This window comes from Klebsiella sp. 1SOBk5mer (assembly GCF_046603115.1).
Taxonomy (GTDB): Bacteria; Pseudomonadota; Gammaproteobacteria; order Enterobacterales; family Enterobacteriaceae; genus Klebsiella; species Klebsiella quasipneumoniae.
This window is the reverse complement of the sequence record NZ_JBKIUU010000003.1, coordinates 335,142-390,144: the sequence shown is the minus strand read 5'-3', so window position 1 is coordinate 390,144 and position 55,003 is coordinate 335,142. Positions and strand designations below refer to the sequence as shown.

Sequence of the window (55,003 nt, the reverse complement as noted above, 5' to 3'; positions counted from 1 at the left end):
GCGGGCATCGAACCGGGCCAGATCGGCTACGTCAATGCCCACGGCACCTCGACGCCGGCTGGCGATAAAGCGGAAGCGCAGGCGGTTAAGTCTGTCTTCGGCGATGCGGCGAGCCGCGTACTGGTGAGCTCCACCAAATCCATGACCGGGCATCTGCTGGGCGCGGCAGGGGCGGTAGAGTCGATTTACTCTATCCTGGCGCTGCGCGATCAGGCGGTTCCGCCGACGATCAACCTCGACAACCCGGATGAGGGCTGCGACCTCGACTTCGTTCCGCACGAAGCGCGTCAGGTTTCCGGTATGGAGTACACCCTGTGCAACTCCTTCGGCTTCGGCGGCACTAACGGTTCGCTGATCTTCAAAAAAGTGTGACAGGGCTTGCCCCGGTACTGCTTTAACAAAAGGCCCGTTCGTCGGGCCTTTTTTATTCGGCTTTCTCCGCTTGTCCTCTGCTCCGTGTCCTGAGACACTCACCGACCTGTGAAAAGGAGTCCTTTATGTTCTTGATAAATGGCGTTGAACAGGACACGCTGGCGGCGAACGATCGCGCCGTCCAGTTTGGCGACGGTTGTTTTACCACCGCCCGTATACAGCACGGGCAGGTTGCGTTACTGGACGCCCATCTGCAGCGTTTGCAGACGACCTGCGAAAAATTACGCATCCCATTTGACGACTGGCTGACGTTGAGCGACGAGATGCAGCGTCTGGCTCGGCCGCACGCCCAGGGTGTGCTTAAGGTGGTCCTCACCCGCGGCGTCGGGGGGAGGGGATACAGCACGGCGGGCTGCGCGTCGCCCACCCGCATTCTGAGCGTCTCTTCGCTTCCGGCGCACTACGCGCGCTGGCGGGAGGAGGGCATTACCCTGACCCGGAGCCCGGTGACCCTGGGGCGCAACCCCTGGCTGGCCGGTCTGAAGCATCTTAACCGTCTGGAGCAGGTGCTGATCCGCTCTCATCTTGAACAGACGGACGCCGATGAGGCGCTGGTCCTTGACAGTGACGGGTGGCTTACGGAATGCTGTGCCGCGAATTTATTCTGGCGTCAGGGACGGGATGTCTTTACTCCGCGACTCGATTATGCCGGGGTCAACGGCATAATGCGGCAGCGTTGTATCGCGCAGCTGGCACCATCGACGTTTCGCGTTGTCGAAGTGACAGCGCGTCCCGAGACGTTGCGGGAGGCCGATGAAGTGCTGATCTGCAATGCGCTTATGCCGCTGGTGCCGGTTCGTCGCTGGGAGGAGACCGTCTGGTCCTCTCGCGAGCTTTACCATTTTTTAGCCCCTTTGTGTGAGCTGTCTGGTTAGTATGAAGAAAATGTTACGTTTTATCCTGTTGCTGGTCGTGCTGTTGGGCATCGCCGCGGCGGCAGGAATGTGGAAGGTACGCCAGCTGGCGGACAGCAAGCTGCTGATTAAAGAAGAGACCATCTTTACCCTCGAAGCCGGCACCGGCCGGCTGGCGCTGGGGCAGGATCTCTATCGCGAGAAGGTGATCAATCGTCCGCGCGTGTTCCAGTGGCTGCTGCGGATCGAGCCTGAGCTGTCTCACTTCAAGGCCGGGACCTATCGCTTCACGCCGCAAATGACGGTGCGCGAAATGCTGCAGCTGCTGGCCAGCGGCAAAGAGGCGCAGTTTCCGCTGCGCTTTGTCGAAGGCATGCGGGTCAGCGACTACCTTCGTCAGCTGCGCGATGCCCCCTACGTGAAACACACGCTTGAAGACGATAGCTACGCGACGGTGGCTAAGGCGTTAGGTCTTGACCACGCCGACTGGGTGGAAGGTTGGTTCTGGCCGGATACCTGGATGTACACCGCCAATACCAGCGACATCGCCATCCTCAAGCGCGCGCATCAGAAAATGGTCACCGAAGTGGCGAAGGTCTGGGAAGGACGGATGGATAATCTGCCCTATGACGATCAGAATCAGCTGTTGACCATGGCCTCGATTATTGAGAAAGAGACCGCGGTGGCGGAAGAGCGCGATCGCGTCGCGTCGGTGTTTATCAACCGCCTGCGCATCGGCATGCGTTTACAGACTGATCCAACGGTGATCTACGGGATGGGCGAAGGGTATAATGGTAAGTTAACGCGTAAGGATCTGGAGACGCCGACCGCGTACAATACCTATACCATTAGCGGCCTGCCGCCAGGCCCTATTGCGGTGCCGGGCGAAGCGTCGCTGAAGGCGGCCGCCCATCCGGCGAAAACGCCATACCTCTATTTTGTCGCCGACGGGAAAGGGGGCCATACGTTTACCACAAACCTGGTCAGCCATAACCGCGCGGTGCAGGACTATCTGAAAGTACTTAAGGAAAAAAATGCGCAGTAACTATATCGTCATCGAGGGGCTGGAGGGCGCCGGGAAGACCACCGCACGTCAACTGGTGGTGGAGACGCTGCAGTCGGCAGGTATTCACGATATGGTGTTTACCCGTGAGCCGGGGGGCACAATCCTTGCCGAAAAACTGCGTAGCCTGGTGCTGGATATCCAGTCCACGGGCGATGAAGTGATTAACGATAAAGCGGAAGTGCTGATGTTTTACGCGGCGCGCGTCCAGCTGGTGGAGACCGTGATTAAGCCTGCTCTGGCTCGCGGCCAGTGGGTGATCGGCGATCGTCACGATCTCTCCACTCAGGCCTATCAGGGCGGCGGCAGGGGGATTGACCGCACGATGCTGGCGACGCTGCGTGACGCCGTTCTCGGCGATTTTCGACCTAATTTGACGCTGTACCTCGACGTCACGCCGGAAGTGGGCCTGCGGCGCGCCCGCGCCCGCGGCGAACTGGATCGCATTGAGCAGGAGTCCATGAACTTCTTCAATCGTACCCGCGCGCGCTACCTTGAGCTGGCCGCGGCGGATCCTTCTATCCGCACGGTGGACGCGACGCAGCCGCTGGATGCCGTCGCGCGCGATATTCGCGCCACGATCGTCCAGTGGATGGCGGAGCAACCGGCATGAAATGGTATCCGTGGCTGCGCCCCTCGTTCGAGCAACTGGTCGGTAGCTATCAGGCCGGACGAGGCCACCACGCCTTACTGTTACAATCCCTGAGCGGGATGGGCGGCGAGGCGTTGATGTATGCGCTGTGCCGCTTCCTGATGTGCCGCCAGCCCGAAGGGCATAAAAGCTGCGGTCACTGCCACAGCTGCCAGCTGATGCAGGCCGGTACGCACCCCGATTACTACCCGCTGAGCCCCGAGAAAGGCAAAAGCGCGCTGGGTATTGACGCGGTGCGCGATGTCAACGACAAGCTCTATGAGCGCGCGCGCCTCGGTGGGGCGAAGGTGGTATGGATTAGCGATGCCGCCTTGCTGACCGATGCCGCCGCCAACGCGTTGCTGAAAACGCTGGAGGAGCCGCCGGAAAATACCTGGTTCTTCCTCGCCTGCGAGGAGCCGGCGCGTCTGCTGACTACTCTGCGCAGTCGCTGCCGCCTGCACCACCTGTCGCCGCCGACGGAATCTTATGCCCTGGCCTGGCTGGAGCGTGAGGTGAACCTGCCGCAGGAGGCGCTGCTGACCGCGTTACGTCTGTGCGCCAGCGCGCCGGCCGCCGCGCTTGAGCTGCTTAAGGAGCCGCAGTGGACGGCGCGACAGCAGCTGTGTCAGGCGCTGGCGACCACGCTGGCGAGCGGTGACTGGCTGGCGCTGCTGCCAATACTCAATCATGAACAGGCGGCGGTTCGCCTGCACTGGCTGGCATCGCTGCTGGTCGATGCGCAAAAACGACAGCAGGGAATTGCCCTGGTGAGTAATCCGGATGTCTGGCCGCTGCTGGAGCAGCTGGCGCATAGTCTGCCCGCCTCCCGGCTGCAGGCGATTGCCCATGACGTCTGTACCTGCCGCGAGCAATTGCTGAACGTCGTCGGCGTCAACCGCGAACTGCTGCTCACCGAGCGCCTGCTGCGCTGGGAACATTACCTGCAACCCGGGACGGTTTTACCCGTCTCCCACCTCTGAGTGAGACATTATGTTTTTAGTCGACTCCCACTGCCATCTTGATGGTCTGGATTATCAAACTCTGCACAAAAACGTCGATGACGTGCTGGCAAAAGCGGCCGCGCGCGATGTGAAATTTTGCCTGGCGGTCGCCACGACGCTGCCTGGCTACCGCAGTATGCGCGAGCTGGTAGGGAGGCGTGACAATGTCGTTTTCTCCTGTGGCGTGCACCCGTTAAACCAGGACGAGCCCTACGAGGTGGAGACGCTGCGCACGCTGGCGGCGGAAGAGGGCGTCGTCGCGATGGGAGAGACCGGGCTGGATTATTTTTATACCCCGGAAACCAAAGCCCAGCAGCAAACCTCATTCCGTGACCATATCCGCATCGGCCGGGAGCTGAATAAGCCAGTGATCGTGCATACCCGTGACGCTCGCGCCGATACCCTGGCCATTTTACGTGAAGAAAAGGTGACGGATTGCGGAGGCGTACTACACTGTTTCACTGAGGACAGGGAGACGGCGGGTAAGCTGCTCGACATGGGGTTCTATATCTCGTTTTCCGGTATCGTCACTTTCCGTAACGCCGAGCAACTGCGCGATGCGGCGCGCTATGTTCCGCTGGATCGTCTGCTGGTGGAGACCGATTCGCCGTACCTGGCGCCGGTACCCCATCGCGGCAAAGAGAACCAGCCGGCGATGGTTCGTGACGTTGCTGAATACATGGCGGTACTGAAGGGTGTGTCGCTGGAGCAACTGGCTCAGCAGACCACCGACAATTTTGCCACGCTGTTCCACATTGACCCCGCCCGCTTGCAACCTGCTTGATCTGCTTATTATTTTAAGGCTCGTAATTAATAGCCAAAGCGAGTAAAGTTCACCGCCACAAAAGTGGCGGTGAAGGTTTTTTGGCAACATCTGGATACAACTTATGTAAGCTGATGTAAATTTTTACCGGAAGGCTGATTGAAACGTGATAGCCGTCAAACAATCATCCCGTTAATTATTTTACTCTGTGTAATAAATAAAGGGCGCTTAGATGTCCTGTCCACGGCGCGGTTCTCCCCCCGGGCCAATGCGTGAAAACGTAAAAAAGTACCAAATACTCAGGAGCACTCTCAATTATGTTTAAGAATGCATTTGCTAACCTGCAGAAGGTCGGTAAATCGCTGATGCTGCCGGTATCCGTACTGCCTATCGCAGGTATCCTGCTGGGCGTCGGTTCCGCAAACTTCAGCTGGCTGCCAGCCGTGGTCTCCCACGTCATGGCAGAAGCAGGCGGTTCTGTTTTCGCCAACATGCCGCTGATCTTCGCTATCGGTGTGGCCCTCGGCTTCACCAATAACGACGGTGTATCCGCACTGGCTGCAGTCGTAGCTTACGGCATCATGGTGAAAACCATGGCGGTGGTTGCGCCGCTGGTGCTGCATTTACCTGCTGACGAGATTGCGGCAAAACACCTGGCTGATACCGGCGTGCTTGGCGGTATTATCTCCGGTGCTATCGCCGCGTACATGTTCAACCGCTTCTATCGCATCAAGCTGCCAGAATATCTCGGCTTCTTTGCGGGCAAGCGCTTTGTACCGATTATCTCTGGTCTGGCCGCTATCTTCACCGGCGTGATCCTCTCCTTCATTTGGCCGCCGATCGGTTCCGCGATCCAGACCTTCTCCCAGTGGGCTGCTTATCAGAACCCGGTGGTGGCGTTTGGTATCTACGGTTTCATCGAGCGTTGCCTGGTGCCGTTTGGTCTGCACCACATCTGGAACGTTCCTTTCCAGATGCAGATCGGCGAATACACCAACGCGGCGGGTCAGGTATTCCACGGCGATATCCCGCGCTACATGGCAGGCGACCCAACTGCGGGCAAACTGTCTGGCGGCTTCCTGTTCAAAATGTACGGTCTGCCGGCAGCGGCTATCGCGATTTGGCACTCTGCTAAACCGGAAAACCGCGCCAAAGTGGGCGGTATCATGATCTCCGCCGCGCTGACCTCGTTCCTGACCGGTATCACCGAGCCGATCGAGTTCTCGTTCATGTTCGTGGCGCCGATCCTGTACGTTATCCATGCCATCCTGGCGGGTCTGGCGTTCCCAATCTGTATCCTGCTGGGTATGCGTGACGGTACCTCGTTCTCTCACGGCCTGATCGACTTTATCGTGCTGTCCGGTAACAGCAGCAAGCTGTGGCTGTTCCCGATCGTCGGTATCTGCTATGCGATCGTGTACTACGTCATTTTCCGCGTGCTGATTAAAGCCCTGGATCTGAAAACCCCGGGTCGTGAAGATACCACCGAAGAGAGCAAAGCTGGCGCAACCAGCGAGATGGCTCCGGCTCTGGTCGCCGCTTTCGGCGGTAAAGAGAACATCACCAACCTCGACGCATGTATTACTCGTCTGCGTGTTAGCGTGGCGGATGTAGCGAAAGTTGACCAGGCTGGCCTGAAAAAACTGGGCGCCGCTGGCGTGGTAGTGGCAGGTTCTGGCGTACAGGCCATCTTCGGTACCAAGTCCGATAACCTGAAAACTGAAATGGATGAGTACATCCGTAACAGTTAAGACGTAGTATCGGGGAGACTAAGGCAGCCAACTGGCTGCCTTTTTTACGTCACCAGATCGGCCTTCCAGAGGCGATAACCCCGCAAACTGTCCGCCAAATGCTTATTCCCTCAGCAGCTAAGTCTATAGTTGAATAAGAAAAAGAGCTTTCAGGTTGAAAGAGAGGGAGGATGTCGCTCATACTCTTACCGTAACCTGTGCGTCCGCGTTTATCTGCAGAAGCAGGCCAGCGTACGGGATAAAACTAATAAGGAATCAGTCATGGCAGAAGAAACGATTTTCAGCAAAATCATTCGCCGGGAGATCCCGTCGGATATGGTTTATCAGGATGAGCTTGTGACCGCTTTTCGCGACATCTCCCCGCAGGCACCCACCCACATTCTGATTGTCCCGAACGTTCTGATTCCTACCGTAAATGACGTTACCACTGAACATGAACTGGCCCTGGGCCGGATGATGACCGTCGCGGCGAAGATTGCCCGCGATGAAGGCCTCGCCGACGATGGCTACCGGTTGATCGTCAACTGCAACCGTCACGGCGGCCAGGAAGTTTACCATATCCATATGCATCTGCTGGGCGGTCGTCCGCTGGGTCCGATGCTGGCGCACAAAGGCTAACGTCATGCTCAGGACCCTTTTGGGCGCGTGTCTGGCGGCGGGGCTGCTGGCCGGATGTAGTTCACATCCGGAGATCCCGGTTTCTGACCAGCAGGTGCTGGTGATGGAGTCGAGCGTGTTGGCCGCCGGGATCAGCGCCAGCGAGCCTGTCGTCGTGGCGACGGAGATCCAGGCCACCGCCTCCTCTACGCTGTATAACGAGCGCCAACAGCCGGTCACCGTGCATTATCGTTTTTTCTGGTATGACGCCCGAGGGCTGGAGATGCACCCTCTGGAGGCGCCGCGCACCATCGTGGTTCCGGCTCGCTCCTCGGTGACGTTGTATGGCAGCGCCAATATCCTGGGGGCGCATAAGGCCCGCCTTTATCTTTATCTGTAAGGGGTAATTATAATGATGAAAATGTGTCGCTATGCGTTAATCACAGCACTGGCGATATTCCTCGCAGGCTGTGCGGGGCTGCGTGAGCAGCCCGCGCCGGTAGAAGAGGCCAAACCGCAGCCGCAGCAGCCTGCGCAGCCGCAGCCCACGGTGCCGACGGTACCGGCGGTGCCATCCGTCCCGTCGCAGCCAGGACCGATTGAGCATCAGGATCAGCAGTCGGGTCAGCCGGCGCCGCGCGTGCGTCATTATGACTGGAACGGCGCGGTGCAGCCGATGGTGGGGCAGATGCTGCAGGCGGGCGGGGTCAATGCCGGCAGTATTCTGCTGGTTGACAGCGTGAACAACCGCACCAACGGTTCGCTGAATGCCGGAGAAGCTACCACCGCGTTACGCAACGCGCTGGCGGGCAACGGCAAATTTACCCTTGTTTCACCGCAGCAGCTGGCGGTCGCCAAGCAGCAGCTGGGCCTGTCGCCGCAGGACAGCCTCGGCAGCCGCAGCAAAGCCATGGGCATCGCCCGCAACGTGGGCGCGCAGTATGTGCTTTACTCCAATGCCACCGGCAACGTCAACGCGCCTGAGCTGAAGATGCAGTTGATGCTGGTGCAAACCGGCGAGATTATCTGGTCAGGTAAAGGTGCTGTTCAGCAACAATAAGCTAACGCGCGACGAGCTCTTGTCGCGCTTCTTTCCCCACTATCATCCTGTCGCCTCGCTGAGCCAGACCGGCCTCAGCGGCGGCAGTGTGATTATCAGCGACGGCGACCGGCGACGAGTGCTGCGTCAGCCGCACGACCCGTCTGCCGCTGCCTGTTATTTTCGCCGTCAGTATCGCGCGCTGCGCCGGCTGCCTGCCAGGCTGGCGCCCAACCCCCTGTTTTACTCGCCCTGCTGGATGGTGGTGGAGTATTGCGCGGGTGAGGTGAAAAGCGAGTTACCTGACTGCCCGCAGCTGTCTGCCTTAATGTATGATTTGCATCAGCAACCGCGGTTCGGCTGGCGTGTGAGTCTCGGGCCGCTGCTGGCGCAGTACTGGCAGAGGAGCGATCCGGCCCGGCGCACGCCGCGCTGGCTACGCTGGCATCAGCGGCTGTGCCGCCGGGGCGAGCCTCGTCCTCTGCGCCTGGCGCCGCTGCATATGGACGTCCATGCCGGCAATATTATCCACAGCGACGCCGGTCTGAAGCTGATCGACTGGGAATATGCCGGCGATGGCGATATCGCGCTGGAGCTGGCCGCCGTATGGATCGCCCCGGGCGAGCGCCGCCAGCTGGTGACGGCGTATGCCCGGCGGGCGGCCATCGACCCGCAGCAGCTATGGCGGCAGGTGGCGCGCTGGCGTCCGTGGGTACTGCTGCTGATGGCGGGCTGGTATGAAATGCGCTGGCGGCAGAGCGGGGATCGGCAATTTATCACGCTGGCAGATGAAACATGGTGTCAGTTAGACAACGAACGCAAAGGATAAGAGAGGTCAGTGTGGGCCCAGTGATGTTGGATGTTGAAGGGTATGAACTGGATGCGGAAGAGCGAGAGATTCTGGCGCATCCGCTGGTGGGAGGGTTGATCCTCTTCACCCGAAATTATCACGATCCGGCGCAGCTGCGGGAGCTGGTGCGCCAGATCCGCGAAGCCTCCCGTAACCATCTGGTGGTGGCGGTCGATCAGGAAGGGGGACGCGTTCAGCGTTTTCGCGAAGGCTTTACCCGTTTACCGGCGGCCCAGTCTTTCGCCGCGCTGCTGGGGATGGAAGAGGGGGGCAAACTGGCCGCCGAGGCCGGCTGGCTGATGGCCAGCGAAATGATCGCCATGGACATCGATATTAGCTTTGCGCCAGTGCTGGACGTCGGCCATATCAGCGCCGCGATCGGCGAACGTTCTTATCATGAAGATCCGCAGAAAGCGCTGACGATGGCGCGTCACTTCATTGACGGCATGCACGCTGCGGGCATGAAAACCACCGGCAAACACTTCCCGGGACACGGGGCGGTGACTGCCGATTCGCATAAAGAAACCCCGTTCGATCCGCGTCCGGCATCGGTTATCCGCGACCACGATATGGCGATATTCAAAAGCCTTATCGCCGAGCAGCGTCTGGATGCCATTATGCCGGCGCATGTGATTTATCCGGAGCTCGATCCGCGCCCGGCCAGCGGTTCAGCGTACTGGCTGAAGACGGTGCTGCGCGGCGAGCTGGGCTTCGACGGGGTGATTTTCTCCGACGATCTGTCGATGGAAGGGGCGGCGATCATGGGCAGCTATGCCGAACGCGGCCAGGCATCGCTCGACGCCGGTTGCGATATGATACTGGTCTGCAATAATCGTAAGGGCGCGGTCAGTGTGCTGGATAACCTGTCGCCGATCAAAGCAGAGCGTGTTACGAAATTGTATCATAAAGGTTCCTTTTCCCGTCAGGAGTTAAGGGATTCAGCCCGTTGGAAAACGGTGAGTGCCCAGCTGGAGCAGCTTCATGCGCGCTGGCAAGAGGCGAAGTCCGCGTAACGCTCTGCGGGGCGTTGTTGTCTGGTGAGGATGCGATGATTATCTATTTACACGGTTTTGACTCGAACAGCCCCGGTAACCACGAGAAGGTGATGCAGTTGCAGTTTATTGACCCTGACGTGCGGTTGATAAGCTACAGCACGCGCCACCCCAAGCACGACATGCAGCATTTGCTGAAAGAGGTCGATAAAATGCTGCAGCTTACCGCCGATGACCGGCCGCTGATCTGCGGCGTTGGACTCGGCGGTTACTGGGCTGAGCGGATTGGTTTCCTGTGCGATATTCGTCAGGCGGTGTTCAATCCGAACCTGTTTCCGCATGAGAATATGGAAGGCAAAATCGACCGACCGGAAGAGTATGCTGACATCGCCACCAAGTGCGTGACCAACTTTCGCGAGAAGAACCGCGATCGCTGCCTGGTGGTGCTTTCCCGGCAGGACGAAGCGCTGGACAGCCAGCGTTCCGCTGACCTTTTGCACCACTATTATGAAATAGTCTGGGATGAAGAGCAGACCCATAAGTTTAAAAACATCTCGCCGCACCTGCAGCGGCTGAAAGCGTTTAAAACCCTCGGTTAAGCCTTTTTCCCCTGTATCCAAACCCGCGCCGGGTTCACCGCGCGGGTTTTTTCATGTCTACACTTATTGGTTTCGCTGAAAAAATACGCGACAAAACTTGATGCACATCAATTTTGGTATGACCAATGCACCGTTCATGGTATTCTCGACAGTGCTGAATGGTTTCATTGACGTAACTTGTTGTTAAATAAAGGCTATTTTAATAACTTTTATTTAACAATTGGTTAATAATTTTAGGGGTACACATGACTACGCCATTGAAAAAAATCGTAATTGTGGGTGGCGGCGCAGGCGGACTGGAACTGGCAACTCAGCTGGGGAAAAAGTTAGGGCGCCATAAGAAAGCGAAAATCACCCTGGTGGACCGTAACCACAGCCATCTGTGGAAGCCGCTGCTGCACGAAGTGGCCACCGGTTCTCTGGATGAAGGCGTTGATGCGCTGAGCTATCTGGCCCATGCCCGCAACCACGGCTTCCAGTTCCAGCTGGGATCGGTGGTCGATATCAATCGCAAAGGGAAGACCATCACCCTCGGTGAGCTGCGCAATGAAAAAGGCGAGCTGCTGGTGGCTGAGCGTAAACTGCCGTACGACACGCTGGTGATGGCGCTGGGCAGTACCTCGAATGACTTCAACACCCCTGGGGTGAAAGAGAACTGCATTTTCCTCGACAACCCGCATCAGGCGCGTCGTTTCCATCAGGAGATGCTCAACCTGTTCCTTAAGTACTCCGCGAACCTTGGCGCTAACGGTAAAGTGAACATTGCCATCGTCGGCGGCGGCGCCACCGGCGTGGAACTCTCCGCTGAGTTGCATAATGCCGTGAAACAGCTGCACAGCTACGGTTACAAAGGGCTGACCAACGAAGCGCTGAACGTCACGCTGGTCGAAGCGGGCGAACGCATTCTGCCTGCGCTGCCGCCGCGCATTTCCGGCGCGGCGCACAATGAGCTGACCAAGCTGGGCGTACGGGTGCTGACGCAGACCATGGTCACCAGCGCCGATGCGGGCGGCCTGCACACCAAAGATGGCGAATATATTGAAGCGGATCTGATGGTCTGGGCGGCCGGGATCAAAGCGCCAGATTTCATGAAAGAGATCGGCGGCCTGGAAACCAACCGTATCAATCAGCTGGTGGTTGAGCCGACGCTGCAGACCACCCGCGACGCGGATATTTTCGCCATCGGCGACTGCGCCTCCTGCGCCCGTCCGGAAGGCGGGTTTGTGCCACCGCGTGCTCAGGCGGCGCACCAGATGGCCACCTGCGCGCTGAATAACATCCTCGCGCAGATGAAAGGCAAACCGCTGAAGGCGTATACCTATAAAGATCATGGCTCGCTGGTGTCGCTGTCCAATTACTCCACCGTCGGCAGCCTGATGGGCAACCTGATGCGCGGCTCGATGATGGTGGAAGGGCGCATTGCGCGCTTCGTGTACATCTCCCTGTACCGTATGCACCAGATCGCCCTGCACGGCTATTTCAAAACCGGCCTGATGATGCTGGTTGGTCGCATCAACCGCATCATTCGCCCGCGTCTCAAGCTGCACTAATCGCTACCCCGACCCGGAGCGCGCCCTGGCGGCGCCTCCGGGCTCTTCTGCTGAACCGGCGGGGATCCCGCTCGGAATCCTCTGAATCCCTTTGATTTGCAGCGAATTCTCGCACTTTTCATCCGCTATCTGATTTGCGCCTTCCCGGGTCCGGTTGCAAAATTGTATCAACAGCAACAAAGGAGGATCTCCCGTGAATAAATCTATGTTGGCGGGTATAGGGATAGGCGTGGCTGCCGCGCTGGGCGTTGCAGCTGTCGCTGGTCTCAACGTGTTAGATCGCGGCCCGCAGTATGCGCAAGTGGTCTCCAGTACACCGATTAAAGAAACCGTGAAAACGCCGCGCCAGGAATGCCGCAATGTCACCGTGACCCATCGTCGTCCGGTACAGGATGAAAACCGCATCGCCGGTTCCGTGCTGGGCGCGGTGGCGGGCGGGGTGATTGGCCACCAGTTCGGCGGCGGTCACGGACGCAGCGTGGCGACGGTCGTGGGCGCGCTGGGCGGCGGCTATGCCGGTAACCAGATCCAGGGCGCGATGCAGGATAACGACACCTACACCACCACGCAGCAGCGCTGCAAAACGGTGTATGACAAATCCGACAAAATGCTGGGCTACGATGTGACCTATAAGATAGGCGATCAGCAGGGGAAAATCCGTATGGATCACGATCCTGGCAGCCAGATCCCGCTGGACAACAACGGCCAGCTGGTCCTGAACAACAAAATCTAAAAACAGATTTGTGTAATGATTAGCCCCTCAATCGCTCAGGCTGAGGGGCTTTTTTTGTCAGAAAGTTAACGCGTAATTCAGACCGAAGGTACGGCCACGGCCTTTATATTCATACAGCGACGAGCTGCCGTAGGTTGGGCTGTAGAGCAGCGGCGCACGCTGGCCCCAGATGGTGACATAATCTTCGTTAAGCAGGTTTTCGATACTGAAGGTCAGTTTCCCCACCGGCAGCGCGTAACTGCCGATAAAATCGACGGTATTATAGCCTTCCAGCTTGTTGCCGGCGGCGTCGCTGAGGTCAAACACCTGCTGGCTCTGCACGCGCAGGCTCCACGGATCCGGCGCCCAGCCTACCCAGGCGGTGGCTTTGGACGGCGAGGCGAGGGTGACGTCCCATTTTTGCCAGCGGCCATCGGTCTGTACCTGTGATTTCAGCACGTTGAAGTTGCCGCCGACGCTCCAGTCGCTGTCCGGAATAAAGTAATCGACCGCTCCCTCAACGCCGTAAATACGCCGCTTGTCGGACTGAACATCGATGGTCATGTCGGTACGGTTGACCACGATGGTCTTATCCGAAGTCGAGTAATACGCCGCCAGCTGGGTGCGCAGGTTATCGCCGGTGTAGCGCCAGCCCAGCTCATACGAGTTAACTTTGATCCCCTGTAGCGGCGAGTCATCGACGTTGACGCTGGAGAGCAGCGGCAGATGACCATTGACCGCGGCGCCGTATTTCCCGATGCCATAGTATTTACCCGGATCCGGCAGCTCAACGCCCTGCGAGAAGTTAAACCAGGTCTGTTGACGCTCGGTCAGATGGGCGACGATCCCGGCGTTAAACAGGAAGTTGTCATAATCGGTTTTGCCGCCTTTGATGGCGTCGGCGGAGCGCGCTTTGCCGTTGGCGATATCCTGTTGCTGGGCGTAGCCGACAAAGTCGTCAACCCGGTTTTCGGTCCACTGGTAGCGAACCCCGCCGCTGATGGTAAAGATGTCGTTCAGATCGTAGCTTGACTGCAGGAACGGCGCGACGTTGGAGATGCTGTATCCCGGGTAGCGGCCGGTGGTATAGATCGATTCGTTGTGCAGCCCACCGGAAGCCAGCGATTGTTGCAGATCGAAGAACATCTGATTGGCATTGAAGGTCTCATGATCGGCGTCGAGACCCCAGGTGAGATCCCAGCCCGCCAGCGGCTGACTGTTCAGGGTCAGCTTTGCCCCATACTGATCGGTATCCTGCTGCGACGAGGAGAAACTGCTGACCTGGCCTTTGCTGAGCGTCGGGAACGGATAGAAGGTGAGGGATTCATCGCGATAGTACACCTGGCTCACCAGATTCTGACCGAAGAAGTCGGCATCGGAGTACTGGAGGCTGATCAGATGGCGCTCGGTGCCGGGGATACGATCGGAATTGAGCCCGTCGGTGGTGTACGCTTTGCCGCCGCTGGTCACCGCGGACATATTCTTCCCGAGCCACAGGCCATAGTCATCATCGCCCTGGCTTTTATAATACTGGGTGACCAGCTGCAGCTGGCGGTTGTCGTCGATCTCGATCGTCCCCGTTCCCATGACGTCCAGACGGTCAGAGTGCTGGAGCCCCGTTTGGGTGTTATCGAGGAGCAGCGCATCGTTGTTGCCGTCGTACCAGCCGCCGAAACGCTGATAGGCTACCGATAAACGCCCGGACGCGTGGTCTGTCCCGCCGCTGACGGCCGCTGCGACGCGCTCATCATGATCGTTGCTGTTGGCAAACCCGCTCTTGCTGCCCACCTCAAGATCGACCTGCCGATCCTGCTGCCCTTTTTTGGTGACGATGTTGATAAGTCCGCCGGTACTGCCGCCGCCGTACAGTGAGGTCGCCCCGGAGATCACTTCGATATGTTCGATGTTGAACGGATCGATGGCGTCGAGCTGGCGACTGTCGGTGCGTGAGGAGTTGAGCCGGACGCCGTCAATCAGCACGACGATGGCGCGCCCGCGCATGTTCATCCCGTAATTGGTGCGCCCCTGGCTGCTGACATCGATGCCCGGGATCAGCTGAGCCAGCACGTCTTTGAACTCTTTCCCGCCCTGGACCTGCTGCTCAATCTCCTGGCCCTCAATGACCCAGGTGGTTTGGGCCATCTCGGCCACGGTGCGGTGGGTGCGGTTCGCGCTAACGATGATGCTGTCTTCATCAGATTGAGCCGCCAGCGCAGGCAGCGCGCTGGCCAGCAGCAGAGGGTGGAGCACCCAGAGGCGCTTTTTCATATCCATTCCTTTTATGAGCAAGTTGCTTTGTCGTTGTTATGGGCCGGCGTCGGCCGGTATTCGTTACAATGCGAAACATCTGGAAAAACTCAAAAAAGGATTTTGCACATAATGAATATCGCAATCAATATCATTTGCGTTTATCTTGCGCGAGAAAAGGTAATAAAAATCAATCTATTTTGTGGGGGTAAAGCGAAACGGCGGGCGGTTCCGGCGGCAGAATACCGCCGGAAGCGGGGCGCATCAGGACTCGAGGACCAGCGGCCAGAGACGGAGAGTGGTGTCAGTGATTTGCATCAGTTTGTCGAAATCGGCGCCTTCCCGTGCGCTGATGGACATCCCCTGCAGGACACAGTTGAGAAACTGCGCGAGCTGCGCCACGTCGCGGCCCGCGGGCAGTTCGCCCTGCGCTTGCCGCTGCTGCAGAAACTGGGTTAGCGCCTGCTCCTGCATCGCATGGCGGGATTTGATGGTGTTGGCGATATCCGTCGAGGAGGCGGCCAGCGCGGCGGAGGTATTGATGATAAAGCAGCCGGCCGGCGTCTCTTTGCTGGTAAAGCAGGTGGCGACCGCGGTGAAGTAGTCGCGCAACGCCCGATCGACGGTTTTTCCCTCAGCAAACAGCACGGCTTCGTGCTTCGCGGCAAAGCGCGAAATGTAACGATCCAATACTGCGCGGAACAGTCCTTCTTTATTCACAAATTCCGCATACAGGGTGGGGGCTTTTGCTCCTGTCGCCTCGACCAGATCGGCGAGCGAGGTCGCCTCATAGCCGTGCTGCCAGAAGAGTGTCATGGCTTTGTCCAGCGCCGCATCCCTGTCGAACACCTTCGGTCGGCCACGGCTTTTTTTGGCGCAACTTTGAACGTCAGTTGTCATGATGCCGTTGTACCTATGTTGGTTTGGTGAATGGCCATTATAAAAATAAACGATCGCCGGGGCCAGCGCTGTTGGTCCAAAAATAAATAATTCATATGCGTATGAAAATTAAGCATTTTATAAATAGTTAAACGATCGTTATAAAAATGCGTTGACGTGTGACTTAGATCACATTATTATTTACCTATCGATCGTTAAGTTAATGCTTACGACCCTACTATAAAATTCATCTGCATAGGTATAATAATCATGAAAACCGTTAATACTCTGGCTATTGCCGCCGTGCTTAGCTCCCTCTCTTTCGCCAGCTTTGCCGCTGTTGAGGTGCAGTCCACCCCAGCCGGCCAGCATAAAGTGGGCACCATCTCTGCGTCCGCAGGGACTAACCTGGGGTCGCTGGAAGACCAGCTGGCGCAGAAAGCGGATGAAATGGGCGCCACCTCATACCGTATTACTTCGGTAACCGGTCCGAATACTCTTCACGGTACCGCGGTTATCTACAAGTAAACCCGATGCGTTGCTGCCCGGCCCCCTTCACCGGTCAGCGATGAGTAAGACCCTGTTGTACCCCTGTTTGACCCTTGCCAACAAAAAACCCGCCGTCAGGCGGGTTTTTTGTTTTCTGCAGCGTGAGGTTACAGCGACTGCGGACCAGGGTCGGCATGACGGGTAACGTCAATGGGCATGCCCGAGCGGTAATTCATCGCGCGCTCCATTACCGTGCCGTCGGTCTGCGGCGCCTGTTTGAACGCCTTCATGGCCGCGTTAAGCGTAATAGGCAGGGTCTGCGGGTCGTCATCGATATGCTCAGACAGCGGCTGGTGGATTTCGACCAGACGGCGGCCGTCCGGCTCCACCGACGCCTTAATCGGCGTGTTGATAATATTCACCTTCGTGCCCGGCGAGATCGCGTTGTACAGCGCCTTGATATCGTTGTCGCGCAGACGAATACAGCCGGAGCTGACGCGCATGCCGATGCCGAAATCGGCATTGGTGCCGTGAAGGAGATAGACTCCGCCATAGGCGGCAAGGCGGATAGCGTGATGGCCCATCGGGTTGTCAGGACCGGCAGGCACCACCGCCGGCAGCTCAATCCCCATCGCTTTGTAGCGCGCGCGAATGTTAGCGGTTGGCGTCCAGGTCGGATTAGCCCGCTTGTCGGACACGGTGGTGACCATCGTCGGTGTGATGGTGGTTCCGCCCAGTTGGCCGATGCCGATCGGGTAGACAGTCACTTCATTCTTGCCCGGCGGGTAATAGTAGAGGCGCAGTTCGGCAAGGTTAATCACCAGCCCTTCGCGCGGCGTATCGGGCAGCAGCGTCTGCAGGGGGATAGTCAGCACGCTGCCGGCGCGCGGAACATAGGGGTCTACCCCGGGATTGGCCTGCAGCAGGGCCAGAAAGCCGACATTGTACTTTTTGGCAATCGCCTCCAGCGAACCGCCGTTATCCTGCACCACATGGAACTGATTCTGCCCCACCAGCCGGCTGCCCGGCGGGGGAAGGGGCCAGGTGTTAGCGCGCGCAGGCAGCGCCAGCGCGGCAACCAGCGCGACCAGCGCCAGCGCCAGCGCCAGGGGGAAACGGTTTCTCATTACCATAACTCCAAAATATATAACTGGTTATTTTTATATGAAAAAGGAGATGAGATTATGGCGTGAGTCTGTGTGGGGAAATCCAGGCGGATTGCAAAATGTTTGTAAAGATTGCCAGATATGTGAAAAGGGAGATACGGCGTACCGGCCGAATCTCCCCCGCGATCAGGCGACGGCGTTCTCTTCCAGCTGGCGCATGAACTGGCGAACCCAATCCATCCGCGTCTTTCGCTCCTCGAGATCCTGCATGAACTTCAGGCGCGTCGGCCCGTCCAGGCGGAAGTGCTGCGGCTGCTTCTGCAGCAGGCCGATCAACCACACCGGATTGACGTTGTTTTTCTCGTTAAATTCGATCACGCCGCCTTTTTCATTGCTCTCCAGCTTACGGATCCCCAGCTTCTGCGCCTGCTGACGCAGACGGGCGATATCCAGCAGATTGCGCGCGGCGTCGGGCAGGCGGCCAAAACGATCGATCAGCTCGACTTTGATCTCCTCCAGATCCTGTTCGTTTTTGGCGCTGGCAATGCGCTTATAGAACGACAGACGAGTATTGACGTCGGGGATGAAATCATCAGGCAGCAGGGAAGGCATGCGCAGTTCGACTTCCGTCTGCTGGCTGGTGAGATCTTCCAGCGACGGCTCGCGCCCGGCTTTCAGGGCATCTACCGCATTCTCCAGCAGCTCCATATACAGGGAGAAGCCGATGGTCTCCATTTGACCGCTCTGATCTTCGCCCAGCAGCTCCCCGGCGCCGCGGATCTCCAGATCGTGGGTCGCCAGCGCAAAGCCGGCGCCAAGATCTTCCAGCGAGGCAATGGCTTCGAGGCGCTTTTGCGCATCGGTGGTCATCGCCTTCGGATGCGGCGTCAGCAGCCAGGCATAGGCCTGGTGATGGGAGCGGCCAACGCGGCCGCGCAGCTGGTGCAGCTGGGCGAGGCCAAAGTGGTCGGCGCGTTCGATAATGATGGTGTTGGCGGTGGGAATGTCGATCCCGGTTTCGATGATGGTGGTGCACACCAGCACATTGAAGCGCTGGTGATGGAAGTCATTCATCACCCGCTCCAGCTCGCGCTCCCGCATCTGACCGTGGCCGATGGCGATCCGCGCCTCAGGCACCAGCTCCGCCAGCTTGTCGGCGGCTTTCTGGATGTTCTCGACGTCATTAAACAGATAGTAAACCTGACCGCCGCGCAGCGTTTCACGCAGGATCGCCTCGCGCACGACCAGCGCATCGTATTCGCGAACGAAGGTCTTTACCGCCAGGCGGCGCGCCGGCGGCGTGGCGATGATCGACAGATCCCGCATTCCGCTCATCGCCATGTTCAGCGTTCGCGGGATCGGCGTGGCGGTGAGGGTCAGGATATCGACATCGGCGCGCATCGCTTTGATGCGCTCTTTATGCCGCACGCCAAACCGGTGCTCTTCGTCGACGATCAGCAGCCCCAGATCGCGCAGCTTCACCTCGCTCTGCAGCAGCTTATGGGTGCCGATCAAGATATCGATTTTGCCTTCCGCGGCCTGCTCGAGGATCTGCGCCTGCTCTTTAGCGCTGCGGAAGCGGGAGAGCATTTCGATGCGTACCGGCCAGTTGGCGAAACGATCGCGGAAGTTGTCATAGTGCTGCTGAGCCAGCAGGGTGGTCGGCACCAGTACCGCCACCTGTTTGTGGTTCTCCACGGCGAGGAAGGCGGCGCGCATGGCCACTTCGGTCTTGCCGAAGCCCACATCGCCACACACCAGGCGGTCCATGGCCAGCGGCTGGCACATATCGCTGAGGACGGCGTTGATCGCCTGCGCCTGATCCGGCGTGGTTTCAAACGGGAAACCGTCGCAGAACAGCTGATACTGTTCGCGGTCGTGTTTAAAGGCAAACCCGGCTTTCGCCGCGCGCTGGGCGTAGATATCCAGCAGTTCGGCCGCTACGTCGCGTACCTTCTCGGCCGCTTTTTGCCGCGCCCGGGTCCAGGCATCGCCGCCCAGCTTGTGCAGGGGCGCGTTCTCTTCCGCTCCGCCGGCGTAGCGACTGATAAGATGCAGCGAGGAGACCGGAACGTATAATTTGGCATCGTTGGCGTAGGTCAGCATCAGGTATTCGCCGGTGATGCCGCCCGCCTCCAGGGTGGTCATCCCCGCATAGCGGCCCACGCCGTGTTCCAGGTGAACGACCGGCTGGCCGATATGCAGTTCGGCAAGGTTGCGAATTAGCGTGTCAGGGTTAATGGTGCGACGGGAATCCTGACGACGGCGCGCTACGCGCTCGCCGAGCAGGTCGCTCTCGCAAATCAGCGCCAGGCCGCGCTGGCTGTCGATAAACCCGTGCTCGGCGGCGCCAATCATCAGATAGCGCCCGTTGCCGGTGGCTTCCTCCAGGCGCAGCAGGTGTTTCGGCGCAATTTTGATCCGCGCCAGCATTTCGCTCAGCGCTTCCCGGCGACCCTCGCTTTCAACGGAGAAGATCACCGGGCCGGCAAACGCGTCGAGGAAGCGGCGCAGATTATCCAGCGGCGCTTTGTTTTGCGCCTGGACGGCGAGGTCCGGCAGCGTCTGGTAGCCCAGGTTGGTATTCGCTGCTTTTTCGGCCAGGCGCTCGGTTTTCAGCTGAACGCGCGGCCACTTTTTCAGTTCGCTGAACAGCTCATCGCTGCGCAGCCACAGCAGTTCCGGCGGCAGGAGCGGGCGCATCGGATCGACGCCGCGGTTTTCAAAGCGGGCGCGGGCTTCATTCTGGAAACGCTCCGCGCTGGCCTCGAGATCGCCGGTGTTGACGATCAGCGTGCTGGCCGGGAAATAGCTAAATAACGGCGGCAGCGGCTCGCTGAAGAACAGCGGCTGCCAGTATTCGATACCGGCAGGCAGCGTCCCTTTACTGACCTGCTGATAGATATGCTCGGCGTCGCGCTTCACCTCAAAGCGGTCGCGCCACTGACTGCGGAACAGCTCGATGGCGGTCTGGTCGGTGGGGAATTCGTGCGCCGGCAGCAGGTTAATGGCCGCCACTTCCTCCAGCGTGCGCTGGCTGTCGACGTCGAACAGGCGCAGGCTGTCGATTTCATCGTCAAAAAAATCGAGGCGGTAGGGCTGGTCGCTGCCCATCGGGAACAGGTCGAGCAGCGCGCCGCGGGTGGCGTATTCGCCATGCTCCATCACCTGATCGACATGGCGGTAGCCGGCCCCCTCGAGCTGGTCGCGCAGCGCATCGCGCGACAGGCGCTGACCCTTTTTCATCACCAGCGCGTGGCCGTGAAGGAAGCTGTGCGGACAGACGCGCTGCATCAGCGTGCTGACCGGGACGATCAGCACGCCGCGCTGCATAGTGGGTAACTGGTAAAGGGTGGCAAGACGGGAGGAGATAATGTCCTGATGCGGCGAGAAGCTGTCGTAAGGGAGCGTTTCCCAGTCCGCCAGCCCCATCACCAGGCTGTCGGTGAACTGCCTGATCTCGTCATTCAGACGCAGCGCGTTTTGCATGTCAGGCGCCACCAGCACCACCGGGCCCTTGTGGCGTTCGGCCATCTCCGCCACCAGGGTGGCGCAGGCTGCGCCGGTCAACTCGCCAAGCTGGCGCTGGTCACCGGCTTTCACCGGCAATGAGTATCGATATTGTTCAGGCATAGACGGTTTCATGATCTCTTAGGGATTCGCTCTGCCGATATGGAGGGCAACTCGCTGATATTCAATAGTGAGATTATCCGCGATTGGTCTGGATTCGCCAACCCGAATTGCCATCGCGTGTTGAGTGAAGAAAGGTCAGCGCTGTCGATAAGCGTAAAGATTAATAAGTAAGTACTTATCTATCCGTTTGTATTTGCTTGATTTTTAGGATTATTGCTAATAAAGTCGTCAGGTATCAGTCATTTACGCTGCCCCTAATCGCTTATATACTCGGGAATCGGCTATCAGCAACCAGATGGATGACATGTACCAACCTGCCGCACTCTTTATCGGCCTGCGCTATATGCGCGGGCGCGCAGCCGACCGCTTCGGTCGTTTCGTCTCCTGGCTTTCCACCATCGGTATTACCCTCGGCGTCATGGCGCTGGTGACGGTCCTGTCGGTGATGAACGGCTTTGAACGCGAACTGCAAAACAACATCCTGGGGCTGATGCCCCAGGCCATTCTTAGCGCCAAACAGGGTTCGGTGAATCCCCAACAGCTGCCGGAGCGCGAGGCGAAACTCCAGGGCGTCACCCGCGTGGCGCCGATCACCACCGGCGACGTGGTGCTGCAGAGCGCGCGCAGCGTGGCGGTCGGCGTGATGCTGGGCATCGACCCGGCGCAGAACGATCCCCTGACACCGTACCTGGTGAACGTCAAACAGAGCGATCTGCAGGCGGGCAAATATAACGTGATTCTCGGCGAGCAGCTGGCGGGCCAGCTGGGGGTGAATCGCGGCGATAAAATTCGCGTGATGGTCCCCTCCGCCAGCCAGTTTACGCCGATGGGGCGCGTGCCGAGCCAGCGTCTGTTTACAGTCATCGGCACCTTCGCCGCCAACAGCGAAGTCGATGGTTATCAGATGCTGACCAACATCGACGATGCTTCCCGTTTAATGCGCTACCCGCTGGGGAATATCACCGGCTGGCGCCTGTGGCTGGATAAACCACTGCAAGTGGATACCCTCAGCCAGCAGACGCTGCCGTCGGGCACCCAGTGGCAGGACTGGCGCGAGCGCAAGGGCGAACTGTTCCAGGCAGTGCGTATGGAGAAAAATATGATGGGCCTGCTGCTCAGCCTGATCGTCGCCGTCGCGGCCTTCAATATTATTACCTCGCTGGGAATGATGGTGATGGAGAAGCAGGGCGAAGTGGCGATCCTGCAGACCCAGGGGCTGACGCCGCGACAGATTATGGCCGTCTTTATGGTGCAGGGCGCCAGCGCCGGGATCGTCGGCGCGCTGCTGGGAGCCGTGCTTGGCGCGCTGCTGGCCAGCCAGTTGAATAATTTAATGCCGATCATCGGCGCCTTCCTTGACGGCGCGGCGCTGCCGGTGGCGATTGAGCCGCTGCAGGTCGTCGTGATCGCCCTGGTGGCGATGGCGCTGGCATTGTTGTCTACGTTGTACCCTTCCTGGCGCGCTGCCGCCACTCAACCCGCTGAGGCTTTACGTTATGAATAAGATCCTGCTGCAATGCGACAACCTGTGCAAACGCTATCAGGAAGGCAATGTGCAAACCGATGTCCTGCACAATGTCAGCTTCAGCATTGATGAAGGCGAGATGATGGCCATCGTCGGCACCTCCGGCTCCGGCAAAAGTACCCTGCTGCATCTGCTGGGCGGCCTCGATACGCCCACCTCTGGCGACGTGATTTTCTCCGGCCAGCCGATGAGCAAGCTCTCTACCGCCGCGCGCGCCGACCTGCGCAACCGCGAGCTGGGCTTTATCTATCAGTTCCACCATCTGCTGCCGGACTTTAGCGCGCTGGAAAACGTGGCGATGCCGCTGCTGATTGGCAAAAAGAAGCCGGCGGACATTGAACGTCAGGCGAAAGCGATGCTGCATGCGGTCGGGCTTGAACACCGTAGCCATCACCGTCCGTCGGAGCTCTCCGGCGGCGAACGCCAGCGGGTGGCGATTGCCCGCGCGCTGGTGAACAAACCGCGGCTGGTATTGGCGGATGAGCCGACCGGTAACCTCGACGCCCGCAACGCGGACAGCATCTTCCAGCTGCTGGGCGAACTGAACCTCGCGCAGCGCACCGCGTTTCTAGTGGTGACCCACGACCTGCAGCTGGCGAAGCGGATGAGCCGCCAGCTGGAGATGCGCGATGGCCGCCTGACCGCCGACCTGACCCTGATGGGGGCCGAGTAATGGCCTCTCCGTTATCGTTATTAATTGCATTGCGTTTCAGCCGCGGCCGGCGGCGCGGCGGCATGGTGTCGCTGATCTCGGTGATCTCCACCATCGGTATTGCGCTGGGGGTGGCGGTGCTGATCGTCGGTCTCAGCGCGATGAACGGCTTTGAGCGCGAGCTGAACCACCGCGTGCTGGCGGTGGTGCCGCACGGTGAAATCGAACCCGTGAACCAGCCGTGGAATAACTGGCAGGAGGCGCTGGCGAAGGTGCAGAAGGTGAAGGGGATTGTCGCGGCGGCGCCCTATATTAACTTCACCGGCCTGGTGGAGAGCGGCAGCAATATGCGCGCCATCCAGGTGAAAGGGGTCGACCCGCAGCAGGAAACCCGGCTCAGCGCGCTGCCCACCTTTGTGCAGAATAACGCGTGGGCCGGCTTCAAGGCCGGCGAACAGCAGGTGATTCTGGGTAAAGGCGTCGCCGATGCCCTGCACGTGAAGCAGGGGGACTGGGTGTCGATCATGATCCCTAACGCCGACGCCGACCATCAACTGCTGCAGCCGAAACGCGTCAGGCTGCATGTGACCGGTATTTTACAGCTGAGCGGCCAGCTCGATCATAGTTTTGCCATGATCCCGATGCAGGATGCGCAGCAGTACCTGGAGATGGGCGGCAGCGTGACCGGCATCGCCATCAAGGTCACCGACGTTTTCCATGCTAACAAGCTGGTGCGCGACGCCGGCGAGGTGACCAACAGCTACGTCTACATCAAGAGCTGGATTGGCACCTACGGCTATATGTATCGCGATATCCAGATGATCCGCGCCATTATGTACCTGGCGATGGTGCTGGTGATCGGCGTGGCCTGCTTCAACATCGTCTCGACGCTGGTGATGGCGGTCAAAGACAAAAGCGGCGATATTGCGGTGCTGCGCACGCTTGGCGCAAAAGACGGCTTAATTCGCGCGATTTTCGTGTGGTATGGTTTATTAGCCGGATCGGTAGGCAGCCTGTTCGGGGTGGTGATCGGCGTGATCTGCGCGTTGAATCTGACGTCAATCATCAACGGCATCGAATACCTGATTGGGCATAAATTCCTCTCCGGCGACATCTATTTTATTGACTTCCTGCCGTCTGAACTGCACTGGCTGGACGTCTTTTATGTGCTGGTGACAGCACTGTTGCTGAGTTTGCTGGCCAGCTGGTATCCCGCCCGCCGCGCCAGCCGTATCGACCCGGCGAGGGTGCTGAGTGGCCAGTAATTTATCGTCATCGTCGGCCTGGCTGACGACACAAGAGGAATTGCTGAAATGTACTATGGATTTGACATTGGCGGCAGCAAGATAGCGCTGGGCGTATTTAATCAGGAGCGGCGGCTGCAGTGGGAAAAACGCGTCGCCACGCCGAAAAGCAGTTATGAGGATTTTCTCCAGGCGGTGGAGGCGCTGGTCCGCGAGGCCGATGCGCGCTTCGACCGGCAGGGGACGGTTGGGATCGGTATCCCGGGGATGCCGGAAACGGCGGACGGCACGCTGTATGCCGCTAACGTGCCTGCCGCCAGCGGCCGGCCGCTGCGCGCCGACCTCAGCGCGCGACTGGGGCGCGATGTGCGCCTCGATAATGACGCCAACTGCTTCGCGCTGTCGGAAGCGTGGGACGATGAGTTTACGCAATACCCGCTGGTGATGGGGCTGATCCTCGGCACCGGCGTGGGCGGCGGCCTGGTGTTGAACGGTAAATCGATTACCGGACATAGCTATATCACCGGCGAGTTTGGTCATATTCGTCTGCCGGTGGATGCCCTGGAGGTGGTCGGGCGTGATTTTCCGCTGCTTCGCTGCGGCTGCGGCCAGCTGGGCTGCATTGAAAATTATCTCTCCGGCCGCGGTTTCGCCTGGCTGTATGAACATTTTTATCAGCAACCGCTTACCTCGCCGGAGATTGTGGCGCAGTGGCAGCAGCACGATCCGCGCGCCCAGGCGCATGTAGAGCGCTATCTCGATCTGCTGGCGGTGTGTCTGGGAAATATACTGACCATTGTCGACCCGGATTTGCTGGTGCTCGGCGGTGGATTATCTAACTTTACGGCCATTAGCGAAGGGCTGGCGCAGCGATTGCCGCGCCATCTTCTGCCGGTCGCCAGGGTACCGCGCATTGAGCGCGCGCGCCACGGCGATGCCGGGGGAATGCGCGGTGCGGCCTTCCTTCATCTGACCCATTAACCACAGAGGTAGCTATGCAGTCGCGCCGTTTACATCGATTGAGCCGTTTTCGTCGCAATAAACGTCAGTTGCGTGACCGTCTGCGTCAGCGGATTTTCTTTAGGGAGGACAGGATGAAGCCTGAAGCGATGGCCAAACCGAGAGTGGTGGTGTTAACCGGCGCGGGCATATCGGCGGAGTCGGGGATCAAAACTTTCCGCGCCGCCGATGGCCTGTGGGAAGAGCATCGGGTGGAAGATGTGGCGACGCCGGAAGGCTTCGCCCGCGACCCGGCGCTGGTGCAGGCGTTCTACAACGCCCGCCGTCGTCAGCTGCAGAGTCCGGAGATCGCGCCGAACGCGGCACATCTGGCGCTGGCGCGTCTGGAGGATCTGCTGGGCGACCATTTTCTGCTGGTCACCCAGAATATCGATAATCTGCATGAACGCGCCGGCAACCGCCGGGTGATCCATATGCACGGCGAGCTGCTGAAGGTGCGCTGTTCGTGGAGCGGCCAGGTGCTGGAGTGGACCGGGGACGTCACCGCAGAGGACAAATGCCACTGCTGCCAGTTCCCGGCGGCGCTGCGTCCGCACGTGGTCTGGTTTGGCGAAATGCCGCTGGGGATGGACGAGATCTACAGCGCGCTGGCCGAAGCGGATATCTTTATCGCCATCGGCACCTCCGGCCACGTCTATCCGGCGGCCGGCTTTGTGCACGAGGCGCGACTGCACGGCGCCCATACCGTTGAACTGAACCTCGAGCCCAGCCAGGTGGGCAGCGAGTTTGCCGAAAAGCACTACGGGCTGGCAAGCGAAGTGGTACCCGCCTTTATCGATAAGCTGCTGCAGGAAAACGCGCTGTAAACTGAATCAGCCTGCCGGGGGTCAGGGCGACGCCCACCGCTTCCGGCAGCGCTGTTGACAAGGATGTCACGTCATGACAGGAGTCAGACCATGCATCATCCCCTGGTCATTGCATCGATCGCCTTGATCGCGGCCATTACCATTGGCGTCTGGAGCCAGCGTGCGCTACCTGAATACGCCGATAGCCGACCGATCCTCTTCCTGCTGTGCCTGTTGATCGGCACCGGCAGCGCGTTGTGCCTGCTGCTGGATGGCTTAGCCCTGCTGTTCACCGGTCAGGTCGCGACGGGCGGTGTGCGGATATACGGCCCCATGCTGCTGCTGGTGGTGCTGTGGAAACCCCTCAACGGGATCTTCGGCATCATTGAAGATTTTGTGCAACGGCGAGCCGAAAAAGGGAAGGACAAAGACCAGCCCGACGGCGGGCGACGCTGAGCCGCTTTCCTCTGAAGCGCGCATCACGTACTCCAGGCTATCGTCAGTCCCCGGCGGTCGCTCTGGCGATATCGCCCGGACCGGCGCCGGGCAATGCCCTTCATCATATCATTCTCGGCTTCTCCTTTCTGAGCGATTACCCGCGATAATTTTGTGCGTGACCGCTGATTTCCGTACGTTTTTTTGTGCAGACCGGCAAATGTAGACCAGATTCAATAGGCGTCCGCACGTTCGCGCCGCGACCCTGTTCCCCCGCCCGGAAGTCTGTAAAGGAGACCCCGCCATGCCGTCACCGATGATTTATCAGGATCTCACTACCACCGCGCTGCTCAGCCATGCGGCGCAATACCACAGCGAGACGGAGATCGTCTCGGTGGGCGCCGGCGGTGAGAAGGAGCGCAGCAGCTGGGGGGAAGTGGCCAGCCGCGCTCAGCGGCTGGCATCGGCGCTGGCGTCGCTGGGGCTGCCGCCGGGCGCCCGCTGCGCCACCCTCGCATGGAACAATCGCCGCCACCTGGAGATCTATTTTGCCGTCGCCTCCGGCGGCTGGGTGACGCACACCGTCAATCCACGGCTGTCGGTTGACCATCTGCGGTATATCCTCAACGACGCTGCCGACGAGGTGCTGTTCTTTGACCAGACCTTTTTGCCGCTGGTGGCGCAGCTCCTGCCGCAGCTGCCGACGGTGAAACACGTCGTGCTGATGGCGCCCCGCAGCGAAGCGGCGCTCAGCCAGCTGCCCTCATTGCTGTTTTTTGACGAACTGTTGCAGCAGGGGATGGCAGACTATCGCTGGCCGCCGCTCAATGAACTGACGCCGGCCTCGCTCTGCTACACCTCGGGGACCACCGGCCGACCGAAAGGGGTGTTGAATACCCATCGTTCGCTGGTCCTGCATGCCCTGAGCGGCAATCAGCCGGACGCCGCCGGGATCTCGGCCAGGGATAGCCTGTTGCCGGTGGTGCCGATGTTCCATGTCAACGCGTGGGGGACGCCGTTTATCGCCGCCATGGTCGGCGCGCGGCTGGTGCTACCGGGGCCGCACCTCGATGGCGACAGCCTGCTGCAGCTGCTGGCCGCCGAGAAGGTGACGGTGGCGTTCGGCGTGCCGGTGATCTGGGCCGGTCTGTTGGCGGCGATGCGGCGGTCGGACATGCGGCTGCCTGATTTTAAACGTGCGTTTGTCGGGGGCTCCGCGCTGCCGCCGTCGATGATGGAGGCCTTTCAGCACGATTACGGCATTACGCTGATCCACGCCTGGGGAATGACCGAAACATCGCCCATCGGCACCATTAACACGCTGTTGAGCAAACATGACGCACTCCCGGCGCCGGAGCAGCAAAAACAGCGTACCGGTCAGGGGCGGCCTATTTTTGGCATCGAGCTACAGGTGGTGGATGTCGAGGGCGACCCACTGCCGATGGACGGTCAAAGTCAGGGATATCTGCAGGTCAGAGGGCACTGGGTGGTGGAGCAGTACTATGGTCAGGACGAAAGCGCCCTGACCGCGGCAGGCTGGTTTGATACCGGCGATATCGGTACGCTCGACGCCAATGGTTATCTGGTGATCAGCGATCGGGCAAAGGATATCATCAAGTCCGGCGGCGAGTGGATCTCCACCGTTGAGCTGGAGAATATCGCCATCGCGCATCAGGCGGTGCGCAGCGCGGCGGCCATCGCCGCCCGCCACCCGCGCTGGGACGAGCGGCCGGTGCTGCTGTGCGTTCGCGTGGAAGGGGGCGAAGTGGAAGAGAGCGATCTGCTGGCCTGGTTTGAGAAACGGGTGCCCAAATGGCAGATCCCGGACCGGGTGATATTTGTCGATGCGCTACCGGTCAGCGCCACGGGCAAGGTGCTTAAGAATCAGCTGCGCCAGGCCTATGGAGAGATATTAATGAGTGAGGGAAAATGAGCCACGCGCGACCCGGTCTGACGACCTGCTCTCAGTATGACGCAGCGCTGCACGCCTTGTCGGCGGCGCGCCAGCGCTGGGCGGAGACCTCAGTGAATCGTCGTCTGGCGCTCCTGCGCCAGATCAAGGATGCCCTGGCTTCAATTGCTCCTGCGTGGGTGGAGGCGGCGGCGAGGGCCAAAGGACTACTGCCAGGCGATCCGCTGACGGGCGAAGAGTGGCTGGCAGGCCCCTGCGCGCTGATGGTCGGCTGCAACGGGTTTATCGCCACCCTGGAGCAGCTGGAGGAGAAGACCTTTCTCCGGCGGATCCCGCTGCGGACGCTGGCGGACGGCCGCCTGGCGCTGCGGGTGGTGCCCGGCACGCTCTGGGATCGACTGTTGCTGTCTGGTGTTCGCGCTGAAATTTGGATGCAGCCGGGGGTCACCCGGGCCAATCTCGATCGCTGCGCGGCAGCCGCATACGATATCCCGCCGGCCGCGCGGCAGGGCAAGCTGGCGCTGGTGCTCGGCGCCGGGAATGTGGCCGCTATCACGCCGCTGGACGTATTACACAAACTGTTTATTGAAAATCAGGTCTGCCTGCTGAAGCTCAACCCGGTGAATGATTATCTGCACGATCTGCTGGCTCAGGCTCTGGCGCCGCTGATCGCCATGGATGCGCTCCGCATCGTCACCGGCGACGCCCAGGCGGGGGCGTGGCTGACCACCCATCCCGCTGTCGATGAGATCCATATCACCGGCTCGCGGGAGAGCCATGACGCTATCGTCTGGGGCGACGGTGAGGCGGCTCGCCAGCGTCGGGCCGCCGGGACGCCGCTGAACCCGCGACGGGTGACCTCGGAGCTGGGCGGCGTCAGCCCTACCATTATCGTCCCCGGTCCGTGGAGCGAGGCGGATATCGCTTTTCAGGCGCAGCAGCTGGCGACGCAGAAGATGAACAATGGCGGGTTTAACTGCGTGGCCAGCCAGGTGCTGATCCTGCAGCAGGGCTGGGAGCCGGCGTCGGCCCTGCTTAATCAGCTGTACCGGCTGATCGCCGCCAATACCCGTCCGGACTATTACCCCGGCGCGGAAAACCGGCTGACTGACTTTCGCCTGCGCGCCCGTCAGCCGCTGGAGATAGCCCGCGGCGACGCGCTGCCGTTGATTGTGGCGAACACCGAGGATGATCCGGACTTCTGCCAGCAGGAGGTCTTTGGCCCGGGGCTGTCGATCACCCGCCTTGAGGCCGACAGCGCGGAAAGCTTTTTGCGCCAGGCGATCGGCTATGCCAATCAGCGGCTGCAGGGCACGCTGGGGGCCAATATTGTGATCCACCCGCGCACCCGCAAGGCGATTGGGCATAAGCGTTTTAACGCGCTGATCGCCGAGCTGCGCTATGGCACGGTGGCGATCAACTGCTGGAGCGGGGTGGCCTTCCTCTTAGCTCCCTGCCCGTGGGGGGCGTTTCCCGGCCACAGGCTCGACGATATTCAGAGCGGGCAGGGCAAGGTGCATAACAGCTTTATGCTGGAGAAAACCGAGCGCACGGTGATTGAGGCGCCGTTTCGGCCGTTTCCGCGCAGTCTGTGGCATGGCGAACTGACGCTGATGCCCCTGCCGCCCTGGTTTATTACTCACCGGGGGCAGGAAGCGGTGGCGCAGCGGCTAGTGGATTTTTACCATCGGCCGCGCTGGCGCAAGCTGCCGGCGATCCTCTGGCGCGCGCTGAGGGGCTAAAGTGAGAGCAAAAAAAGGGCGGAACCGCGGTTCCGCCCTGCGGGATTAGCGGCCCGCTTTCAGCTTCTGGTAATACTCTTCATAAATAGCGCTGGCGCTGCCGACGTCATTTTGCCATTCGCCTTTCTCGATGGTGGCGGCGTCCGGATAGAGCGATTTATCGTTGGCCACGGCCGGGCTGAGCATTTTGCGCGCCGCCAGGTTTGGCGTGGGGTAGCCGATGGTTTCCGCGACCTGCTTGGCGACATCCGGGCGTAGCAGGAAGTTAATCAGCTTCAGCGCGCCGTCGACGTTTTTCGCATTTGCCGGGATCGACAGGCTGTCCATCCAGAAGATGCCGCCTTCTTTCGGCCAGATCACTTCCAGCGGCGTACCGGCCTGGCGGGCGACGTAAGCCGAACCGTTCCATACCATGCCGAGGTTCACTTCGCCTTCCATATACGGGTTCGCCGGGTTATCGGAGTTAAACGCCGCGACGTTGGGCATCAGTTTTTTCAGCTCGTTATAGGCGGCTTCAATCTCTTTCGGGTCGGTAGTGTTGCCGGAATAGCCCAGCTTACGCAGCGCTATCTGGAACACTTCGCGCGCGTCGTCGGTCAGCAGCAGGCTGCTTTTGTATTCCGGCTTCCACAGGTCGGCCCAGCTGGTGACGGTTTTCGGATCGATAGCGTCGCTGTTGACGCCGATGGCCGTCGCCCCCCAGATGTAGGGGATGGAGTAGTCGTTATTCGGGTCGAACGGTTTGTTCAGCATCTGCGGATCGAGGTTGCTGAAGTTAGTCAGCTTGCTCTTATCGATCTTCTGCAGCATGCCTTCTTTACGCATCTTGTCGACGAAGTAGGTCGACGGGACGACCAGGTCGTACGCCCCGTCTTTATAGGTCTTGAGCTTGGCGTACATGGTTTCGTTCGACTCGTAGGTCGAGTAGATAACCTTGATGCCGGTCTCTTTGGTGAACTGCTCCAGCAGGCCCGGCGGCACATATTCGGTCCAGTTGTAGAAGTAGAGCGTTTTGCTGTCGTCCGCGTGGGCGGCGCTCATGCCGATTGCCAGAGCGCCCGCCGCGAGCAGGTGGCGTGACCATTTTTTCATTTTAACGTCCCCTGAGTTTTATCACGTGCAATTAACTGACTGGCGATGACCATCACCAGCGACAGAACCAACAGTATCGTTGCCAGAGCGTTCACCTCTGGCGAAACGCCGACCTTGACCATCGAATAGATCTTCAGCGGCAGGATTTCATACCCCGGACCGGTGACGAACGAGGAGACCACCACGTCATCCATCGACAGCGTGAAGCTCAGCAGCCACCCGGCCGCCACCGCCGGCAGGGCCAGCGGCAGGATGATTTTGCGCAGGATGGTCATCTCGCTGGCGCCCAGATCTTTCGCCGCCTCCAGCATCCGCACATCGAAGCCTTTCAGCCGGGAGTAAACGGTGACCACCACAAACGGCAGGCAAAAGGTGATATGCGAAAACAGCAGCGACCAGAAGCCAAGCTGGACGCCAATCAGCATAAACAGCACCAGCAGGGAGATGGCCATGACAATATCGGGCGACATCATCACCACAAACAGCATGCCGCTAACGAACGGTTTGCCGCGAAAACGGTAGCGGTACAGCGCCACGGCGGTTAGCGAGCCGATAAGGGTGGCGAAGGTCGCCGACAGCACCGCCATGGTCAGCGAGTGCTGGGCGGCCTGCAGCAGGCTATCGTTGTTCATCAGCAGACTATACCAGTCGGTGGTGAACCCCTGCCAGTTGATGCCGAAGCGCGACCGGTTAAACGAGTTAACGATCAGAATAATAATAGGGATGTAGAGATACGCGTAGATGGCGGTCATAAAGCCGCCGCGCAGCAGTCGACCGATCATTCCAGCTCCACCTTTTTATTCAGCAGGCGCGCCGCGCGCCAGTAAATCAACAGCATCAGGCCCATCACCAGGGTTAAGGTAATGCTGGTTGCCGCGCCGAACGGCCAGTCGCGAATATTGAGGAACTGGCTCTTGATCACATTGCCGATCAGCAGGTTCTTGGCGCCGCCCATCAGGTCGGAAACGTAGAACAGCCCCATCGCCGGCAACATGACCAGCAGGCAGCCGGCGATGATCCCCGGCATGGTCAGAGGAATGATGATGCGGATAAACGTCTGCAGCTTGCTGGCGCCGAGATCTTTCGCCGCTTCCAGCAGCGGCCGATCCAGTTTCTCAATGCTGGAGTAGAGCGGCATCACCATAAACGGCAGCAGGATGTACACCAGGCCGATAATCACCGCCGACGGGGTGAACATAATGCGTATCGGCGTGTCGATCACTCCCAGCCACAGGAGAAACTCGTTCAGGTAGCCTTTGGTGCTGAGGAAAATCTTCAGCCCGTAGATGCGGATCAACGAGTTGGTCCAGAAGGGAACGATCAGCAGGAACAGCAGCAGGGGCCGCACCTTCTGCGGCAGCCGGGCAAGGAACCACGCAAACGGGTAGCCCAGCGCCAGGCAGGCAAGGGTCGCCAGCAGCGCCATGTTCAGCGAATGCAGCAGCACGTCGTAATAGAGCGGATCCAGCAACCGCGAGTAGTTGTCCAGCGTGAAGACCAGCTTGACGAAGTTAGCGTCGTCGCGGGTCAGGAAGCTGGTGGCGATGATCATCAGGTTGGGCAGAAAGACAAACAGCACCAGCCAACCGACGATGGTGGCGATCACCACATTCTGGAATTTACTGGTGTTCTTCATCGGCCAGCACCACCTCCCAGCTCTCCACCCAATTGATAGACATTTTCTGGTCAAGAGAGTGGTCGAAATCCGGGTCGTCTTCGTTAAAGAATTCGCTGACCATCACCATTTTGCCGTTTTCCAGCTCCACCACCGACTCGAGAGTCATGCCCTTATAGTTGCGCTCGCGCACATAGCCGATCAGGCCGTCGGCGTCGCTGTTGTGGTGGATCTCATCGACGCGCAGATCTTCCGGGCGCAGCAGGACATGCAGACGCTGGCCGGCCTCCACCGCAAAATTGACGGTGATGTTGCATTCACGCCCTTCCACGCTGGCCCGCACGCGCTGTTCGTCGAGGCGTTCAATGACCGTGGCGTCGAAGATATTAATCTCGCCGATAAAGCTGGCGACGAACAGGTTTTTTGGCTCTTCGTAGATCTCGCGCGGGGTGCCGTCCTGTTCGATTTTGCCATCACGCATCACCACGATGCGATCGGACATGGTCAGGGCCTCTTCCTGGTCGTGAGTGACGAAGACGAAGGTGATGCCGAGCTTACGTTGCAGCGCTTTCAGTTCGTTCTGCATCTGCTTGCGCAGCTTGTAATCCAGCGCCGAAAGGGACTCATCGAGCAGCAGCAGGCGCGGTTTGTTGACCACCGCGCGGGCGATGGCCACGCGCTGCTGCTGGCCGCCGGAGAGCTGGTGCGGTTTGCGCTGGGCAAACGTCTCCAGCTGCACCATCTTTAAGGCATCCATCACCCGCGGAGTGATTTCCGCCGCCGGGGTTTTCTGCATCCGCAGGCCGAAGGCGACGTTCTCGAACACCGTCATATGCGGAAACAGGGCGTAGCTTTGGAATACGGTATTAACGTGGCGGTTTTCCGCCGGAACATGAGTGATATCGTGATCTTCGAGATGGATCCGTCCGCTGTCGACGTTTTCCAGGCCGGCGATAAGGCGCAGAACGGTGGTTTTACCGCAGCCAGAGGGGCCAAGCAGGGTGAGAAACTCACCATTGTTGATGGTCAGGTTAAGGTTATCGATGACCGTTTTACCATCAAAGCTTTTGCGAATTCCCGCCAGTTGCACCAGCGGCGAACGCGAACGCGGTTGTATATTCAATTTTTGACTCTGTCCCATGTAGACGCAACGGAAACTTCCGACCGCTGCGGGGTTTGTGATTAACCACCTTTGGGGTTGCACGTTTTTAATAAGGGCCAGCATTCTACGGCAAACGAGGGTAATCGCCAATCCTTGATACGCCTGCATAGTCTACCTTTACACCATAACGTCGGTTCCGTTATTAAATTTCGCTTTACGGGCTAAGAATGACCTGACGCAATATTTGTCTTTTCTGGCTTATCAATAATGTTGTCACAAAAGAAGAGGGTGGCTACATGGATAAATTGCTTGAGCGTTTTTTGCAGTACGTTTCTTTGGACACGCAGTCGAAGCCTGGCGTTCGTCAGGTCCCCAGCACGGAAGGGCAGTGGAAGCTGTTACGCCTGTTGCAGGCGCAGCTGGAAGAAATGGGACTGGTCAAGGTAACGCTGAGTGAAAAAGGGACGGTAATGGGAACCCTGCCTGCCAACGTCGAGGGCGATATCCCGGCCATCGGCTTTATCTCTCACGTCGACACCTCCCCGGATTTCAGCGGCAAAAACGTTAACCCGCAGATTGTCGAAAACTATCGCGGCGGCGATATTGCGCTGGGTATCGGCGATGAGGTGCTCTCCCCGGTGATGTTCCCGGTTCTCCATCAGCTTTTGGGGCAGACGCTGATCACCACCGACGGGAAAACGCTGCTGGGGGCGGACGATAAGGCCGGCATCGCCGAGATCATGACCGCGCTGGCGACCCTGCAGGCGAAAAATATCCCCCACGGCGATATCCGCGTGGCCTTCACCCCCGATGAAGAGGTCGGAAAAGGGGCGAAACATTTCGACGTCGAGGCCTTTGACGCCCGCTGGGCCTATACCGTTGACGGCGGCGGGGTCGGCGAACTGGAGTTTGAAAACTTCAATGCCGCCTCGGTGACCATTAAGATCGTCGGCAACAACGTGCACCCCGGCACTGCGAAAGGGGTGATGGTCAACGCGCTGTCGCTGGCCGCGCGGATTCATGCCGAAGTGCCGGCCGACGAGGCGCCGGAGACTACCGAAGGCTATGAAGGCTTTTATCATCTCACCAGTATCAAAGGCAGCGTCGATCGGGCCGAGATGCACTACATCATCCGCGATTTTGACCGTAAGCACTTCGAGGCGCGCAAGCGCAAGATGATGGAGATCGCCAAAAAGGTGGGCAAGGGGCTACACCCGGACTGCTATATCGAGCTGGTGATCGAGGACAATTATTACAACATGCATGAGCAGGTGATCGCCCATCCGCACGTGGTCGATATTGCCCGCCAGGCCATGGTGGACTGCGATATCGAACCGCAGATGAAGCCGATCCGCGGCGGTACCGACGGGGCGCAGCTCTCGTTTATGGGACTGCCATGCCCGAACCTGTTTACCGGCGGCTACAACTATCACGGCAAACATGAGTTTGTCACCCTGGAAGGGATGGAGAAAGCGGTGCAGGTGATCGTGCGTATCGCCGAGCTGACGGCGGCACGAAAAGGGCATTAATCTTCTCAGGCAGCCCGGTAGGGCCGCGTGTCGGACAAGACGCCGGATGGCGGCTGCGCCTTATCCGGCCTACGGTCCAACCGGTGACTGCTGACCCCGTAGGCCCGGCAAGCGCAGCGCCGCCGGGCGGTCAACAGCAGAGCGGGTACTTGTCTTCGTGCCGGATGGCGGCTGCGCCTTATCCGGCCTACGGCCCAACCGGTGGCCGCGGAACCCGTAGGCCCGGCAAGCGCAGCGCCGCCGGGCAGGATGGCACTCAGTCGCCAAAGAACCAGTAGCCGCTGTTGACCAGCGCCGCCAGCATGGCGAGGAAAGAGGGATCTTCCAGCGCATCGCCAAAATGGTCGGCGCGCAGCGTCAGGTGGGTGGCTAAGGCGTCCAGCGCCGGGCGGTGCGGAGAGTTGATCTTCTCGCCATTGACGAACACCTCGCCGTCAATGCGCAGCACCCGCAGGCCGCCCAAGCGTTCCAGGGTATCGCCCTGCTGCAGGGCATCGTAAATTTCATCGGGCTGATACGGCGGCTCCGGCGGCGCGACGTCGAGCTCATGACGCGACTGAGTGATAAACTCGCCGAACCACTGCTTAAAGTGCTCCGGTTGGTTAATCAGCCCCAGCATCATCTCGCGCAGGCGGTCGAGTTCGGCCGGTAAAATATCCGCCGGATGGTCGCGGGAGGGCACGTCCGGATCGGCGTAGCGCTGGCTGCCCAGTTCGCGCTGGAGAACATAGTCGGCAAAGCCGCTGAACAGCTCGCGGGCATTCGGCGCGCGATAGCCGACCGAATAGTTCAGCGAATTTTCCAGCGAATATCCCTCATGCGGGAATCCTGGCGGAATATAGAGAATATCGCCCGGCTCCATCTCTTCATCGATGATCGCCTCGAAGGGGTCAACCTGCAGCAGGTCCGGATGCGGGCAGTGCTGTTTCATCGGCACTTTTTCCCCGACGCGCCAGCGCCGACGGCCAGTGCCCTGGATGATAAACACATCATACTGATCCAGATGTGGGCCGACGCCGCCGCCCGGTACGGAGAAGGAGATCATCAGGTCGTCGATACGCCAGTCCGGCAGGGCGCGGAACGGGTGCATCAGCGCCGCCGACGGCTCATGCCAGTGGTTGACCGCCTGTACCAGCAGGGACCAGTTGTTTTCGCTCAGGTGATCGTAGCTTTCGAAGGGACCGTGACTGACCTGCCATTTTCCATCCTGATGGCTGACAAGGCGGCTATCGACCTCGCTCTCCATGGCCAGTCCAGCCAGTTCGTCCGGGCTCAGCGGGTCGATAAAATTGGCGAAGCCGCGCTTCAGTACCACCGGCCGTTTTTGCCAGTAGCGTTCGATAAAGTCGGGCCAGTTAAGCGTTAATTGATAATCCATATTGATATTCCACTGCAGGTGTCTGACAGGGATTATAACGGATGCGGCGCCCCGGCGATGCAGGCGCCGTGAAAAAACTCAACGATTAACTCTCTTTATCTTCCATCAGCTGGCGGCCAAACACCACCTCCATGCAGGCGCCGCCGAGCAGGCTCTCGCCGGCGATGATCTCCCCGTCATATTGTTCGACGATTTCCCGGGCGACGGAGAGCCCCACCCCCTGGCCGGGACGTAGAGTATCCGCCCGCTGACCGCGGTCGAAGACAGCGCGGCGCTGGCTCGGCGGGATCCCCGGCCCATCGTCTTCCACCAGAATGTGCAGATGGCTGTCGGTGGTCTGGCGCACGGAAACCTCCACGAACTCCAGACAGTACTTACAGGCGTTATCGAGAACGTTACCCATCACTTCCATAAAATCGTTCTGCTCGCCGACAAAACTGATCTCCGGCGAGATGTCGAGCGAGATATTGACCCCCTTGCGCTGATAAACCTTATTGAGGGCGGAGGTCAGGCTGTCGAGCAGTGGGGCGATCGGGTGCAGCTCCCGGCTCAGCAAGGTGCCGCCGCTGCGCATGCTGGCGCGATGCAGATAGTAACCAATCTGCTGCGAAATACGGCTGATCTGCTCCAGCATCACCGGCTCCGCCTCGTCGACGCTGATCTTCTCGCCGCGCAGCGAGCGCAACGTGCTCTGCATCACCGCCAGCGGCGTTTTCAGGCTGTGGGTAAGATCGGTGAGGGTGGTGCGGTATTTGTCATAGCGTTCACGCTCGCTGCGAACCAGCCGGTTAAGGTTGCTGACCAGCCGGGTCAGCTCGCGGGTGGTGTTGGGATTGAGCTTCTCGCGGTGATGTTCCTCCAGCTCGCGCACCTCTTTGGCCAGCGACTCGATGGGGCGCAGGCTCCACCAGGCGGCGACCCACAGCAGGGGGATCACCAGCAACAGGTTGGCGGCCAGCACGTAGATAAACCAGCTCCACACCATATAGCTGCGCTTGAGCTCCACCGGGATGGTGTCGACCACCACGATACTGAGCTGGGGCATTTTGCTGGTGGCCGGGTAGAAGTTGATCGCCACCGAGTGGGTCATCTCCGAATCGTCGCCCTGTTCGCGGATGGCGTCCAGCTGTTCCTGAACCTCATGGTTATTGCGCAACAGCATACTGCTGCTGTCGACATCGGCTTCAATTTCATGGAAGCCATTGCGTTTCAGCCAATCCGGTTGAATGCGTTTTGTCAGCCAGGGAACATCGCGCTGCGCCCACAGCAGTTTGCCCTTCTCATCGTAAATAAGGGTCACCGTCGGGCTTTCCATATTCAGATTTTCCGGGATATCGACGTCAATGGCGCCGTTCTCCCATTTGGCCAGCATATAAAAGAGATTGCTCTCGCCGCGCAGCAGACGGAAGGTGGTTTTATCGAAGCTGACGCTGTAGCCCACCAGCGCCACCATGCCATAAGCCAGGGAGAGCACCAGCACCACCCCGGCGGTCGCCAGCAGGAAGCGAACCCGTAACGACAGCGGGAAAATATGCCGCAACAGTCCCTTCATCAGCGCAGTTCGAACAGATAGCCCTGGCCGCGCACCGTAGTGATGACGTCCTGCGGGTATTCAGCCTGAATTTTCTTACGCAGCCGGCCCATCAGCACGTCGATGGTATGGCTTTCACGCAGTTCGGCATCCGGGTAAAGCTGGAGCATCAGGGAATCCTTACTGACCACTTTGCCGCGATTGCGGATCAGGGTTTCCATAATGGTGTACTCAAAAGCCGTCAGCTTGATCGGCTGGTCGTTCACCGACAGCTCGCGCCGGGAGAGGTCGACCTGGAACGGCGGCAGAGAGATCACCTGCGAGGCCAGGCCGCTGTTGCGGCGCAGCAGCGCCTGCATGCGGGCGGCAACCTCTTCAATATGGAAAGGCTTGGTGACGTAATCATCCGCCCCGGCGCTCAGCACTTCGACTTTATCCTGCCAACCTTCGCGGGCGGTCAGCACCAGCACCGGCAGTGACACGTCGTGGCTGCGCCAGCGGCGGATCAACGATAATCCATCTTCGTCCGGCAGACCGAGATCGACGATGGCGATATCCGGGAGATGTTCGCCCAGATAGTAATCCGCTTCCTTGGCATCCTCTGCGGCATCGACCTGATGGCCCAGCTCCTGTAGCTGAACTTTAAGGTGGTGACGCAGCAGGGCATTATCCTCAACCACGAGTACGCGCATGGCTGTTCTCCCTAGCAATTTCGAAAGTAGTCTGACGCTTATTATATACGCAAAATATAAACAGCTGTTAAATAAAGCTTTTTATACAAACGGCGTGCAGCATCGCCGGGCAGGTCGGCGTTGGGCGGCGCCTTTTGCGCACGGGCATGGAACTCCTTCATTCTATGCGTATTTTCAGCAAACGCCCAGCGGCAGGGCGCGGGCAGCGGCGGGTTGGTGATGTTAATTTTTTGTGTAATAGTGCTGGAATTATCCCTCAATGACGCCGCAGGTTATCCATTATGTCTCAGCAGCAGAGCGCGGACTGGGTCAGGCTGGCGCAGTCGCCCAGTCGGACGGAGCGCATCGAAGCCTTCTTCGGCGGCCACGGCTATGAGCCGCACCGGCACGACACCTACGCCATCGGCCAGACGATCGCCGGCGTGCAGAGCTTTCACTATCGCGGCGGTCTACAGCACAGTCTGCCCGGCGGGACGATGGTCCTTCACCCGGACGAAATACACGATGGCGAGGCGGGCACCGAGGCGGGGTTTCACTACCGCATGGCCTATATCGAACCCGCGTTGATCCAGAAGATACTCGGCGGCAGGCCATTGCCGTTTATCCCCGGCGGCCTGTCGGCGGATCCACGGCTACGTCGCGCCGCGCAACCGTTGTTGAAAGCGGTCACGGCTACCTTCGAGCCGCTGGAGGAAGAGGACGCCCTGTACGACCTGGCGCAGACCCTGGCCGTGGTCGGTGGGCAGCGTTCCCGTCGCCAGGCGTTTGATTATCAGGCGGCGGAGAGGGCCCGGGAGTATATCCATGCCTGTTTTATGCAGGATATGACCCTCGACATCCTGTCGCAGGTCAGCGGCCGGGACCGCTGGAGCCTGAGCCGCGATTTCAGAACGCTGTATGGCACCAGTCCGTGGCGTTACGTCATGATGCGCCGGCTCGATTTTTGTCGCCAGCGGATGCGCGCCGGGGAGCGTCTGGTGGATATTGCCGCCGAGGCGGGCTTTGCCGACCAGAGCCACATGACGCGCCAGTTTATCAGCCGCTTTGGCCTCTCTCCGGGGCGCTGGCTGCGGGCGATCCGCGGCTAAGGCGGCGCAGGTTGCACAATCGTTCAAGCGTGACCGCGGCGCGGTGAACTATGCTGACTGCCTTTATCACAAGGAGACAGCCTATGTATCAACTCGTTAATTTTGCTCATAAATTTTCCCTGTTCAGCGAACAATGGCAGCCCAAAGTGGTGGCCGAAATGAACGATTATCAGTTCAAGATCGTGCGCATCGCCGGCGACTTTATCTGGCACAGCCATCCGGAAACCGATGAGACGCTGATGGTGGTGGAGGGGGTATTGCGCGTGGACTTCCGCGACGGACATGTGCTGGTGAAGGCCGGGGAGATGATCGTCGTGCCGCGCGGGGTGGAACATAAGACCTCGGCGGAGATGGAAGCGAAGCTGCTGCTGATTGAACCGCGCGGGGTGCTGAATACCGGCCACGAGGGCGGCGAGCGGACGGCGGTGAACGACGTCTGGATCTGATCGCCTTCCGGCGATAAAACGCCCCTCTTTCCGGCGGAAAGAGGGGCAGGGCGATTACTTCAGCTCGTCAACCATGGTGGTTGCCCGACCGATATAGTTGGCCGGGGTCATCGCTTTGAGACGCACTTTTTCCTCTTCCGGCAGGGCGAGGCTGTCAATAAACTGCTTCATCCCTTCCGCGTCAACGCGTTTGCCGCGGGTCAGCTCTTTCAGCTTCTCGTACGGTTTTTCGATACCGTAACGACGCATCACGGTCTGGATCGGCTCAGCCAGTACTTCCCAGTTGTGATCCAGTTCGTCCAGCAGGCGATCCTGGTTCAGCTCCAGCTTGCTGATCCCTTTGAGGGTGGACTGATAGGCGATCAGCGCATAGCCGATGCCCACGCCGAGGTTACGCAGGACGGTGGAGTCGGTCAGGTCGCGCTGCCAGCGGGAAACCGGCAGTTTGCTGGCCAGGTGCTGCATGACCGCATTGGCCAGGCCGAGGTTGCCTTCGGAGTTTTCGAAGTCAATCGGGTTCACCTTGTGCGGCATGGTGGAGGAGCCGATTTCCCCGGCGATGGTCTTCTGTTTGAAGTGGTTGAGCGCGATGTAGCCCCACACGTCGCGATCGAAGTCGATCAGAATGGTGTTGAAGCGCGCGATGCAGTCAAACAGCTCAGCGATATAGTCATGCGGCTCGATCTGCGTGGTGTACGGGTTCCACTGAATGCCCAGCGAAGTGACAAACTCTTCGCTGAACTGATGCCAGTCGACTTCCGGGTAGGCGGCGATGTGGGCGTTGTAGTTACCCACCGCGCCGTTGATTTTACCGAGGATTTCCACCTGGTTCAGCTGACGGTACTGGCGCTCCATACGGTAGGCGACGTTCGCCATCTCTTTACCCATGGTGGACGGCGTCGCCGGCTGGCCGTGGGTACGGGAGAGCAGCGGTACATCGCGGTACTGGGTCGCCAGATCTTTTACCGCGTCAATCAGCTTGCGCCAGTAAGGCAGAACCACTTCGTCGCGGGCGGTTTTCAGCATCAGCGCGTGGGAGAGGTTATTGATATCTTCGGACGTACAGGCGAAGTGAATAAACTCCGACACGGCGTGCAGTTCGGCGACGTCAGCGACTTTCTCTTTCAGAAAGTACTCTACCGCTTTCACGTCGTGGTTAGTGGTGCGCTCGATGGTTTTGATGCGCTCGGCGTCTTCGACGCTGAAATCGGCGACGATTTTGTCAAGGAAACCGTTTGCGTCGGCAGCAAAAGCAGGAACTTCCTTGATCGCTGCGTGGGCGGCCAGTTTTTGCAGCCAACGTACTTCCACCTGAACGCGGAATTTCAGCAAACCGAATTCGCTGAAGATACCGCGCAGCGCGCTGACTTTATCGCCGTAGCGGCCGTCTACAGGGGAAACGGCGGTCAGTGAGGATAATTCCATAGATCACAACTCCGGGGTTAAATGAGCAAGAATTTGCTTTGCCTGGTTAACCAGACGATTACGGGAAAACATAAGCTGCAGACGTCCGCCGCCCACCTGATGCCAGAGCACCGCGGCGCGAATCCCCGCCAGCAGCGCTGAGCGAACTTTCGCCTGCACCTGCGGGCTTTGCAGCACGGCAGGGGAGCCGGTCACCTGAATACGCGGGCCCAGCGGGCTTATCACATCGACATAGATGCCCGCCATGGCGCTGAGCAGCGTTTCGGACTGCAGGTCAAAGTGCTCCAGCTGACGGTGCAGGCCGGCGATGCGGTTGCCGAGCGTGTCCATCGCCCCTTTACTGGCGGCGAGCTTGCGCTCCAGCACCATCAGGCTCAGGGTATAGCGGGTGAGTTCCGCATTGAGGCCCTGACGGCTGCTGGTATTGAGCACCCCGAGCAGCGTTTCAAGGCCGAGGCGAAGATTGGCTTCACTGCCACCGAACACCGCCAGCGTCGACTCGGGATCGAGGTCGATGATGCTGTTCAGCGACACATGCAGGGCATCGCTGTCGCAATGTCCCTGATGCGCCAGTTGCTGAACCAGTCGCGCCGCCTGGCAAACGCCAGCCAGCGCCAGGGTGATGTCATAGTAATTCTTCGCCACACATACTCCTTGTCAGCCGCCGGGGCGGTTCGTCCCGGCGGAAATAACGCGCGTTCAGGACTGCAGAGGCAGTCGTTGTTCAATAATTCCGCCGCCGAGGCACACTTCACCCAAATAGAACACGGCGGACTGGCCCGGGGTCACCGCCGCGACCGGCTCATCGAAGCGGACTTCGATACGGTCTTCATCCAGCGCGGTAACGGTGCAGGGGATATCGGTCTGGCGATAGCGGGTTTTCACCGTGCAGCGCAGGGTGCCCTGCAGCGGTTCACGGTCAACCCAGTGCAGCTGTTGGGCAATCAGGCCGACGGACATCAGGCGCGGGTGGTCATGGCCCTGGGCGACGATAAGAATATTATTCTCAACGTCTTTATCGACCACGTACCATGGGTCTTCGCTACCCTCTTTGGTGCCGCCGATACCCAGTCCTTTACGCTGGCCCAGGGTATGGTACATCAGCCCCTGATGGGTGCCGATCTCCTCGCCGTCGACGGTGAGGATTTTGCCCGGCTGCGCCGGCAGATAGCGGCCAAGGAAATCGCGGAATTTACGCTCGCCGATAAAGCAGATGCCGGTGGAATCTTTTTTCTTCGCGGTGATCAGATCCAGCTCTTCGGCGATCTTACGCACCTGCGGTTTTTCCAGCTCACCCACCGGGAACAGGCTCTGGGCAATCTGCTCGTGGCTGAGGGTATAAAGGAAGTAGCTCTGATCTTTGTTGCCGTCGAGACCGCGCAGCAGCTGGCTTTTACCGTCGACATCGGCGCGGCGCACATAGTGCCCGGTGGCGATGTAGTCGGCGCCGAGGTCTTCAGCGGCAAACTCGAGGAAGGCTTTAAATTTGATCTCTTTATTGCACAGAATATCCGGGTTCGGCGTGCGGCCGGCTTTGTACTCTTCCAGGAAGAGCTCAAAGACGTTATCCCAATATTCGGCGGCAAAGTTAACGGTGTGCAGTTCAATGCCCAGCTTATCGCAGACCGCTTGCGCATCGGCAAGGTCGGCGGCGGCGGTGCAGTATTCCTCGCCGTCGTCTTCCTCCCAGTTCTTCATGAACAGGCCTTCCACCTTATACCCTTGCTGCAGCAGCAGGTACGCGGAGACCGAGGAGTCGACGCCGCCGGACATGCCGACGATCACTTTTTTCTGGCTTTCTGACATGGAAATACTCGCTACATTGAACTTCGAGGCGGCGTATTCTAGCACGCGCTCACCGTTCATTCACCCCCTGTGAACGGCCAGTTAAATGCGCCAATCAGCGACAGCGGCTGGCGCGGGTCCTGCAGGTAGCAGCGAATGCTTTCGGCAACCAGCGGCGAGCGCAGGTTTGGCGCGTTAAGAATTTCCTCAGCACTGAGCCACAGGCAGCGATCGATATCGCTGTCGTGCGGTTCAGTGGCGCACAGATCGCTAAGTTCGATGGCGAACAGGAAGCGCAGAAACGGGGTGTTATCGGGGGCCAGCCACTGATGCATGCGGATGAAGTGCTGCGGCGTGGCGCGAATGCCGGTCTCTTCCCACAGTTCACGTTCGGCGGCCTGCAGCAGCGTTTCATTGGCCTCGAGATGGCCCGCCGGCTGGTTCCACAATGCTTTGCCGTTAATGGTCTCTTCGACGATGAGAAATTTATCCTGGGCGTGAACCACGCAGGCAACAGTGACATGAGGTTTAAACATCGCTTTTCCTTTTCGGTTATTCGGCTTTGCGCCAGTCGCCGTTGGCCAGCCCGTCGAGGGTGTAGCCGCCCATAGCGTAGCGGATCAGCCGCAGGGTGGGGAAGCCGACGTGGGCGGTCATCCGGCGCACCTGACGGTTGCGTCCCTCGTAGAGCGTGATCTTCAGCCAGCGGGTGGGGATCGATTTGCGCTCACGAATCGGCGGGTTGCGCGGCCACAGCCAGGCGGGCTCCTCCACAAGTTCTACGCCGGCAGGCAGGGTGGGGCCATCGTTGAGGGTGACGCCGTCGCGCAAAGCGGCCAGCGCCTCGGGGGTGGGTTCGCCTTCCACCTGGACGTAGTAGATCTTGCCGGTGCGTTTACCCGGCTGGGTCAGCTTCGCCTGCAGCGCGCCATCGTTGGTCAGCACCAGCAGCCCTTCGCTGTCGCGATCGAGTCGACCTGCGGCGTAGACGCCCGCCACGGGAATAAAATCTTTCAGCGTGCTGCGCCCGGCCTCGTCGGTAAATTGTGGCAACACATCATAGGGTTTATTGAACAAGATCACAGTTTTTGGCTGGCGTTCTTTGCGTTGTCTGGTGACTTGTTGTGTGCTGAATCGCTCAACGCGATGTTTTCTAAATGAAGTTTTCTGCATGGTATTTTCAGGCTCTATCAATTGCCGCATTATAGCCTAATTACGAATGCCTTTCATGGACGCAAACATTCAGGTAGTATTGACATGCTCATTACAAATTATTAACAAAAAATTGCTCAAACCGATTCGCAACACAGGCAGGAAGGCGACACGGACGCGATAGCTCCGGTTAGCGGGAAGACCCGGTACTCCGAAGCTGGCCGACTCAGCCAACACCAGGCTCGCGTGAAGAGGGAAGAGCAGAACCAGAAGCGCTCGAAGGAGAGGTTAATGGAAAGCAAAGTAGTAGTTCCGGCGGAAGGTCAAAAAATCACCCTGCAAAACGGCAAACTGAACGTCCCTCATAATCCGATTATCCCGTTCATTGAAGGTGACGGTATCGGCGTTGACGTTACCCCAGCGATGCTGAAAGTGGTTGATGCCGCCGTTGAGAAAGCCTATAAGGGCGAGCGTAAAATTTCCTGGATGGAAGTTTACACCGGTGAGAAATCGACCCACGTCTATGGCCAGGATGTCTGGCTGCCAGCTGAAACCCTCGATCTGATTCGTGACTACCGCGTTGCTATCAAAGGTCCTCTGACGACCCCAGTCGGCGGCGGCATTCGTTCCCTGAACGTGGCGCTGCGTCAGGAGCTGGATCTCTACGTTTGCCTGCGTCCGGTACGTTACTACCAGGGCACTCCGAGCCCGGTTAAGCACCCGGAACTGACCGACATGGTTATCTTCCGTGAAAACTCCGAAGATATCTATGCCGGCATCGAGTGGAAAGCCGACTCTGCTGAAGCAGACAAAGTGATCAAATTCCTGCGCGATGAGATGGGCGTGAAGAAAATTCGCTTCCCGGAACATTGCGGCATCGGCATCAAGCCGTGCTCTGAAGAAGGCACCAAACGCCTGGTTCGTGCAGCCATTGAGTATGCGATCACCAACGATCGTGACTCTGTGACCATCGTTCACAAAGGCAACATCATGAAGTTCACCGAAGGCGCGTTCAAAGACTGGGGCTACCAGCTGGCTCGCGAAGAGTTCGGCGGCGAGCTGATCGACGGCGGCCCGTGGGTGAAAATCAAGAACCCGAACACCGGCAAAGAGATCGTGGTAAAAGACGTGATCGCCGATGCCTTCCTGCAGCAGATCCTGCTGCGTCCGGCGGAATACGACGTTATCGCCTGTATGAACCTCAACGGCGACTACATCTCTGACGCGCTGGCGGCACAGGTTGGCGGTATCGGTATCGCCCCGGGCGCCAACATCGGCGACGAGTGCGCGCTGTTCGAAGCGACTCACGGTACTGCGCCGAAGTATGCAGGCCAGGACAAAGTGAACCCGGGCTCCATCATCCTGTCCGCAGAAATGATGCTGCGCCATATGCAGTGGTTCGAAGCCGCAGACCTGATCGTCAAAGGCATGGAAGGCGCTATCGCCGCCAAGACCGTGACCTATGACTTTGAACGTCTGATGGAAGGCGCTAAGCTGCTGAAATGTTCAGAGTTTGGCGACGCGATTATCGCGAATATGTAATCCCGTTGGTGGATTAAGTAAAAGCGGGAGCCGATGGGCTCCCGTTTTTTTATCGCATGCAGGCTATTATTTTGCCGGGCGCTCGCTGCGCGGTGCCATCGCCGATTTCCCGCAACACAATGTCCATCAAAGCCATGCACCTCGTGACAGGGATCGCTCAATTTACCGCGAGAACGCGAGTGGGAATGGATTGAACGCCAGGGGCCATACCGATGGCCCGACCGGCTTAAACCGGCTCCGTTCGGCGAAAATGTGATATAGCCTAAACTCAGGCTATCCGTTCACCTTCAGATTAAACAGCCGGGACAGCGCCGCTCTGCCGCTATCCGTCACTTGTACTTCCCGATATCCCGGCGTGCGGGTGATCCATCCTTTTTGCTCAAACAGCACCATCAGCGCCGATCCGGCGTCGCCTCCCAGATGAAAACGTCTTTCGCTCCAGTCAAGACAGGGGCAGCAAGGCTTACGTCGCGGTCGAACGTTAAGTACTGCGCCCAGGCTTTCAAGCTGGGTTTTACCGGCTGACGTCAGGGACTGCCCATCGGCCGTCAGCCATTTTTCCCGCAGCATAAACTCATAAATATTCACCGCCAGTTCGCCCGCCAGATGGTCGTAGCAGGTGCGGGCGTAGCGAAGCGTAACCGGCGTGCTGGTGGCCAGCGCCTTATGCGCCTGCATTGAGACGCCCATCAGGTTTTCCAGCAGCCCGGCGATATGCGGGCCTGCCAGGCGGTAATAGCGGTGGCGCCCCTGCGCGAGACACACCACCAGCCCGTTGCTGAGCAGTCGGGCAAGATGTCCGCTGGTGGTGGAGGCGGAGACCTCGGCGACCGTGCTGAGCTCGGTCGCCGTCCATGCGCGCCCGTCCATCAGCGCGCAGAGAATACTGACCCTTGACGGGTCAGAGAGGGCTGAGGCCACCATCGCCATCGCGGTTTCCAGTGCCGCCTCTGGCTCACTGTCTTGCTGCGTTTTCAGGAGATTCATTCAGAAAGTATGGCCCATTTTTTGGTCACTTCCGCTGCCCGGGTGTCATCATCGGTAAGGAGAATGAGCCGGTTACGGTGGTCGCTGTACTGTACCAGAATATTAATACCGTTGTGGGCCAGGGTGTCTGCAATGTCCCCCAGCTCCCCGGGTCGTTCCTGGGGTAACTTGCGTATCAGAGGACGGCATACATCGCTGACCGTAAATCCGGCCTCGGTCAGCACCCTGCGGGCTGTCTCACCGTCTTCTACCAGAAAATGCGCATGTCCGGCATCAGGCGTGGTGAATACCCCACCACCTTCGAGACCCACACCGTTGTTGCCCAGCGCTATACCCATTGCGCCAAGCGAGCCCGGCGTGTTGCTGAGAATGACGTGAATATCATACATCTGGCTGTGCTCCCCGATCCGATGAGTAATCCCGGAACACGCGGGCAACGCGTATTCTGTAATATGAAAAAATCGATGCTTTGCCTTCGCGCTGGGCAGCCAGATGCCGCTCATTTTGCTGCCAGTTGGCCACCGATGCTTCATCTTCCCACCAGGATAACGAAAGGATTTTGCCGGGTGAATTCAGGCTCTGAAAACGCTCGATGGCGATAAACCCCGGCGTGCCTGAAAGCAAAGGCGTCAGCCCGGCCGCCAGCTCAAGATATCTTTCCTGTGCTTCCGGTAAGGTGCCGGCCTCAAAAAGTACCGCAATCATAAGTCTGCTCCGTGGTGAATTTCCCTGCAGTCTAATGACGGCCAGAGCAGGATGCTTCGGTGTGCAGCGAAGTGTGGCTGAGGTTGGATACCCCAGCCACATTTCCTGAGCGCCGGATGACCGCGCCAGAAACGAGTTACTCTGCGTTAAAGATAATAAATTCAGGCTGGTAGCTGACCGGGAAATTGACCGAGCGGGCGATAAAACAGACGTGATGGATCTGCTGATGAATGGCCGCGGCGGCGTCGAGATCGGTACCTGGTAATACGGTGATTTTCGGCCTGAGGGTAGCAGAAATAAAGCGACCCGCGCCCCCTTTTAATACTTCGCCCGTTGCCACCGGCGAGTCCTGATATTCCATGACCGTAATGCCGGCATCTGAGGCCAGATGTAAGTACCACAGCATGTGACAGGCAGAGAGAGAAGAGAGCAGGAGATCTTCCGGGTTCATTTTGCCGGGATCGCCGCCCAGTAATGGATCATTTGAACAATGAATGGGTTCTTTTCCCTTTACCGCGATATCCCAGGTTCGGGCATAAGCCTTGTAACCCGAGGTACCCGTGCCCTGATTGCCGGTCCATGTGATGTGACTGGTATAAGCATGTTCCATTGGTTTGCCTTTCTCTAGAGAGGGATGAATTTCTTCACTGCGGTATCGTCCAGGTGCATTGCCTGAACGAAGCCGCAGGTAGAATCGCAAGGTTGTCATGACGTTGGCTAGAATGGCATAATGGTATACCATTTATGAATGATGTAAAGAGAGCCAAATGAACGCTGCTACCCGTTCGACCGCTGACATCCTTGCCAGTGAGTTAAAAATCTTAATCAACAAGGGGGCATTGCGAGATGGCGACCGGCTTGTAGAGCGCGACCTGGCCTGCCAGTTTTCTGTCAGCCGTATCCCAATGAGAGAAGCGATACAGCAGCTTGAGCGCGAAGGTCTGGTTGAGATTTACAGAAATCGCGGCGCGGTGGTGAAAACGCTGACGGCCGCAGATGTCGATGAAATTTATCAGCTGCGGGCACTCCTGGAAGGTGAAGCCATTTTTCATAGCCTGAAGAATATGGACCCGGAAACGCTTGCCCGGGCAGAGCTGGTGCATCAGCTGCTGAGCAGCGCTTCTGAACCCGAGCAGCAGGGGAGGTATAACCGGGAGTTTCATGAACTGCTGTATCGGAAGTGTAACAATCAGCGCCTGTTGAAGATGATCGGTGAATTGCGCGAGCAGATTGAAAGATATGAGCTTTTTCAGAACAGACTGCTGTCGGATACGCTGAAATTCCAGGATGAGCATCAACAGATCCTGATGGCCTGCCAGCAAAATAATCCACAGGAGGCTCGGGCATATACCGTGAAACATATTCTTTCAGCAGGCGAAACCCTTCGCGCCTATATTGTAAGCCGTTAATAGTTGCGTAAAGCGGCTGCGTTGTTCAGGCATAAATTGCAATCCGTCTCAGCTCAATGCTATAAGAAAAGAGCCGTTATAATGGCGCTTATGTTTTATCTGTAAAGAATAAGTGAAGGTCAGATAATGATTACGTCAGTGCAGCCAACCACCACCGTCACCACCACGACCGTAACCTGCGGTGGTGTGGGCGTATCTGTGACCGGCTCCTGACAAACAGATCCTCACTCCCCGCCAATGTGGACGGGGAGCGTCTTCTCCGTTCGTGACAGACTGAATGGAGACCCATCATGATTTCATCTGAACATGCCCTGTTAATTATCGATATGCAGCAGGGGCTTTTCCGTGGCCCGGTTTCCCCGTATCAGGCCGATGCGCTTCTGGCGAACGTTTGCCTGCTGATTGAAAAAGCGAGACAGGCTGAGGTGCCAGTCTTCTTTGCCCGCCATACCGGACCTGACGACTCTCCGTTCTCCGCGCAAAGTCCATTAACCCAACTGCTGCCTGAGATGGGGGTTAATTGCGAGCGGGATATCGTTTTGATTAAAAAATACCCCTCCTGTTTCCAGCAAACTGACCTTGAGCATCAGCTCGCCCAGGCCGGCGTAAAACAGCTGGTTATTGCCGGGATGAAAACCGAATTCTGCGTGGACACGACCTGCCGAGCGGCATCGGCGCTGGGATTACGGACGGTGTTAATCTCGGATGCGCACTCAACCATGGATAACGAACGTTTATCAGCGCCTGACATCATTGGCCATCACAATGTCACCCTTGCGGGGCCCTTTGTGACGCTGTCGACCGCCGCGGAGTGGCGCTTTTCGGCAGAGAAATAAGGGTGAAGAAAGGGAGCCTGAGGGCTCCCGTTCGCGACGCCTGCTCATCCGGTTTTACTGCGTATGGCGACGCAGGGTGGAGGCGGGGTGACGCCGGAGCGCCTCTTCGGGACGCACCGGGCGCCGCACCAGCTCGCCGCCGCAGTTCGGGCAATGGCCGTTCAGCCGGGCCGTCATGCAGTCCTGGCAAAAGGTACACTCGAACGAACAGATAAACGCTTCGGGTGAGTCTGGCGGCAGATCTTTATCACAGCATTCGCAATTCGGGCGTAACTCGAGCATGACCTTCTCCTGTGGTTAATGGCGGTATCCGCCACGGCGGGCCAGCGGATACTGTTTTTATATCACGGCCCGCACTGGCCGCCGAAGGGTTTCGCTGCGTTAACCTCCGCCTCAAAGCGTTGCCTTTCCGGGCTGCATCCCCGGCACGAGGATCACTTTGCGGCATGCCTCTTCACGCTTCTCAAAGATCTGATAGCCGCGCGCGGCCTCCTCCAGCGGCATATGGTGCGTGATAATCTCCTCCGGGGTGAGCAACCCTTGCTCAATTAGCGCCAGCAGATCCGGCAACCAGGCATGGACGTGGGTTTGCCCCATTTTGAAGGTCAGCCCCTTATCAAAGGCATCGCCAAACATAAATCCATGAATGAAACCGGCGTAAACCCCGGGCACGCTGACGATGCCGCCGCGGCGCACGGCGGCGATGCACTGGCGCAGCGCTTTCCCGCTGCTGCCCTCGATTTTCAGGGTGCTGAGGACGGTTTCCGTGAGGCTGCCTTTCGCTTCGAAGCCGACGGCGTCAATCACCGCGTCGACGCCGCGATGGCCGGCGGTGTTGTCGATAATCCACTGCGCCGGGTCGTCATGGTGGTCGAAGTTTATCGGGATCGCGCCATAGCGCTGCTGCGCGAAGTCGAGTCGGTAATCGTTATGATCAATGATGAATATCTGCTCTGCGCCATTGAGCCTGGCGCAGGAGGCGCACAGCAGGCCAACCGGGCCGGCGCCAAAAATAGCCACGCTGCTGCCGGGTTTGACCTCGGCGTTTTTTACCGCCTGCCAGGCGGTGGGCAGAATATCCGACAGAAACAGCACCTTTTCATCGGGTAAGGTGTCCGGCACTTTAAACGGGCCGGTATTAGCTTTGGGAACCCGCACATATTCCGCCTGGCCGCCGGGGATCCCGCCGTACAAATCACTATAGCCAAACAGCGCCGCGGGTGGCGAAATACCTTTGCGATTGAGCGTCGCCCCCTGGCCGCTATTGGTGCTTTCGCAGGCGGCATATTGCTGCAGGCGACAAAAGAAGCAGTCTCCGCAGGCAATGACAAACGGGATAACCACCCGATCGCCTTTACGAACCGCGGTGACGTCCGAACCGGCGTCCACCACTTCCCCCATAAATTCATGGCCGAAAATATCACCATGGTGCGTGCCGGGGATCTTTCCGCGGTAAAGGTGCAGATCGGAACCGCAGATCGCCGTCGCCGTGACGCGCAGAATAATATCGTCCGGCGCCTCAAGGGATGGGTCAGGCATGGTGTCAACGCTGACATGATGGGGGCCATGATAAGTGAGTGCTTTCATAGAGTCTTCTCCTGGAGAGAATGGCTGATCGCATCAGGCGCAAAGGCAAAGTGACCTGACGCTAATGCCGCCGATAAACCACCGTGAAAATAAAGCGTAGAGTACTAATAATGGAACTGCGTGATATTCCAGTCGCTGAATATATTCTACGCTTCGCTTATTTATTGGCGTTATTTGCCTGTTTCCCCTGAATATGCCAGGCTTAATCGGGCATGATATTCGCTCCATTTTATTTTCCAGCCGCTTCCCCAGCGGCTTTTTTTTTGCCTTAAAAACAAGAAAAATTCCTAATTTCAGTCGGGCTACAGGCAATACTGCCGCTTCGTTATATAACCCAACGGGAGTAACCCGCCGGTATAAATAATTCTTTGCCGCATGGGGGGGCTCTGTGCATTATTTCCCTGAACACAGTAAGTTAGCGGAAATGTGCCGTCTGGTTGTTTTTGATGTGTTTTATAGAATTATTCCGAATTGCTGCTAAAAGGTATCGGAAACACCGGATAATAATTTGACTAACCAGCATTACCCGCTAGATTTAAATATCGAACGACGAGTGATACGGAATATTTTCGTATCGTACTGACATAACCGATATACATGAGGTGAAAATATGGCAGAGCATCGTGGTGGTTCCGGTAATTTTGCTGAAGACCGTGAAAAAGCTTCTGAAGCAGGTCGTAAAGGTGGTCAGCACAGCGGCGGGAACTTTAAAAATGATCCGCAGCGTGCGTCCGAAGCGGGTAAAAAAGGCGGACAAAACAGCCACGGCGGTGGCCGCAAGTCTGATAATTCCTGATTATCCTTTTCCTTGCACCCTGAAGTGAAAGTATCTCCTGCGAGTCTGTCACGGGCTCGCAGTTATTTTCTGACTCCAGAAGGTATTTCTATGAATATGAAAAGCATTGAAGATGTATTTATTCACCTGCTCTCAGATACCTACAGCGCAGAGAAACAATTAACCCGCGGGCTGGCTAAACTGGCCAGAGCGGCGTCCAGTGAAAAACTCAGCGCGGCGTTCAATGCTCATCTTGAAGAAACCCAGGGCCAGATTGAACGTATCGACCAGATCGTTGAGCAGGAATCCGGTCTGAAAATCAAACGCATGAAATGCGTGGCCATGGAAGGATTAATCGAAGAGGCCAATGAAGTCGTTGAGAGCACGGAAAAAAATGAAGTACGTGATGCCGCGTTAATTGCCGCTGCGCAAAAGGTCGAGCATTACGAAATTGCCAGTTACGGTACCCTGGTGACCCTGGCGGAACAGCTGGGTTATAAAAAAGCGGTCAAACTGCTGGCCGAAACCCTGGAAGAAGAAAAACAAACCGATGTGAAATTAACCGACCTGGCGGTAGGTAATATTAATAAAAAAGCAGAAAAATAAACGCTCCCTGACACGAGGAAATCACGATGAATCACATTGAACATTATCATGACTGGCTACGAGATGCGCATGCCATGGAAAAACAGGCAGAATCCATGCTGGAATCAATGGCTGGCCGTATCGATAATTATCCGGATCTCCGTGCCAGAATCGAACAGCATATTAATGAGACCAAACGGCAAATTACCGTGCTGGAAGAGATCCTCGACCGCAACGAGATTTCGCGCTCGGTGATTAAAGATTCGATGAGTAAAATGGCGGCTCTCGGCCAGTCCATCGGCGGGATGTTTCCTTCCGATGAAATAGTCAAAGGCTCGATCAGCGGGTACGTCTTCGAGCAGTTTGAGATCGCCTGCTATACCTCTCTGCTGGCGGCGGCTGAAAAAGCGGGCGATACCACTTCCATTCCGGCCATTGAGGCCATCCTGGCGGAAGAGCAGGCCATGGCCGACTGGCTGATCAAACATATTCCTCAGACCACGGAGCAATTTCTCCTGCGTTCAGATGCTGACGGCGTAGAAGCGAAAAAATAACCAGGAGGCAGGCCTATGTTTCGTCATGTGAAACAACTGCAGTATACCGTGCGCGTTGCTGAACCCAATCCGGGGCTCGCGAATTTACTGCTCGAACAGTTTGGCGGCCCTCAGGGCGAGCTGGCCGCCGCGTGTCGTTATTTCACTCAGGGATTAAGCGATGACGATCCCGGCCGCAAAGACATGCTGATGGATATCGCGACAGAGGAGCTGAGCCATCTGGAGATCATTGGCACCCTGGTCGGCATGCTAAATAAAGGCGCCAAAGGGGCGCTGGCGGAGGGCACCGAGAGCGAGGCGGAACTCTATCGTTCGCTCACCGCCAACGGCAACGACAGCCATATTACGTCGTTACTGTACGGCGGCGGTACCCCGCTGACCAATTCGGCGGGCGTGCCGTGGACGGCGGCCTACATTGATACTATCGGCGAACCCACCGCCGACCTGCGGTCGAACGTCGCGGCGGAGGCGAGGGCGAAGATCGTCTATGAACGGCTGATCAACGTGACCGACGATCCCGGCGTAAAAGACGCGCTGGCGTTCCTGATGACCCGCGAAGCGGCGCATCAGCTCTCTTTTGAGAAGGCGCTGCAGTCAATTCGCAACAACTATCCGCCGGGCAAACTGCCGCCCATTAGCGAGTACGCGAACACCTACTACAATATGTCTGAAGGTGGAGAAG

General features: G+C 58.5%; 60 protein-coding genes (2 of these 60 only partly in view). 36 read left to right on the top strand and 24 right to left on the bottom strand.

The genetic code is table 11. From position 1 onward, the window contains the following. The 15 genes from fabF to ACLH1U_RS10730 form a co-directional block, all read left to right on the top strand. Nucleotides 1–372 carry the 3' end of a beta-ketoacyl-ACP synthase II gene (fabF, locus tag ACLH1U_RS10800; protein WP_002900666.1) on the top strand. It extends 870 nt beyond the left edge of the window, so the window shows 372 of its 1,242 coding nt (coding positions 871–1,242); its start codon lies off the left edge, out of view; its stop codon occupies nt 370–372. A 125-nt stretch (nt 373–497) separates the two neighbouring features. Then, on the top strand, nt 498–1,307 hold the full coding sequence (pabC, locus tag ACLH1U_RS10795) for an aminodeoxychorismate lyase (protein ID WP_023289139.1): 810 nt from the start codon (nt 498–500) through the stop codon (nt 1,305–1,307). Nucleotide 1,308: 1 nt separating this feature from the next. Continuing rightward, nucleotides 1,309–2,331: a cell division protein YceG gene (yceG, locus tag ACLH1U_RS10790; protein WP_072412994.1), complete on the top strand. Its 1,023-nt coding sequence runs from the start codon at nt 1,309–1,311 to the stop codon at nt 2,329–2,331. After that, nucleotides 2,321–2,962, top strand: coding sequence for a dTMP kinase (gene tmk / locus ACLH1U_RS10785; RefSeq protein WP_023289141.1), 642 nt, complete (start codon nt 2,321–2,323; stop codon nt 2,960–2,962). The genes yceG and tmk overlap by 11 nt, the downstream gene beginning before the upstream one ends. Beyond that, a complete protein-coding gene (gene holB / locus ACLH1U_RS10780) occupies nt 2,959–3,963 on the top strand; it encodes a DNA polymerase III subunit delta' (protein WP_048297234.1) in 1,005 nt (334 codons plus the stop codon). The genes tmk and holB overlap by 4 nt, the downstream gene beginning before the upstream one ends. Before the next feature lie 10 nt (nt 3,964–3,973). Further along, nucleotides 3,974–4,768, top strand: a complete 795-nt coding sequence (locus ACLH1U_RS10775) for a metal-dependent hydrolase (RefSeq protein WP_032452441.1) — start codon at nt 3,974–3,976, stop codon at nt 4,766–4,768. Between the two features lie 296 nt (nt 4,769–5,064). Then, complete coding sequence (gene ptsG, locus ACLH1U_RS10770; RefSeq protein ID WP_002900680.1) at nt 5,065–6,498, top strand: PTS glucose transporter subunit IIBC; 1,434 nt, start codon at nt 5,065–5,067, stop codon at nt 6,496–6,498. Between the two features lie 261 nt (nt 6,499–6,759). Beyond that, on the top strand, nt 6,760–7,116 hold the full coding sequence (gene hinT / locus ACLH1U_RS10765; RefSeq protein ID WP_032452442.1) for a purine nucleoside phosphoramidase: 357 nt from the start codon (nt 6,760–6,762) through the stop codon (nt 7,114–7,116). A gap of 4 nt (nt 7,117–7,120) precedes the next feature. Beyond that, the gene (locus ACLH1U_RS10760; RefSeq protein WP_411299239.1) at nt 7,121–7,495 is read left to right on the top strand and encodes a YcfL family protein; all 375 of its coding nucleotides are present in this window, start codon (nt 7,121–7,123) and stop codon (nt 7,493–7,495) included. 21 nt (nt 7,496–7,516) lie between these two features. Further along, the gene (lpoB, locus tag ACLH1U_RS10755) at nt 7,517–8,155 is read left to right on the top strand and encodes a penicillin-binding protein activator LpoB (RefSeq protein WP_072096711.1); all 639 of its coding nucleotides are present in this window, start codon (nt 7,517–7,519) and stop codon (nt 8,153–8,155) included. Further along, the gene (thiK, locus tag ACLH1U_RS10750) at nt 8,136–8,963 is read left to right on the top strand and encodes a thiamine kinase (protein ID WP_117133147.1); all 828 of its coding nucleotides are present in this window, start codon (nt 8,136–8,138) and stop codon (nt 8,961–8,963) included. The genes lpoB and thiK overlap by 20 nt, the downstream gene beginning before the upstream one ends. Before the next feature lie 23 nt (nt 8,964–8,986). Further along, entirely contained in the window at nt 8,987–9,997 is a 1,011-nt protein-coding gene (gene nagZ / locus ACLH1U_RS10745) for a beta-N-acetylhexosaminidase (RefSeq protein WP_072199202.1), read from the top strand. Between the two features lie 35 nt (nt 9,998–10,032). Continuing rightward, nucleotides 10,033–10,575 carry an alpha/beta hydrolase YcfP gene (gene ycfP / locus ACLH1U_RS10740; protein ID WP_411299238.1) on the top strand — a complete coding sequence of 181 codons (543 nt, stop codon included), beginning with the start codon at nt 10,033–10,035 and terminating at the stop codon, nt 10,573–10,575. Between the two features lie 245 nt (nt 10,576–10,820). Beyond that, the gene (locus tag ACLH1U_RS10735; RefSeq protein WP_411299237.1) at nt 10,821–12,125 is read left to right on the top strand and encodes an NAD(P)/FAD-dependent oxidoreductase; all 1,305 of its coding nucleotides are present in this window, start codon (nt 10,821–10,823) and stop codon (nt 12,123–12,125) included. A 193-nt stretch (nt 12,126–12,318) separates the two neighbouring features. Beyond that, nucleotides 12,319–12,858, top strand: a complete 540-nt coding sequence (locus ACLH1U_RS10730) for a glycine zipper 2TM domain-containing protein (protein WP_002900781.1) — start codon at nt 12,319–12,321, stop codon at nt 12,856–12,858. A 57-nt stretch (nt 12,859–12,915) separates the two neighbouring features. Here the strand turns inward: ACLH1U_RS10730 and ACLH1U_RS10725 are convergent, their stop codons facing one another. After that, nucleotides 12,916–15,105: a TonB-dependent siderophore receptor gene (locus tag ACLH1U_RS10725; protein ID WP_048297236.1), complete on the bottom strand. Its 2,190-nt coding sequence runs from the start codon at nt 15,103–15,105 to the stop codon at nt 12,916–12,918. A 68-nt stretch (nt 15,106–15,173) separates the two neighbouring features. Here ACLH1U_RS10725 and ACLH1U_RS10720 point away from each other — a divergent pair, with 68 nt between their 5' ends. Further along, nucleotides 15,174–15,296, top strand: coding sequence for a hypothetical protein (locus ACLH1U_RS10720; RefSeq protein WP_004140642.1), 123 nt, complete (start codon nt 15,174–15,176; stop codon nt 15,294–15,296). A 52-nt stretch (nt 15,297–15,348) separates the two neighbouring features. Here the strand turns inward: ACLH1U_RS10720 and ACLH1U_RS10715 are convergent, their stop codons facing one another. Next, a complete protein-coding gene (locus ACLH1U_RS10715) occupies nt 15,349–15,984 on the bottom strand; it encodes a TetR/AcrR family transcriptional regulator (RefSeq protein ID WP_023289148.1) in 636 nt (211 codons plus the stop codon). Continuing rightward, complete coding sequence (locus ACLH1U_RS10710) at nt 15,981–16,100, bottom strand: hypothetical protein (RefSeq protein WP_172977040.1); 120 nt, start codon at nt 16,098–16,100, stop codon at nt 15,981–15,983. Before ACLH1U_RS10710 ends, ACLH1U_RS10715 begins: the two co-directional genes overlap by 4 nt. 133 nt (nt 16,101–16,233) lie before the next feature. Between ACLH1U_RS10710 and bhsA the strand changes: the two genes are divergently transcribed. Then, nucleotides 16,234–16,491: a multiple stress resistance protein BhsA gene (gene bhsA, locus ACLH1U_RS10705; protein ID WP_002900788.1), complete on the top strand. Its 258-nt coding sequence runs from the start codon at nt 16,234–16,236 to the stop codon at nt 16,489–16,491. A gap of 128 nt (nt 16,492–16,619) precedes the next feature. On the opposite strand, the gene ACLH1U_RS10700 is transcribed toward bhsA, so the two are convergent. Then, entirely contained in the window at nt 16,620–17,579 is a 960-nt protein-coding gene (locus ACLH1U_RS10700; protein ID WP_411299236.1) for a L,D-transpeptidase family protein, read from the bottom strand. A gap of 165 nt (nt 17,580–17,744) precedes the next feature. After that, a complete protein-coding gene (gene mfd / locus ACLH1U_RS10695) occupies nt 17,745–21,191 on the bottom strand; it encodes a transcription-repair coupling factor (protein ID WP_032452446.1) in 3,447 nt (1,148 codons plus the stop codon). A gap of 39 nt (nt 21,192–21,230) precedes the next feature. On the opposite strand from mfd, the gene ACLH1U_RS10690 reads away from it, so the two are divergent. From ACLH1U_RS10690 to ACLH1U_RS10650, 9 genes are all read left to right on the top strand, one after another. Continuing rightward, entirely contained in the window at nt 21,231–21,362 is a 132-nt protein-coding gene (locus ACLH1U_RS10690) for a hypothetical protein (protein WP_032428740.1), read from the top strand. Nucleotides 21,363–21,495: 133 nt separating this feature from the next. Continuing rightward, on the top strand, nt 21,496–22,695 hold the full coding sequence (gene lolC, locus ACLH1U_RS10685) for a lipoprotein-releasing ABC transporter permease subunit LolC (RefSeq protein ID WP_023289151.1): 1,200 nt from the start codon (nt 21,496–21,498) through the stop codon (nt 22,693–22,695). Beyond that, nucleotides 22,688–23,389 (top strand): lipoprotein-releasing ABC transporter ATP-binding protein LolD, encoded by a 702-nt coding sequence (gene lolD, locus ACLH1U_RS10680; protein ID WP_032452447.1) that lies wholly within the window; start codon nt 22,688–22,690, stop codon nt 23,387–23,389. The genes lolC and lolD overlap by 8 nt, the downstream gene beginning before the upstream one ends. Then, complete coding sequence (lolE, locus tag ACLH1U_RS10675) at nt 23,389–24,633, top strand: lipoprotein-releasing ABC transporter permease subunit LolE (protein ID WP_023289152.1); 1,245 nt, start codon at nt 23,389–23,391, stop codon at nt 24,631–24,633. The genes lolD and lolE overlap by 1 nt, the downstream gene beginning before the upstream one ends. A gap of 48 nt (nt 24,634–24,681) precedes the next feature. Continuing rightward, a complete protein-coding gene (gene nagK / locus ACLH1U_RS10670; protein ID WP_048334696.1) occupies nt 24,682–25,593 on the top strand; it encodes an N-acetylglucosamine kinase in 912 nt (303 codons plus the stop codon). Between the two features lie 14 nt (nt 25,594–25,607). Further along, the gene (gene cobB, locus ACLH1U_RS10665) at nt 25,608–26,438 is read left to right on the top strand and encodes a Sir2 family NAD+-dependent deacetylase (RefSeq protein ID WP_017898959.1); all 831 of its coding nucleotides are present in this window, start codon (nt 25,608–25,610) and stop codon (nt 26,436–26,438) included. Between the two features lie 90 nt (nt 26,439–26,528). Further along, the gene (locus ACLH1U_RS10660; protein WP_101861897.1) at nt 26,529–26,873 is read left to right on the top strand and encodes a hypothetical protein; all 345 of its coding nucleotides are present in this window, start codon (nt 26,529–26,531) and stop codon (nt 26,871–26,873) included. 283 nt (nt 26,874–27,156) lie between these two features. Next, nucleotides 27,157–28,785, top strand: a complete 1,629-nt coding sequence (locus ACLH1U_RS10655) for a long-chain fatty acid--CoA ligase (RefSeq protein ID WP_044522103.1) — start codon at nt 27,157–27,159, stop codon at nt 28,783–28,785. Further along, a complete protein-coding gene (locus ACLH1U_RS10650; protein WP_411299235.1) occupies nt 28,782–30,506 on the top strand; it encodes an aldehyde dehydrogenase family protein in 1,725 nt (574 codons plus the stop codon). Before ACLH1U_RS10655 ends, ACLH1U_RS10650 begins: the two co-directional genes overlap by 4 nt. Nucleotides 30,507–30,551: 45 nt before the next feature. Here ACLH1U_RS10650 and potD read toward each other — a convergent pair whose 3' ends face one another. From potD to potA, 4 genes are read right to left on the bottom strand one after another with little or no spacing between them, the layout of a single operon-like run. After that, on the bottom strand, nt 30,552–31,598 hold the full coding sequence (gene potD, locus ACLH1U_RS10645; protein ID WP_023289157.1) for a spermidine/putrescine ABC transporter substrate-binding protein PotD: 1,047 nt from the start codon (nt 31,596–31,598) through the stop codon (nt 30,552–30,554). After that, the gene (gene potC, locus ACLH1U_RS10640; RefSeq protein ID WP_004150813.1) at nt 31,595–32,380 is read right to left on the bottom strand and encodes a spermidine/putrescine ABC transporter permease PotC; all 786 of its coding nucleotides are present in this window, start codon (nt 32,378–32,380) and stop codon (nt 31,595–31,597) included. The genes potD and potC overlap by 4 nt, the downstream gene beginning before the upstream one ends. After that, on the bottom strand, nt 32,377–33,234 hold the full coding sequence (potB, locus tag ACLH1U_RS10635) for a spermidine/putrescine ABC transporter permease PotB (RefSeq protein ID WP_004150812.1): 858 nt from the start codon (nt 33,232–33,234) through the stop codon (nt 32,377–32,379). The genes potC and potB overlap by 4 nt, the downstream gene beginning before the upstream one ends. Then, the gene (potA, locus tag ACLH1U_RS10630; protein WP_032452454.1) at nt 33,218–34,354 is read right to left on the bottom strand and encodes a spermidine/putrescine ABC transporter ATP-binding protein PotA; all 1,137 of its coding nucleotides are present in this window, start codon (nt 34,352–34,354) and stop codon (nt 33,218–33,220) included. The genes potB and potA overlap by 17 nt, the downstream gene beginning before the upstream one ends. A 257-nt stretch (nt 34,355–34,611) precedes the next feature. On the opposite strand from potA, the gene pepT reads away from it, so the two are divergent. Next, on the top strand, nt 34,612–35,844 hold the full coding sequence (gene pepT / locus ACLH1U_RS10625; RefSeq protein ID WP_032452455.1) for a peptidase T: 1,233 nt from the start codon (nt 34,612–34,614) through the stop codon (nt 35,842–35,844). A gap of 256 nt (nt 35,845–36,100) precedes the next feature. On the opposite strand, the gene ACLH1U_RS10620 is transcribed toward pepT, so the two are convergent. From ACLH1U_RS10620 to ACLH1U_RS10605, 4 genes are all read right to left on the bottom strand, one after another. Continuing rightward, the gene (locus ACLH1U_RS10620; protein ID WP_004206634.1) at nt 36,101–37,222 is read right to left on the bottom strand and encodes a cupin domain-containing protein; all 1,122 of its coding nucleotides are present in this window, start codon (nt 37,220–37,222) and stop codon (nt 36,101–36,103) included. 85 nt (nt 37,223–37,307) lie between these two features. Continuing rightward, complete coding sequence (gene phoQ, locus ACLH1U_RS10615) at nt 37,308–38,774, bottom strand: two-component system sensor histidine kinase PhoQ (protein WP_004206635.1); 1,467 nt, start codon at nt 38,772–38,774, stop codon at nt 37,308–37,310. Beyond that, complete coding sequence (gene phoP / locus ACLH1U_RS10610; protein ID WP_004206636.1) at nt 38,774–39,445, bottom strand: two-component system response regulator PhoP; 672 nt, start codon at nt 39,443–39,445, stop codon at nt 38,774–38,776. The genes phoQ and phoP overlap by 1 nt, the downstream gene beginning before the upstream one ends. Before the next feature lie 41 nt (nt 39,446–39,486). Further along, complete coding sequence (locus ACLH1U_RS10605; RefSeq protein WP_131729221.1) at nt 39,487–39,705, bottom strand: hypothetical protein; 219 nt, start codon at nt 39,703–39,705, stop codon at nt 39,487–39,489. A 21-nt stretch (nt 39,706–39,726) separates the two neighbouring features. On the opposite strand from ACLH1U_RS10605, the gene ACLH1U_RS10600 reads away from it, so the two are divergent. Next, nucleotides 39,727–40,533 carry an AraC family transcriptional regulator gene (locus tag ACLH1U_RS10600; RefSeq protein WP_023289162.1) on the top strand — a complete coding sequence of 269 codons (807 nt, stop codon included), beginning with the start codon at nt 39,727–39,729 and terminating at the stop codon, nt 40,531–40,533. Between the two features lie 83 nt (nt 40,534–40,616). After that, a complete protein-coding gene (locus ACLH1U_RS10595) occupies nt 40,617–40,979 on the top strand; it encodes a cupin domain-containing protein (protein ID WP_060592455.1) in 363 nt (120 codons plus the stop codon). 54 nt (nt 40,980–41,033) lie between these two features. Here ACLH1U_RS10595 and purB read toward each other — a convergent pair whose 3' ends face one another. The 5 genes from purB to rluE are packed head-to-tail and all read right to left on the bottom strand — an operon-like array spanning nt 41,034 to nt 45,392. Then, nucleotides 41,034–42,404 (bottom strand): adenylosuccinate lyase, encoded by a 1,371-nt coding sequence (gene purB / locus ACLH1U_RS10590; RefSeq protein WP_004176557.1) that lies wholly within the window; start codon nt 42,402–42,404, stop codon nt 41,034–41,036. Nucleotides 42,405–42,407: 3 nt separating this feature from the next. Further along, on the bottom strand, nt 42,408–43,049 hold the full coding sequence (gene hflD / locus ACLH1U_RS10585; RefSeq protein WP_004140557.1) for a high frequency lysogenization protein HflD: 642 nt from the start codon (nt 43,047–43,049) through the stop codon (nt 42,408–42,410). A 54-nt stretch (nt 43,050–43,103) separates the two neighbouring features. Beyond that, nucleotides 43,104–44,210 carry a tRNA 2-thiouridine(34) synthase MnmA gene (mnmA, locus tag ACLH1U_RS10580; protein ID WP_012542211.1) on the bottom strand — a complete coding sequence of 369 codons (1,107 nt, stop codon included), beginning with the start codon at nt 44,208–44,210 and terminating at the stop codon, nt 43,104–43,106. A gap of 56 nt (nt 44,211–44,266) precedes the next feature. Beyond that, nucleotides 44,267–44,725 carry an NUDIX hydrolase gene (locus ACLH1U_RS10575; protein WP_004150802.1) on the bottom strand — a complete coding sequence of 153 codons (459 nt, stop codon included), beginning with the start codon at nt 44,723–44,725 and terminating at the stop codon, nt 44,267–44,269. Nucleotides 44,726–44,741: 16 nt separating this feature from the next. Next, the gene (rluE, locus tag ACLH1U_RS10570) at nt 44,742–45,392 is read right to left on the bottom strand and encodes a 23S rRNA pseudouridine(2457) synthase RluE (RefSeq protein WP_032452457.1); all 651 of its coding nucleotides are present in this window, start codon (nt 45,390–45,392) and stop codon (nt 44,742–44,744) included. A 240-nt stretch (nt 45,393–45,632) separates the two neighbouring features. On the opposite strand from rluE, the gene icd reads away from it, so the two are divergent. Next, nucleotides 45,633–46,883 (top strand): NADP-dependent isocitrate dehydrogenase, encoded by a 1,251-nt coding sequence (gene icd, locus ACLH1U_RS10565; RefSeq protein ID WP_023289166.1) that lies wholly within the window; start codon nt 45,633–45,635, stop codon nt 46,881–46,883. A gap of 273 nt (nt 46,884–47,156) precedes the next feature. Here icd and ACLH1U_RS10560 read toward each other — a convergent pair whose 3' ends face one another. The 4 genes from ACLH1U_RS10560 to ACLH1U_RS10545 form a co-directional block, all read right to left on the bottom strand. Further along, nucleotides 47,157–47,870: an ArsR/SmtB family transcription factor gene (locus ACLH1U_RS10560; RefSeq protein ID WP_411299234.1), complete on the bottom strand. Its 714-nt coding sequence runs from the start codon at nt 47,868–47,870 to the stop codon at nt 47,157–47,159. Next, a complete protein-coding gene (locus ACLH1U_RS10555) occupies nt 47,867–48,259 on the bottom strand; it encodes an amino acid-binding protein (RefSeq protein WP_048297268.1) in 393 nt (130 codons plus the stop codon). The genes ACLH1U_RS10560 and ACLH1U_RS10555 overlap by 4 nt, the downstream gene beginning before the upstream one ends. Next, entirely contained in the window at nt 48,252–48,575 is a 324-nt protein-coding gene (locus tag ACLH1U_RS10550; RefSeq protein WP_110212065.1) for an antibiotic biosynthesis monooxygenase family protein, read from the bottom strand. The genes ACLH1U_RS10555 and ACLH1U_RS10550 overlap by 8 nt, the downstream gene beginning before the upstream one ends. Before the next feature lie 136 nt (nt 48,576–48,711). Then, on the bottom strand, nt 48,712–49,185 hold the full coding sequence (locus ACLH1U_RS10545; protein WP_023289207.1) for an OsmC family protein: 474 nt from the start codon (nt 49,183–49,185) through the stop codon (nt 48,712–48,714). Nucleotides 49,186–49,342: 157 nt separating this feature from the next. Between ACLH1U_RS10545 and ACLH1U_RS10540 the strand changes: the two genes are divergently transcribed. Further along, the gene (locus ACLH1U_RS10540) at nt 49,343–49,984 is read left to right on the top strand and encodes a GntR family transcriptional regulator (RefSeq protein WP_064154847.1); all 642 of its coding nucleotides are present in this window, start codon (nt 49,343–49,345) and stop codon (nt 49,982–49,984) included. A gap of 290 nt (nt 49,985–50,274) precedes the next feature. Beyond that, nucleotides 50,275–50,820 (top strand): cysteine hydrolase family protein, encoded by a 546-nt coding sequence (locus ACLH1U_RS10535; RefSeq protein WP_023289210.1) that lies wholly within the window; start codon nt 50,275–50,277, stop codon nt 50,818–50,820. A 54-nt stretch (nt 50,821–50,874) separates the two neighbouring features. On the opposite strand, the gene ACLH1U_RS10530 is transcribed toward ACLH1U_RS10535, so the two are convergent. Both ACLH1U_RS10530 and ACLH1U_RS10525 read right to left on the bottom strand, forming a co-directional pair. After that, entirely contained in the window at nt 50,875–51,102 is a 228-nt protein-coding gene (locus ACLH1U_RS10530; protein WP_023289211.1) for a DUF1272 domain-containing protein, read from the bottom strand. 111 nt (nt 51,103–51,213) lie between these two features. Continuing rightward, complete coding sequence (locus ACLH1U_RS10525; RefSeq protein ID WP_048297271.1) at nt 51,214–52,407, bottom strand: zinc-dependent alcohol dehydrogenase; 1,194 nt, start codon at nt 52,405–52,407, stop codon at nt 51,214–51,216. Nucleotides 52,408–53,017: 610 nt separating this feature from the next. Here ACLH1U_RS10525 and ACLH1U_RS10520 point away from each other — a divergent pair. The 4 genes from ACLH1U_RS10520 to ACLH1U_RS10505 all read left to right on the top strand — a co-directional run. Next, nucleotides 53,018–53,203 carry a general stress protein gene (locus tag ACLH1U_RS10520; protein ID WP_004150795.1) on the top strand — a complete coding sequence of 62 codons (186 nt, stop codon included), beginning with the start codon at nt 53,018–53,020 and terminating at the stop codon, nt 53,201–53,203. A gap of 90 nt (nt 53,204–53,293) precedes the next feature. After that, a complete protein-coding gene (locus ACLH1U_RS10515) occupies nt 53,294–53,788 on the top strand; it encodes a ferritin-like domain-containing protein (RefSeq protein ID WP_023289213.1) in 495 nt (164 codons plus the stop codon). Between the two features lie 26 nt (nt 53,789–53,814). Continuing rightward, nucleotides 53,815–54,321 (top strand): ferritin-like domain-containing protein, encoded by a 507-nt coding sequence (locus tag ACLH1U_RS10510; protein WP_411299233.1) that lies wholly within the window; start codon nt 53,815–53,817, stop codon nt 54,319–54,321. Nucleotides 54,322–54,336: 15 nt separating this feature from the next. Next, a protein-coding gene (locus tag ACLH1U_RS10505; protein WP_023289215.1) for a manganese catalase family protein crosses the window boundary here: on the top strand, nt 54,337–55,003 show its 5' portion. It continues 221 nt past the right edge of the window; the window shows 667 of its 888 coding nt (coding positions 1–667); its start codon is at nt 54,337–54,339; the stop codon falls past the right edge of the window.

Coding starts and splice junctions, on each gene's coding strand:
- pabC (WP_023289139.1), top strand. CDS start 498: ATGTTCTTGATAAATGGCGTTGAACAGGACACGCTGGCGGCGAACGAT.
- yceG (WP_072412994.1), top strand. CDS start 1,309: ATGAAGAAAATGTTACGTTTTATCCTGTTGCTGGTCGTGCTGTTGGGC.
- tmk (WP_023289141.1), top strand. CDS start 2,321: ATGCGCAGTAACTATATCGTCATCGAGGGGCTGGAGGGCGCCGGGAAG.
- holB (WP_048297234.1), top strand. CDS start 2,959: ATGAAATGGTATCCGTGGCTGCGCCCCTCGTTCGAGCAACTGGTCGGT.
- ACLH1U_RS10775 (WP_032452441.1), top strand. CDS start 3,974: ATGTTTTTAGTCGACTCCCACTGCCATCTTGATGGTCTGGATTATCAA.
- ptsG (WP_002900680.1), top strand. CDS start 5,065: ATGTTTAAGAATGCATTTGCTAACCTGCAGAAGGTCGGTAAATCGCTG.
- hinT (WP_032452442.1), top strand. CDS start 6,760: ATGGCAGAAGAAACGATTTTCAGCAAAATCATTCGCCGGGAGATCCCG.
- ACLH1U_RS10760 (WP_411299239.1), top strand. CDS start 7,121: ATGCTCAGGACCCTTTTGGGCGCGTGTCTGGCGGCGGGGCTGCTGGCC.
- lpoB (WP_072096711.1), top strand. CDS start 7,517: ATGTGTCGCTATGCGTTAATCACAGCACTGGCGATATTCCTCGCAGGC.
- nagZ (WP_072199202.1), top strand. CDS start 8,987: ATGTTGGATGTTGAAGGGTATGAACTGGATGCGGAAGAGCGAGAGATT.
- ycfP (WP_411299238.1), top strand. CDS start 10,033: ATGATTATCTATTTACACGGTTTTGACTCGAACAGCCCCGGTAACCAC.
- ACLH1U_RS10735 (WP_411299237.1), top strand. CDS start 10,821: ATGACTACGCCATTGAAAAAAATCGTAATTGTGGGTGGCGGCGCAGGC.
- ACLH1U_RS10725 (WP_048297236.1), bottom strand. CDS start 15,105: ATGAAAAAGCGCCTCTGGGTGCTCCACCCTCTGCTGCTGGCCAGCGCG.
- ACLH1U_RS10720 (WP_004140642.1), top strand. CDS start 15,174: ATGCGAAACATCTGGAAAAACTCAAAAAAGGATTTTGCACATAATGAA.
- ACLH1U_RS10715 (WP_023289148.1), bottom strand. CDS start 15,984: ATGACAACTGACGTTCAAAGTTGCGCCAAAAAAAGCCGTGGCCGACCG.
- ACLH1U_RS10710 (WP_172977040.1), bottom strand. CDS start 16,100: ATGCTTAATTTTCATACGCATATGAATTATTTATTTTTGGACCAACAG.
- bhsA (WP_002900788.1), top strand. CDS start 16,234: ATGAAAACCGTTAATACTCTGGCTATTGCCGCCGTGCTTAGCTCCCTC.
- ACLH1U_RS10700 (WP_411299236.1), bottom strand. CDS start 17,579: ATGAGAAACCGTTTCCCCCTGGCGCTGGCGCTGGCGCTGGTCGCGCTG.
- mfd (WP_032452446.1), bottom strand. CDS start 21,191: ATGCCTGAACAATATCGATACTCATTGCCGGTGAAAGCCGGTGACCAG.
- ACLH1U_RS10690 (WP_032428740.1), top strand. CDS start 21,231: ATGGAGGGCAACTCGCTGATATTCAATAGTGAGATTATCCGCGATTGG.
- lolC (WP_023289151.1), top strand. CDS start 21,496: ATGTACCAACCTGCCGCACTCTTTATCGGCCTGCGCTATATGCGCGGG.
- lolD (WP_032452447.1), top strand. CDS start 22,688: ATGAATAAGATCCTGCTGCAATGCGACAACCTGTGCAAACGCTATCAG.
- lolE (WP_023289152.1), top strand. CDS start 23,389: ATGGCCTCTCCGTTATCGTTATTAATTGCATTGCGTTTCAGCCGCGGC.
- nagK (WP_048334696.1), top strand. CDS start 24,682: ATGTACTATGGATTTGACATTGGCGGCAGCAAGATAGCGCTGGGCGTA.
- cobB (WP_017898959.1), top strand. CDS start 25,608: ATGCAGTCGCGCCGTTTACATCGATTGAGCCGTTTTCGTCGCAATAAA.
- ACLH1U_RS10660 (WP_101861897.1), top strand. CDS start 26,529: ATGCATCATCCCCTGGTCATTGCATCGATCGCCTTGATCGCGGCCATT.
- ACLH1U_RS10655 (WP_044522103.1), top strand. CDS start 27,157: ATGCCGTCACCGATGATTTATCAGGATCTCACTACCACCGCGCTGCTC.
- ACLH1U_RS10650 (WP_411299235.1), top strand. CDS start 28,782: ATGAGCCACGCGCGACCCGGTCTGACGACCTGCTCTCAGTATGACGCA.
- potD (WP_023289157.1), bottom strand. CDS start 31,598: ATGAAAAAATGGTCACGCCACCTGCTCGCGGCGGGCGCTCTGGCAATC.
- potC (WP_004150813.1), bottom strand. CDS start 32,380: ATGATCGGTCGACTGCTGCGCGGCGGCTTTATGACCGCCATCTACGCG.
- potB (WP_004150812.1), bottom strand. CDS start 33,234: ATGAAGAACACCAGTAAATTCCAGAATGTGGTGATCGCCACCATCGTC.
- potA (WP_032452454.1), bottom strand. CDS start 34,354: ATGGGACAGAGTCAAAAATTGAATATACAACCGCGTTCGCGTTCGCCG.
- pepT (WP_032452455.1), top strand. CDS start 34,612: ATGGATAAATTGCTTGAGCGTTTTTTGCAGTACGTTTCTTTGGACACG.
- ACLH1U_RS10620 (WP_004206634.1), bottom strand. CDS start 37,222: ATGGATTATCAATTAACGCTTAACTGGCCCGACTTTATCGAACGCTAC.
- phoQ (WP_004206635.1), bottom strand. CDS start 38,774: ATGAAGGGACTGTTGCGGCATATTTTCCCGCTGTCGTTACGGGTTCGC.
- phoP (WP_004206636.1), bottom strand. CDS start 39,445: ATGCGCGTACTCGTGGTTGAGGATAATGCCCTGCTGCGTCACCACCTT.
- ACLH1U_RS10600 (WP_023289162.1), top strand. CDS start 39,727: ATGTCTCAGCAGCAGAGCGCGGACTGGGTCAGGCTGGCGCAGTCGCCC.
- ACLH1U_RS10595 (WP_060592455.1), top strand. CDS start 40,617: ATGTATCAACTCGTTAATTTTGCTCATAAATTTTCCCTGTTCAGCGAA.
- purB (WP_004176557.1), bottom strand. CDS start 42,404: ATGGAATTATCCTCACTGACCGCCGTTTCCCCTGTAGACGGCCGCTAC.
- mnmA (WP_012542211.1), bottom strand. CDS start 44,210: ATGTCAGAAAGCCAGAAAAAAGTGATCGTCGGCATGTCCGGCGGCGTC.
- ACLH1U_RS10575 (WP_004150802.1), bottom strand. CDS start 44,725: ATGTTTAAACCTCATGTCACTGTTGCCTGCGTGGTTCACGCCCAGGAT.
- rluE (WP_032452457.1), bottom strand. CDS start 45,392: ATGCGGCAATTGATAGAGCCTGAAAATACCATGCAGAAAACTTCATTT.
- icd (WP_023289166.1), top strand. CDS start 45,633: ATGGAAAGCAAAGTAGTAGTTCCGGCGGAAGGTCAAAAAATCACCCTG.
- ACLH1U_RS10560 (WP_411299234.1), bottom strand. CDS start 47,870: ATGAATCTCCTGAAAACGCAGCAAGACAGTGAGCCAGAGGCGGCACTG.
- ACLH1U_RS10555 (WP_048297268.1), bottom strand. CDS start 48,259: ATGTATGATATTCACGTCATTCTCAGCAACACGCCGGGCTCGCTTGGC.
- ACLH1U_RS10550 (WP_110212065.1), bottom strand. CDS start 48,575: ATGATTGCGGTACTTTTTGAGGCCGGCACCTTACCGGAAGCACAGGAA.
- ACLH1U_RS10545 (WP_023289207.1), bottom strand. CDS start 49,185: ATGGAACATGCTTATACCAGTCACATCACATGGACCGGCAATCAGGGC.
- ACLH1U_RS10540 (WP_064154847.1), top strand. CDS start 49,343: ATGAACGCTGCTACCCGTTCGACCGCTGACATCCTTGCCAGTGAGTTA.
- ACLH1U_RS10535 (WP_023289210.1), top strand. CDS start 50,275: ATGATTTCATCTGAACATGCCCTGTTAATTATCGATATGCAGCAGGGG.
- ACLH1U_RS10530 (WP_023289211.1), bottom strand. CDS start 51,102: ATGCTCGAGTTACGCCCGAATTGCGAATGCTGTGATAAAGATCTGCCG.
- ACLH1U_RS10525 (WP_048297271.1), bottom strand. CDS start 52,407: ATGAAAGCACTCACTTATCATGGCCCCCATCATGTCAGCGTTGACACC.
- ACLH1U_RS10520 (WP_004150795.1), top strand. CDS start 53,018: ATGGCAGAGCATCGTGGTGGTTCCGGTAATTTTGCTGAAGACCGTGAA.
- ACLH1U_RS10515 (WP_023289213.1), top strand. CDS start 53,294: ATGAATATGAAAAGCATTGAAGATGTATTTATTCACCTGCTCTCAGAT.
- ACLH1U_RS10510 (WP_411299233.1), top strand. CDS start 53,815: ATGAATCACATTGAACATTATCATGACTGGCTACGAGATGCGCATGCC.